Source organism: Streptomyces sp. NPDC001732, assembly GCF_053596315.1.
Window position 1 is genome coordinate 1 of the sequence record NZ_JBSFFY010000036.1, and the last position, 55209, is coordinate 55209.

Consider the following 55209-nt stretch of genomic DNA (forward strand, 5'->3'; position numbering starts at 1 on the left):
CTGCGGATCGCCAACGGCACCGTGTACGGTCTCGCGGGCGCCGTCTGGGCCGCCGACGAGGCCACGGCCGTGGCCTTCGCCCGCCGGATGGACACCGGACAGGTGGACATCAACGGCGGCCGGTTCAACCCGCTCGCCCCGTTCGGCGGCTGCAAGCAGTCCGGCGTCGGCCGCGAACTCGGCTCCCACGGGCTCGCGGAGTACCTCCAGACCAAGTCCCTCCAGTTCTGACCCCTGCCGGGTCCCCCTTCCGCCCCGCACCGTCCGCCCGGTCCAGTCCCGTCGACCGTCGAGGAGCCCGTTCGTGGTCCGCGCCGCCGTACTGCCCGCCGTCTCAGCTCCGCTGGAGATCACCGACATCGAACTCCCGGAGCCCGGCCCCGGCCGGGTGCGGGTCGCGCTCGCCGCCGCGGGCGTCTGCCACTCCGACCTCTCGCTGTCCGACGGCACCATGCGGGTGCCCGTCCCCGCGGTCCTCGGGCACGAGGGCGCGGGCACCGTCGTCGCGGTCGGCGAGGGCGTCACCCATGTCGCGCCCGGCGACGGCGTCGTGCTCAACTGGGCCCCGTCCTGCGGAAGCTGCCACCACTGCGGGATCGGCGAGGTCTGGCTCTGCGCCAACGCCCTGGCCGGCGTCGCCGGCATCCACGCCCGTACGTCCGACGGCACCGAACTCCACCCCGGGCTGAACGTGGCCGCGTTCGCGCAGGAGACCGTGGTCGCCGCGAACTGCGTACTGCCCGCCCCGGACGGCATCCCGCTCACCGACGCCGCCCTGCTCGGCTGCGCGGTCCTCACCGGGTACGGTGCGGTCCACCACAGCGCCCGGGTCCGGGCCGGCGAGTCCGTCGTCGTGTTCGGCGTGGGGGGCGTCGGCCTCGCGGTGCTCCAGTCCGCCCGGATCGCGGGCGCCTCGAAGATCGTCGCCGTGGACGTGTCGCCGGAGAAGGAGGAGCTGGCCCGGCGGGCGGGCGCCACCGACTACGTCGTCGCCTCCGACACCACCCCGCGCGCGATCCGCGGGCTCACCGGCGGCCAGGGGGCCGACGTCGCGATCGAGTGCGTCGGCCGGCCGGTCACCATCCGCGGCGCCTGGGAATCCACCCGCCGGGGCGGCCGCACCACGGTCGTCGGCATCGGCGGCAAGGACCAGCTGGTGTCCTTCAACGCCCTGGAGATCTTCCACTGGGGCCGCTCGCTGACCGGCTGCGTGTACGGCAACAGCGACCCGGCCCGGGACCTGCCCGTCCTCGCCGACCACATCCGGGCGGGCAGGTTCGACCTCTCCACGATGGTCACCGAACGGATCGGGCTGGACGGCATCCCGGCCGCCTTCGCCAACATGATCGCGGGCAGGGGCGGCCGCGCGCTCGTGGTGTTCGAGTAGCCCGTCGGCCCGTCGGTTCAGCGGTCCGTCAGCTCGTCGGCCCGGCCTCCGCACGCTCCGTGGTGAGCAGCCGGGCATCCATCTCGCCCCGCTCGAAGAGCCGGGAGGCCGGGCCGACGATCAGCGGATCGGGCTCGCCCACCACGTCCGTGTCCTTGTCCGGGTAGTCGAAGCGGTGCAGCACGTGCCGGATCGCCTCCAGCCGGGCCCGCTTCTTGTCGTTGCTCTTCACCACGGTCCAGGGCGCGTCCGCGGTGTCCGTGTGGAAGAGCATCAGCTCCTTGGCCTCGGTGTACGCGTCCCACTTGTCGAGCGAGGCGAGGTCGACCGGGCTGAGCTTCCACTGCCGCACCGGATCGATCTGACGGATCATGAACCGGTTGCGCTGCTCGTTGCGCGAGACCGAGAACCAGAACTTCACCAGATGGATGCCGTCCCGGGCGAGCATCCGCTCGAAGCCCGGCGCCTGGTGCATGAATTCGAGGTACTCGCGGGTGGTGCAGAACCCCATCACCCGCTCCACACCCGCCCGGTTGTACCAGGACCGGTCGAACAGCACGATCTCCCCGGCGGACGGCAGATGGGCCGCGTACCGCTGGAAGTACCACTGGGTGCGCTCGCGTTCGGTCGGCTTCTCCAGCGCCACCACCCGCGCACCACGGGGATTGAGGTGTTCGGTGAAGCGCTTGATCGTGCCGCCCTTGCCCGCCGCGTCACGTCCCTCGAAGAGGATGACGAGGCGTTCGTCCCGGTCCTTCACCCAGTGCTGGAGCTTGAGCAGCTCGATCTGCAGGGCGCGCTTGGACTTCTCGTACGCCTTCCGGCCGAGCTTGACGGAGTACGGGTAGTCCTCGCGCCAGGCGTCCCGGGGCAGGCCCTCGGGCGTCACCAGGACCGGGTCGTCGTCGCCGCTGTCGGTCACGGCGAAGCCCGCGAGCCCGGCGCCGCCGTGGCGGGCCGCCTCGGCGAGGGCGTCCGGTGCGTCCTGCCGGGTCCCGGCCGCCGCCTTCGTCGTCCTACCGCGGCTGTTCGGTCGCTTGGCGCTCCGTGTCATCTGGGTGTCCTTCCACCGGCTGTGCCGGATCCTTCCGCGTCAGGCCAGTCTGCGTACGCGCCCGGGAGACCGCCACCCCTGCCAGGCAGAGCAGGCCCCCGCCGACGGTGAGCGGCGCGGGCACCTCGTCCAGCACCAGCCAGGACATCAGTACCACCAGCGCGGGCACGGCGTAGGTGGTGGCGCCCATCCGCCCGGCGGTGGTCCTGGCGAGTGCGTAGGCCCAGGTCGTGAAGGCCAGCGCGGTCGGGAAGAGCCCCAGGTAGACCATGTTCAGGGTGGCGGACAGGGGCGCACGGGCGGCCTCGGAGACCAGCGTGCCGGCGAACGGCAGACAGGCCACCGTGCCGACCAGACAGCCGAACGTCGTGATCTGGAGCGCGGAGCCGTGCCGCAGCGCGGGCTTCTGGAGGACCACCCCCGCCGCGTACGCCACCGCGGCCAGCACGCAGAGCGCCACGCCGAACACCGACGCGCCACCGCGCCCCGACATCGAGAACCCGACCACGACGGCGCCCGCGAACGACACGGCCATGCCCGCGACCAGCCTGCCGGGCAGCCCCTCGCCCAGCACCTTGGCGCCGAGCAGCGCGATCAGGAGAGGGCCGATGTTCACCACCATCGCGGCCGTGCCCGCGTCCACCTGCCGCTCGCCCCAGTTGAGGGCCACCATGTAGAGGCCGAACCAGAGCAGCCCGGACCAGATGATGCCCGGCCGGGCGGCCCGCGGCGGCAGCCCCTCGCGCCGCAGCACCAGCAGGGTGCCCAGCGCCAGGGAGCCCGAGAGCAGTCGGCCGAGGGCGAGCGCGCCGGGCGAGTAGGCGTCCCCCGCGCTGCGGATGGACACGAAGGCGGAGGCCCACAGCAGTACGGTGGTGCAGGCCGCGGCGGGGGCCCGCCAGTCACGGGGCGCCGCGGGGGCGGGTGTCGTCGTCATGGCTCCGACCGTAGGGCCGCGACCGTTCGGTACCTACCGAATCGATCGCGGGTCGATGCCGAGATGCTCGCGCAGCGCCCGTTCCCCCTCCGCGGTGGCCTTCACCGCGCGCCCGGACCCGATCCGTACGCACCACCGGGCCTCCAGCACGTACCGGCACAGCGCGGCGCCCGCCACGCCCGCCAGGTGCGGCCTGCGCTCCGTCCAGTCCAGACAGCTCCGTGCCAGCGGACGCCGTGATCCCGTCTCCAGCCCGATGCCCCGTGCGTCGAACCAGCGCAGGCCGTCGTCGGTCAGGGCGAACCCGGTGTCCTGCCGGAGCAGTCCCCGTGCGGTCATCGCGTCGGCGATCGCGAGGCCGAGCCGCCCCGCGAGATGGTCGTAGCAGGTGCGTCCGCGGGCCAGCGCACGGTCGGCGCCCGCCGCGCCCAGGGAGCGCGGGCGGGCGGGGACGGGGCCGGGAACGGCGTGGGCCGCCAGGTCCTCCACGAGGTGCGCGACGCGTTCGTCGGCGAGCCGCAGATAGCGGTGACGGCCTTGCCGCTCCTCGGCCAGCAGCCCGCCGGCGACCATCCTGCCGAGGTGCTCGCTGGCGGTCGACGGCGCCACGGAGGCGTACCGGGCCAGCTCGCCAGCGGTCCAGGCGCGGCCGTCGAGCAGGGCGAGGCAGAAGGCGGCGCGGGTCTCGTCGGCGAGGAGCGCGGCCAGGGCGGCCAGCCGGGGCGCGGCCGGGTCGGGGTGTGCCATGCGTGCCATGCCCACCAGGATGCGTCAGGGACGTTTCGGCGCCTGCCGAACCGTCCCGGCGGGTGCCGGCAGCCCGTACTGGAGCGAGAGGCCGTCGACCAGGGCCCGCAGTCCGGTCTCGAACGCCCCCTCGTCGACCTGCCGGCCGCGCTCGGCCAGCAGATGGGCCTGGCCGAGGTGCGGATAGTCGGCGGGATCGTACGCCGCCTCGTCGTCCACGAAGCCGCGGGCGAACGAACCGAGCGCCGAGCCGGTGACGAAGTAACGCATCAGGGCCCCGATGTACGTCGCCTGGGCGGGCGGCCAGCCGGCCCTGACCATCGCGCCGAAGACCGCGTCGGCGACCCGGAGGCCGGCCGGGCGGCGGCCCGGCCCCCGGGCGAGCACCGGGACGATGTGCGGATGCGCGGAGAGCGCCGCACGGTAGGAGACGGCCCAGTCGTGCAGGGCGGCACGCCAGTCACGGGGGTCCGACTCGTCGAACATCGACAGGTCGACCTGGGCGGACACGGCGTCCGCGACCGCGTCCAGGATCTCGTCCTTGTTGCGGAAGTGGTTGTAGAGCGAGGGCCCGCTGACCCCGAGTTCGGCGGCGAGCCGCCGGGTGGAGACGGCGTCGAGCCCCTCGGCGTCCACGAGCGCGCTCGCCGTCTCGACGATCCGGTCTCTGCTGAGGAGGGGCTTGCGCGGTCGGGCCATGCGGCACATAGTAGGGCCTGCGCATAAAAAACTAGCAGTGCTAATTAAAGGTGGGGGGTCAAGGATGAACCTGGAGCTCGGCGAGGAGCAGGAAGCCGTCAGGCGGCTCGCCGCGGACTTCGTCGCCCGGGAGATCTCCCCCCATGCCGTGGAGTGGGACCGGGCCGAGAATGTCGACAGGTCGATCGTGCGGAAACTGGGCTTCGTCGGCTTCCTCGGCCTGACCGTCCCCGAGGAGTACGGCGGCTCGGGCGGCGACCACCTCGCGTACTGTCTGGTCACCGAGGAGCTTGGCCGCGGCGACTCCTCGGTCCGCGGCATCGTCTCCGTCTCCCTGGGCCTGGTCGCCAAGACCGTCGCGGCCTGGGGCGACGAGGAGCAGAAGCGGCACTGGCTGCCGAGGCTCACCGCGGGCGAGGCGATCGGCTGCTTCGCCCTCACCGGGCCCGGCACCGGCTCGGACGCCGGGAACCTGACGACGAGGGCCGTCCGGGACGGCGACTCGTACGTCGTCAACGGCAGCAAGATGTTCATCACCAACGGCACCTGGGCCGATGTCGTGCTGCTCTTCGCCCGCACCGGCGACGCCCCCGGCCACGGGGGCATATCGGCCTTCCTGGTCCCCGCCGACACCCCCGGCCTCACCCGCCGCATCATCCACGGCAAGCTCGGGCTGCGCGGCCAGGCCACCGCCGAACTGGTCCTGGAGGACGTCCGCGTCCCGGCCTCGACGCTCCTGGGCCCGGCGGGCAAGGGCTTCTCGATCGCCATGTCCGCCCTGGCCAAGGGGCGGATGTCGGTCGCGGCCGGCTGCGTCGGCATCGCCCAGGCGGCCCTCGACGCCGCCGTGGGGTACGCGAGCCGGCGCGAGCAGTTCGGCCGGCCCGTCGCGGGCCACCAGCTCGTCCAGGAACTCATCAGCGACATCGCCGTGGACGTCGGCGCCGCCCGGCTGCTGACCTGGCGGGTGGCCGACCTCGTCGACCGCGGCGAGGACTTCGCCACCGCCGCGTCCAAGGCGAAGCTCTTCGCCTCCGAGGCCGCCGTCCGCGCCGCCGACAACGCCCTCCAGGTCTTCGGCGGCTACGGCTACATCGACGAGTACCCGGTCGGCAAGCTGCTGCGCGACGCCCGGGTGATGACCCTGTACGAGGGCACCAGCCAGATCCAGAAGCTGATCATCGGTCGTGCGCTGACGGGGGTCTCCGCCTTCTGATCCGTGGCCGCCCACCCGTGAGGGCGTCGAGCGGTCGAACGGGAGTCTGAGTAGCGAACTGAGTACGGGAACGGATGTGGTGCACGCCACTCCGCCCGATGCTGGCGGGCATGAGCGAGACAACAACCGTCAAACAGCAGGGCACCGCGGCCTTCTACGGCCAGGCGGTAGCCTCCTTCGGCGTGGCGATGGGCGCGGTGGCCCTCGGCATCTACTCCCTGGACGCCGACGCCTGGGCCCGCGGGTTCCTCGCGATCGGAGTCCTCTACCTCGTCACCTCCTGCTTCACCCTGGCCAAGGTCATCAGGGACCGCCAGGAGGCGGGCCGGCTCGTCAGCCGGGTCGACCAGGCCAGGCTGGAGAAGATCCTCGCCGAGCACGACCCCTTCCAGAAGCTCTGATCCGTCCCGGGCCCTTCCCGGCGCGATCCGCACGAGTGGCCCTAAGCGCTTGCTCAGGTTCGCGGTATGGTGTTCGTCCTGCTGACGAGAGGGGCGAGGGGCGATGGGCACGGCGGAGGAGTTCGACGGCGACGAGCCGTGGGCCGAGGTGACGCCCGAGGCGGCCAGGCGGCTGCTCGTCGCCGCCGTCGACGCCTTTGCCGAGCGCGGCTACCACGCCACCACCACCCGTGACATCGCGGGCCGGGCCGGGATGAGTCCCGCCGCGCTCTACATCCACTACAAGACGAAGGAAGAGCTGCTCCACCGGATCAGCCGGATCGGCCACGACCGGGCCCTGTCCGTCCTGGAGGCCGCCGCCGACGGTGGCGGCACGGCGGCCGAGCGGCTGGCCGAGGCCGTACGGTCCTTCGTCCGCTGGCACGCCGAGCGCCACACCACCGCACGCGTGGTCCAGTACGAGCTCGACGCCCTCGGCGAGGAGCACCGCGCCGAGATCGTCGACCTGCGCCGCAGGAGCGACGCCGTGGTCCGCCGGATCATCGGCGAGGGGGTGCGGGCGGGGGAGTTCGACGTCCCCGACGTGCCGGGCACCACGCTCGCGGTGCTCTCCCTCTGCATCGACGTGGCGCGCTGGTTCAACGCGCAGGGCAGCCGGACGCCGGACGAGGTCGGCGAACTCTACGCCGGCCTCGTGCTGCGCATGGTCGGCGCCGCGCGGTAGCCCGGCGGTGCCGGGGTCGCCGCGCCGCCGCGAGCGGGGGCGCGGCGACGGCCGTCAGAAGTAGTAGCGCGACACCGACTCGGCCACGCACACGGGCTTGTCGCCGCCCTCGCGCTCGACCGTGACGACGGCGGTGACCTGCACGCCGCCCCCGGCCTCCTCGACGTTCTTCAGGACGGCGCTCGCGCGCAGCCGCGAGCCCACGGGCACGGTGGAGGGGAAGCGGACCTTGTTCGTCCCGTAGTTGAGGCCCATCTTCATGCCCTCGACCCGCATGACCTGCGGGACGAGCGCCGGCAGCAGTGAGAGCGTGAGATAGCCGTGGGCGATGGTCGTGCCGAATGGCCCGGACGCGGCCCGCTCCGGGTCCACGTGGATCCACTGATGGTCGCCGGTGGCCTCGGCGAAGAGGTCGATCCTCTTCTGGTCGACCTCCAGCCAGTCGCTGTGCCCCAGCTGCTCGCCCACACCGTCGCGCAACTCCTGTGCGGACGTGAAGATCCTCGGCTCCGTCATGTTCCCGGTCCCTGCCCTTCCAGCTCCATGCCATTCCTGGGCGCACTGTCCAAGCGCTTGCTCAGCATGGTTCGCGGGTGCGTTCCTGTCAACGACGGACCGCGGGGGAGCGGGCAAGTAGGGTTGGAGGAGTGCCCCAGATCCCACAGACACTCCACGAACTCACGGTCGGACAGCTCTCCGCGCGCAGCGGCGCCGCCGTCTCGGCCCTGCACTTCTACGAGGCCAAGGGCCTGATCAGCAGCCGCCGCACCAGTGGCAACCAACGCCGTTACACCAGGGACGCGCTGCGCAGGGTCGCGTTCGTCCGGGCGGCGCAGCGGGTGGGCATCCCGCTCGCCACCATCCGGGACGCCCTTGCCGAGCTTCCCGAGGAACGCACCCCGAACCGTGAGGACTGGGCGCGGCTGTCCGCGGCCTGGCGTTCCGAACTGGACGAGCGGATCGAGCAGTTGGCCAGGCTGCGGGACCACCTCACCGACTGCATCGGCTGCGGCTGCCTGTCGTTGGAGAACTGTGTGCTCTCCAACCCGAACGACATCTCCGGCCAGCGGATCAGCGGTTCGCGTCTGATGCCGGAACGCCCGTCGGCCGGTCGCCCGTCGTAGGTCCGGGGGCCGGGGCTCGGGGCGGGGCGGGTGCCACCGGGGAGGCGGCGCCGGGGTGGCGCACCTCATGCCACCGATGCGAGGTCCCGCCGCCGTGTGCGCCGGGCCTCGGCCAGCGCCCCCGCGGTGAGCGCCGGCTGCGGCACCACGATCCCGCACCCCGCGCAGACCGGCCCCGGAACGGGCTCGTCCCCGGCATCCTCCCGCCAACGGAGCTCGGTGCCCGTGCATACCGGACAGGACGTGCCCGGCCCGGACTCCAGGGCCGCGATCAGCCGGTGCAGCACCTCGGCGAGCGGCGCCGACGGGTGCACCGCCGGGTCCTCGCAGCGGGCGACCCCGTAGCCGCCCCAGGTGTGCCGGTGCCAGTCGTCGAACGCGCCGGGTCTGCGCAGTCCGTCGTGCTTCTCCCGTCTGCGGCGCTCGGCGAACCCCGCCTCGTAGCCCAGCCAGACCGCCCGTGCCGCCTCCAGCTCCTCCAGCGCGCGGATCAGCCGCGCCGGGTCGGGGGACCGGTCCTCGGGCTCGATGCCGTGCCGGGCGCACAGATGGTCCCAGGTCGCCCGGTGCCCGTACGGGGCGAACCTCTCCAGGCACTTGCGCAGCGAATACCGCCGCAGTGCCAGGTCGCTCCGCGGGTCGCGGACCTGTCTCGCAAGACTCCTGAATCCGGCCACTGCACTGCCACCTCCGTCGCTCGTACTTCGCCGTCGTCGTACTTCGGTGTCAATGAGTTGACGTACGGCCCCCCGATTTGGATCCCGGGACGGCGAAGAGGTGTCCGGCGGGAGGGGCACGGCGGCGCGCGGCCGGGGGAGGAGAATGCATGTGATGATTCAGAAAATGTGACGGTTGCTCATCTTACCGACGGGGCCTACCGCCAGTAACCTCCGGCCCACAGGCCACTCGGAGGAGCGCTCATGCCCCCACGCACCGTCAAGCTCAGAGCCGCCACCGTCACGGCGGTCCTCTCACTCGGCGCCGCTCTGCTCGCGGTCTCGCCGCAGTCCGGCGCGGTCGCCGCGGAACCCGCCCCCGTCGTCGACCACTGCCAGGGACAGTGCGACGACATCCTGCCGCCCGGCGAGAACGGCAACGCCACCCTCGTCGAGATCCTCGGCAACAAGACGTTCGGCACGCACCCCGCCCACAGCGACGACCAACTCGACCGCTACAACGGCCTGGTGGCCGGACACACCGGCCTCACCGACCAGAAGCTCACCGAATTCTTCAACGACGCCTCGTTCGGCGTGCCGGAGGGCCAGGTCGAGTCCGTCGTCTCGCCGCGCGCCGACGTCACGATCACCCGCGACAAGGCGTCCGGCGTCCCGCACATCAAGGGCACCACCCGCTACGGCACCGAATTCGGGGCCGGGTACGCGGCCGGGCAGGACCGGTTGTGGCTGATGGACCTCTTCCGGCACATCGGGCGCGGCGAGCTGACCTCGTTCGCCGGCGGCGCGCTCGCCAACCAGGGCCTGGAGCAGCAGTTCTGGCCGCAGGCCCCGTACACCGAGGCCGACCTGGAAGCCCAGGTCGAGTACATCAGGACCCACGAGGGCGCCCGCGGCGAACAGGCCATGGCCGACGCCCAGGCGTACGTCGACGGCATCAACGCGTACCGCGAGAAGTCCAAGAACGGCCGCTACTTCCCGGGCGAGTACGTCCTCACCGGCAAGATCGACGCCATCACCAACGTGGGGGAGATCCAGCCGTTCGAGCTGACCGACCTGATCTCCATCGCCTCCGTGGTCGGCGGCCAGTTCGGCGGCGGGGGCGGCGGCGAGGTGCAGGCGGCGCTCTCCCTGCTCGCCGCACAGCAGAAGTACGGCGTCGCCGAGGGCACCGAGGTCTGGGAGTCCTTCCGTCAGCGCGAGGACCCCGAGGCCGTGCTGACGGTCCACGACGGCACGTCGTTCCCGTACGCCCGCAAGCCCGACCAGGCCCGTGGCACCGCGCTCCCCGACGCCGGGTCCGTCACGGCCGAACCCCTCATCCACGACCGCACCGGCTCCGCGGGCACCGACCGGAAGGCGCCCGTCGAGGCACCGGCCGGGCTCAAGAAGGCCCAGGGCATCCACGACGACGGCGTCATCCCCGAGGGCTCGCTGCCCGGATCGGGCCCCGGCGCCCAGAAGCGCGGCATGTCCAACGCCCTGCTGGTCTCCGGGAAGCACACGGCGAGCGGCAACCCGATCGCCGTGTTCGGGCCGCAGACCGGCTACTTCGCCCCGCAGCTGATGATGCTCCAGGAACTCCAGGGGCCCGGCATCAGCGCCCGCGGCGTCTCCTTCGCCGGGGTCGGCATGTACGTCCAGATGGGCCGCGGCCAGGACTACGCCTGGAGCGCCACCTCGGCCGGCCAGGACATCACCGACACCTACGCCGTCGAACTGTGCGAGCCCGACGGCACCACGCCCACCAAGGAGTCCACGCACTACCTGAACCGGGGCACCTGCACCGCCATGGAGACGCTGTCGCACACCAACTCCTGGAAGCCGACCGTCGCCGACTCCACGGCGGCCGGTTCCTACCGGATGCAGGTGCGGCGCACGGACTACGGCATCGTCACCCACCGCGCCACCATCGACGGCAAGCCCGTCGCGTACACCTCGCTGCGCACCACCTACCGCCACGAGGCCGACTCGATCATCGGCTTCCAGATGTTCAACGACCCGGACTACGTCAAGGACGCCGCCTCCTTCCAGCGGGCGGCGAGCAACATCGACTACGCGTTCAACTGGTTCTACGCGGACTCCCGCACCGCCGCCTACTACAACAGCGGCATGAACCCGGTGCGCGCGGCGGGGGTCGACCCGGCACTGCCGGTGAAGGCCGAGCGGCCCTACGAGTGGCAGGGCTACGACCCGGCCGCCAACACCGCCGATTACACCGCGTTCGCCGAGCACCCGCACTCCACCGGCCAGGACTACTACGTCTCCTGGAACAACCGGCAGGCCGAGGGGTACGCCTCCGCGGGCTTCGGGTTCGGCGCGGTGCACCGCGGCGATCTGCTGGACGACCGGGTGGCGAAGCTCGTCGAGGAGGGCGGGGTGACCCGGGCGTCCCTGACCCGGGCCATGGCCGAGGCCGCGGTCACCGACCTGCGCGGCGAGCAGCTGCTGCCCGAACTGCTGAAGGTGATCCGCTCCCAGCCGGTCACCGACCCGGAACTGAACGCCGCCGTGCAGCAGTTGGAGTCCTGGCGGGCGGCCGGCTCGCAGCGCCGGGAGAGCAGCCCGGGGTCGCACGCGTACACCCACGCCGACGCGGTACGGATCATGGACGCGTGGTGGCCGAAGCTGGTCGAGGCGGAGTTCGGGCCGGGGCTCGGCAGCGACCTGTACGGAGCGCTGACCGCCAACCTCGCCACCGACGAGTCCCCGGCGGCCAGCCACGGCCCGAGCGGCGCGCACAGCGGCTCGGCGTTCCAGTACGGCTGGTGGGGCTTCGTGGACAAGGACCTGCGCCAGGTCCTGGGACAGAAGGTCGAGGGACCGCTGGCCAGGACGTACTGCGGCGGCGGCGACCGGTCCGCCTGCCGTGACGTGCTGCTCACGGCCCTGAAGCAGGCCGTGGCGGAACCGGCCACGAAGGTCTACCCCGGGGACGACACCTGCAAGGCGGGCGAGCAGTGGTGCTCGGACTCGATCGTCCACCGGCCCCTGGGCGGAATCACCCAGAAGGCCGTCCACTGGCAGAACCGGCCGACGTACCAGCAGGTGGTGGAGTTCCCCGCCCACCGGTAGGGGGCCGGAGCCCCGCGCCGGGCGGGCCCGATTCGGGGGCCCGCCCGGCCCGTCTCACCGGTACTGGAGGTACCGCTTGCGCACGGCCCGGAACGCGGCGAGGTCCTTCGACCACGCGCCCACGACCTCGTCCGTGTCCGCGCCCGCGTCGATCATCGTGCGGACCCGGGTGTTGCCGGTGAGCTTGTCGATCCAGTTGTCGGACCGCCAGGCGAACCCGCTCCAGGTCCGCTTCGCCGTCACCAGCAGCGCGATCCCGGTGCGCACCGGGTCGAAGACCTCGCGGTCGTGGACGTGCAGCTGCACACCGCCGACCGTCTTGCCCTGGAACTTGGAGAACGTCGGCGCGAAGTACGCCTCGCGGAACGCGACCCCGGGCAGGTCGAGCGCGTTCGCCGCCGCCGCCCAGCGGTGGTCGATGCCCTCCGCGCCGAGCAGCTCGAACGGCCGGGTGGTGCCGCGCCCCTCGGAGAGGTTGGTGCCCTCGAACAGGCAGGTCCCCGAGTAGACCAGGGCGGTGTCGGGCGTCGGCATGTTGGGGCTCGGCGGCACCCACGGCAGCCCGGTCCCGTCGAAGAAGTCCGAGCGCCGCCAGCCGGACATCTTCACGATGCGCAGGTCGACCGGGCGCTCGGCGAAGAACTCCGCGTTGAAGAGCAGCGCCAGCTCGGTGACCGTCATGCCGTGCGCCTGCGCGATCTCCCGGCGGCCCACGAACGTGCCGAACGCAGGGTCGAGCACCGGCCCGAGCGCCGCCCGCCCGCTCACCGGGTTCGGCCGGTCCAGGACGACGAACCGCTTGCCCGCGAGCGCCGCCGCCTCCATGCAGTCGTACAGCGTCCAGATGTAGGTGTAGAAGCGGGCGCCCGCGTCCTGGATGTCGAAGACCACGGTGTCCACGCCGGACGCGGTGAAGACGTCGGCGAGCGGCTGACCGCTCTTCAAGTACGTGTCGTAGACCGGGAGTCCGGTCGCCGGGTCGTCGTAACGGCCCTCCGAGCCACCGGCCTGGGCGGTGCCGCGGAAGCCGTGCTCGGGGCCGAAGACGGCGATCAGGTCCACCCGGTCGTCCGGGTGCATCACATCGACGACGTGACGCACGTCGGAGGTGATCCCGGTCGGGTTGGTGACGATCCCGATCTTCTGGCCCTTCAGCAGGGAGTACCCGTCCGCCGCCAGCCGGTCGAAACCGGTGAGGACCCGGTTGCGTCCCCGGCCCGGCGCGGGGGCGGCATGCGCGGCCCCGGTCCCGGCGGCCGTGGCCGCAAGCGCCCCCACCGCACCACCGGCGGCCAGCAAACCACGTCTGGACAGGCTCATTCGGCTACCTCCATGATCGCGACCTCTGTCATGGTCACGCACGCTAGCGCGCGTTCAGGCCATACGGAATGAGCCGGACGTGACAGGTGTGACGGGTGTGCCTGCAGAACGGTGCCAATCCCCTCCGCTCCGACGTGTCGGCCCCCTCCGCCCCGTCGTGCCGACCCCTTCCGCTTCGACATACCGACCGGTTAGTCTGCCGATGAAGTCTGCGGAGAGAGGCGGGTCCGATGGGTGGCACGGTGCGGGGCGCGGGCGTGGTGGTCACGGGGGCCGGAGGCGGTATCGGCGCCGCGCTGGCCCGCCGGTTCGCCGAGGAGGGCGCGCGGGTCGTGGTCAACGACCTCGACGGGGCCGGGATCGGGCCGCTGGCCGAGGAGATCGGTGCCGTCGCCGTCGCCGGTGACGCCTCGCGGATCGTGGACGAGGCCAGGGACGCCCTCGACGGCACCGTCGACATCTACTGCGCCAACGCCGGCCTCGCCTCGCCCGGCGACGTCCTCGCCGACGAGGAGGTCTGGGCCGCGGCCTGGGACGTCAACGTGATGGCCCACGTCCGTGCCGCCAGGGCCCTGCTGCCCCACTGGCTGGAGCGCGGCAGCGGGCGGTTCGTCTCGACCGCCTCCGCCGCCGGACTGCTGACGATGATCGGCGCCGCCCCGTACAGCGTCACCAAGCACGGCGCCGTCGCCTTCGCCGAGTGGCTCTCCCTCACCTACCGCCACCGCGGCATCAAGGTCCACGCGATCTGCCCGCAGGGCGTACGCACGGACATGCTCGCCGCCGCCGGATCGGCGGGCGAACTCGTCCTCGCCCCCGGCGCCATCGAGCCCGGGGCGGTCGCCGACGCGCTCTTCGACGCCATGGCCGAGGACCGCTTCCTCGTCCTGCCGCACCCCGAGGTCGCCGGGTACTACCGGGCCCGCGCCGAGGACACCGAGCACTGGCTGGGCAGCATGAACCACCTTCAGCGCAAGTGGGAGGAGACCCGCGCATGAGCGAGTCCGGCTACGCGGCGAAGCCCTGGAGGGCGCTGCTCAGCGAGGCCCAGCGGGCCCCCGTCCACCCCGCCGAGACCCTGCTCCACGCCTTCCGCGCCGCCGCGGCCCGCGGCCCCGACCGCACCGCGCTCGCCTACTTCGACGGGCGCCTGAGCTACCGCGACACCGACGCGCTCTCCGACTCGGTGGCCGGCCACCTCGCCGCCGCGGGCCTGGAGCGCGGCGACCGGGTCGCGATCATGCTGCAGAACACCCCGCAGTTCGTGCTCGCGCTGCTCGGCGCCTGGAAAGCGGGGGCCACGGTCGTCCCGCTCAACCCCATGTACAAGTCCGGCGAGGTCGGCCACGTACTGAAGGACGCCGAGGCCACCGCGGTGATCTGCGCGGACCGGACCTGGGAGGCGTATCTGCGGGAGACCGCGGCCGAAGCCCCGAGCGTACGGATCGCCCTCACCACCAGTGAGCTGGACCTCCAGACCCGCGACGACGAACGCGTGCTCGGCTTCGAGCGGCTGCCGGTGCCCGAGGACGCCGCCGACCTGGTCGCCGTCGCCCGGCAGGGCCTCGAAGCCCCCGGGGGACGCGAACCAGCCTCCGCCGACACCGCGCTGATCAGCTACACCTCCGGGACCAGCGGCACCCCCAAGGGCGCCATGAACTCCCACGGCAACATCATGATCAACGTCGAGCGGCAGCGCACCGGGCACCCCGTTGCCGAGGGTTCCTCGTACTTCGTGCTCGCCCCGCTCTTCCACATCACGGGCATGGTGTGCCAGCTGGCCGTCTGTCTCGCCAACGCGGGCACCCTCGTGCTCGCGTACCGCTTCCACCCCGGCGTCGTGCTCGAAGCCTTCGCCGAACACCGCCCCGCCTACACCGTGGGCCCCTCGACCGCCTTCATGGCACTGGCCGCCCACCCCGACGCCACCCCCGAGCACTTCGCCTCCTTCGCGGTGATCTCCTCCGGCGGCGCACCACTGCCGCCCGCGCTCGTCGAGAAGTTCCGGGCGGGCTTCGGCCCGTACATCCGCAACGGCTACGGCCTCACCGAGTGCACCGCCCCCTGCGCCTCCGTGCCACCGGAACGGGAGGCACCCGTCGACCCGGCCTCCGGGACGCTCTCCGTCGGCGTCCCCGGCCCCGACACGGTGGTCAGGATCCTCGACGAGAACGGCGAGGAGGTGCCCTTCGGCGAGCTGGGCGAGATCGCCGTCCGCGGCCCCCAGGTCGTCTCCGGCTACTGGCGGATGCCCGAGGCCACCGCCGCCGCCTTCCCGGACGGCGAACTGCGCACCGGCGACATCGGCTTCATGGACGGTGCGGGCTGGCTCTACGTCGTCGACCGCAAGAAGGACATGATCAACGCCTCCGGCTTCAAGGTCTGGCCGCGCGAGGTGGAGGACGTCCTGTACACCCACCCGGCGGTCCGGGAGGCGGCCGTCGTCGGCGTCCCCGACCCCTACCGGGGCGAAACCGTCCGCGCCTGCGTCAGCCTCCGGCCCGGCGCGTCGGCCGGACCCGAGGAGCTGAGCGCGTACTGCCGGGAACGGCTCGCCGCGTACAAGTACCCGCGCGAGGTGGAGATCCTGACCGAGCTGCCGAAGACGGCGAGTGGGAAGATCCTCAGGCGGGAACTGCGTTCCCCCCGGTAGACCGGTTCGCCCCGGGACGCGGAAACCCGCACGGATCAGACACGGTACGGAAGGAAGGTGGCGGCAATGGCCAAGGCGACGGACGGGGACGCGACCCCCGTCCCCCAGCGACTGCTGGCCGCCGCCACCCGGCTCTTCGCCGAGCAGGGCTACGACCGCACCTCGGTCCAGGAGATCGTCGAGGCCGCGGGCGTCACCAAGGGCGCGCTCTACCACTACTTCGGTTCCAAGGAGGACCTCCTCCAGGAGGTCTACTCCCGGGTGCTCCGGCTCCAGCAGGAACGCCTCGACGCCTTCGCCGAGGCCGACGCCCCCGTCGAGCAGCGGCTGCGCGACGCCGCCGCAGACGTGGTCGTCACCACCATCGAGAACCTCGACGACGCCTCGATCTTCTTCCGCTCCATGCACCACCTGAGCCCGGAGAAGAACAAGCAGGTGCGGGCGGAACGGCGCCGCTACCACGAGCGCTTCCGGGCCCTGGTGGAGGAGGGCCAGCGCAGCGGGGTGTTCTCCACGGCCACCCCGGCGGACCTGGTCGTCGACTACCACTTCGGCTCGGTCCACCACCTGTCCACCTGGTACCGGCCCGACGGCCCGCTGGGCCGCCAGGAGGTCGCCGACCACCTGGCCGACCTGCTGCTGCGCGCGCTGCGCCCCTGACACCGGAGCCGGGGCCGGAGTCCGCCGCGCGGTGGGCCCGTACGGCCCCGGCTCCACGGCTTCTGGCCCCCCGGCGCCCCGGTCCGGTCACCGGCGGCGGACCTCGGCCATGAAGCAGCCGAACTCCACCGCGCGCACGTGCACCAGCGCCACCGCCGGGTCGGCGAAGACACCGCGCAGCACGTCGTCCACCTCGGCGGCCCGCTCCACGGGGATCTCCACCAGCGTTCCCCCGAGGATGTGCCCCCGGGCGTCGTAGGCGCGCAGCACCCGGCGGGCGCCGTGCATCGAGGCCGGATAGCCGGGGCCGGTGGTCTGCCCCTCGCACTCCTCGGCGTGGATGAAGACGGGACCGCGTTCGTCGTACGGGCCGGGCTCGGCCCCCGTCTCGGCCGCCCAGCGGCGCAACGGCGCGTACGAGACGAGGACGATCCGCTCACCGGCCTCGCTGTGCCGCAGACAGCAGCGGAGCGGAGCGCCGCCCTCCGGGTCGGTGACGGGGTGGCGGGCGACACCGGCGTCGTCCTGTTCGCGCAGTTGCTTCAGTACGGCGGGTGCGACGGCCCGCGTTTCGTGGAATGTCGTCATGGCTCCAGCATCGACGGCGCCCCGTCCCCGTACCGGCGGGAAACGGACATCGCGTTGGGGGCCGGAGCGCGTCCCCCGCCGTGGTCCGGGCCGGTCAGCCGGTCGAGGAGGGCCTCCGCGGCCGGATTGCGGGGGCGGGGCGCCCGCCCCGCGAGGACCACCGTCCGGCCGGGTTCCGGCTGGCGGATGCTCACGCACGGCAGCCCCGCGTCCTCCCCGATCCGCCGCGGCACGATCGCCACCCCGATGCCGGCCCGTACGAGATCGACGAGCAGCCGGATCTGGGTGACGTCGCAGGTGATCCGGCGTTCGAGGCCGCAGTGCGCGGCCAGTCTCCGTACCGCCGTCTCCAGACCCGTGCCCGCGCGGAAGTCCACGAACGGCTCGTCGGCGAGGTCCTTGATCAGGGTGCGCCCGGCGGTCGCCAGCCGGTGGCCCGGCGCGGTGATCAGCACCAGGTCCTCGTGCCAGGTCGCGAACCCGGCGATGCCGTCGGGGAGTTCGGCCGCGTCCGGGGCGAGATAGGCGAGGTCCAGCTCACCGGCCCGGAGCCCCGCGACCAGCTCCGGCGTCGTCGCCTCGCGCAACGAGATCTGCACCCCCGGCCACAGCCGGTGGTACGAGGCCAGCTCGGCCGCCAGGTCCACGCAGGTCAGGGTCTGGATCGTGCCGAGCCTCAACCGGCCGGTCGTCAGCCCCGACACGGCCGCCACCGCCTCCCGCGCGGCCCGGGTCCCGGCCAGTACCGACCGGGCCTCGGGCAGCAGCGCCCGGCCCGCCCCGGTGAGGACCACCCGTCGGCCGGTCCGGTCGAACAGCTCGGCGCCCAGCTCCCGTTCGAGGTTGCGCACGGAGGCGCTCAGCGCGGACTGCACGATCAGCTCGGCCCGTGCGGCGGCGGTGAAACTGCCGTGCGCAACCACCGCCATGAAGTGGCGGAGTTGGCGTATCTCCATCCATCGATGCTATCGATGGCAGCCAGCTGATCCATCTGTTGGACCGATCACAATTGCGGAGCGAGGCTGGATGTATGACCCATATCCAGCCGTCCGCGCACGTCCCGGCACTCTGGACCGCGGCCTACGGCCCGCGCCACCGCCCCTTCGTCCGTCTCGTCGCCCGGTGCCTGCTGCGGGTGCGGGCCTTCGCCCGCGACCTGGCCCTGGCGGACCACGTGGGGTCCGGCGGCTACTGAGGGCCTGTCGCGGGGGCGGGGCACGTCCGGCGACCGGGCGCGCGGCCTTCGGCGACCGGGTGCGCAGCCTCCGGCGACCGGGCGCGTGGCCTTCGGCGACCGGGTGCGCAGCCTCCGGCGACCGGGCGCGTGGCCTCCGGTAACCGGGCCCGGGGCCGAATCTCGTTGGTGGGGGCCGAACCGCCCCGGCTAGCATCCGACGATGCGGAAACCGGCCGACGCACACCTCCACGACGCCGTGGACCGGGCCGGCGCCGGCCCGCTGTCCCGACTCCCGGACGTACGGTCCGGGCTCCCGGACGTACGGGACCTCCCACCGGACACCCTGGGGCAGCTGGTCCGGCACGAGGACCCCGCCCTGCGCCATCTGGGGCTGGTCCTGCTCGACGAGCGGGTCACCACCTGCGCCCCCGCCGACGACGGGCAGCGGGCCGAACTCGCCGCTCTGCTGCCGACGGAGCTCCTGGGCCCGCCGGAGGCGGATCTCCTCCTGGCGGGGCTGTACGAGCGGCTCGGCCACCAGCTCCGCGGGCGCCCCCGGCCGTCCTGGCGCACGGCCGGACCCCTGCCGGCCCGGGTGCGGATCGCGTGGCTGCGCGCCGACCTCCTGCACGAGCCCGCCGTGCTCCGCGACGAGCCACCCGGCGAACTCCTCCACCGGGCCGTGCGGGAGACGGACATCACCGCCGCGCACCACCCGGCCCGGCTCGTGGACGAGCTGGCGGCCTGCGCCGATCCGGTGCTGCGGGCCGAGGCGGTACGACTGGTCCGGCAGGGGCTGCGCGCCGGACTGCTGGCCCCGGCAACGGCCCGGGAGGACCTGACCGGCCTGCTCGACGCCGACAGCGCCGGGGTCGTCACCGACGCGCTGGCCGCGCTCGCCGAACCGTGGGCGGCGACGGAACCGCTGCCGCGAGGACGGCTCGCCCCGTTCCTCGTCGCCGGGCGGGAGAGCGGACCTGCGGGGGACTTCGCACGGGAGCGGCCCGAGGTCGCCGAGGCCGCCCTCGCTGCCGCCGCCCGCCACGGCCACCGGGACCTGCTGCGACAGGTCGTCGACGACCCCGGCTTCCCGCCGGCCCCTCGCCGGCGCGCCATGGAACTGCTCGGCGACCTGGCGGACCGCGAGGACATCGGCGCACTGACGGCCGTCGCCGCGCGCGACCCCCTGCTCCTCGGCGGACCCGCGGTGACCTGTCTGCGCGGCCTCCACCGGCGCGGGCACTTCCCGCAGGACCGGGACGTCCCGGCCGTCGTCGGCCTCGCCCTGTCCGACCACTCGATTCCGCCCCACGAGGTGGCGACCGTCCTCTTCACCGCCCGGAAGGAAACGCTCCGGGTCCTGACGGACGCGGCGGCCGACGACCCGGAATGGCCCCGGCGGCTCGCCCTGCTGGTGGTCCTGGCCGCCCAGGGGGCCGGTGACCTGCCGGTCGGGGACGCGATCACCCGGCTGCTCCCGTCCGCCTCCGCCCCCGCGCCGTTCCTCGACGCGATCCGCGAACTGCGCCACGAGGACGCCGAGGAGGCCGTGCTCGCCCTGCTCCCCTCGATACCGGCCGCGGCCCTGGAGACCCTGGAGGCGATCGGCGGACCCCGCACCGTACTGGCCCTGCGGGACGGACTGGGAATCGCGGCGGACGTCCCGGCCCCGGGCGGGATCGCCCCCCACCTGCGCGCCGTGCGCGAGCGCGCCCTCGAACTCCTCTGGCAGCTCACCGACGACCCGGCCCAGCGCCACGACCTCCTCGCCCGGCTGGACCCCCTCGGCCTGCCGCCCCGCATCGCGGCCGGACTCGGCGGCCCCGACGAGCGGGAACTGGCCCTGCTGAGCTCCCACCTGGACCCGGACGAACCGGTGACGGCACTGTGCAGGGTGGCGGCCCACGGCACCGCCGCCACCCTCCCGGCCGTCGCCGACCTGCTGCTGCGCGTCGTGGCCGACCTGGCCGCGTCGTGGACTCCGGACGCCCCCGCCCGCACCGGGGAACACGGCCGGCCGGCCGGTGAGCCCGTGGTGCCGCAGGAGGTCCTGGACGCCGTGGCCGCCCTGGGCCGCAGGCTCCACGAGCGGGGCGCGATCAGACCGGTCTGCCTGCTCGGCGCCGCGGACGCGCGGGAGGCGGGCCACGCCCTCGTCGCCACCACGGTGCTGGACCTGCTGGACCGGCCCGGACTGTCCGACGCCGAGCGGGCGGTCCTCCTCGAAGCGCTGCTCCGGGCCCCCTGGGCGGGCACCCGCGCCCGGGTGCACCGGCTGCTGCGCCACCGGGACCGGCACGTGCGCAAGCACGTCATCGCCCTCCTCGCCCGCGACGCCACGGGCGAGGACGCACAGGTGCTGTCGGCCTCGCTGACCGCGCTGACCACCGCCCGGGACGTCCAGACCGTGCGCCAGGCCCTGCACGCCCTGGGGCGGGCCCGCGCCCACTGGGCGAGCACCGCGATCGCCGCATGCCTCGACCACCCGAACATGAACATCAAGAAGACCGCGGCCGAGGCACTGGTCCGCGCGGGCACCCCCGCGGCGCTCCCGAAGCTGCTGTCCCGGCTCGGGCGCGACGACAACCCCGGACTGCGCACCGCACTCCTCGCGGCCCTGCGCGCGGTCCTCGGCGACGCCTGCGCGGCCACGCTTCTCGCCGCCGCCGAGCACGGCCCCGACGCCCGCGCCCGCCGACTGCTGCTGGAGGGCCTCGACGGCGCCCTCACCGTGCGCGCGATCCTCGCACTGGAGGAGCAGGCGTCCCCGGTGGCCGCCGAACTGCTCTCCCTGGTGGCGGCGGGCCGGGTCGCACCGGCCTTCGGCGAGGCGGGCGACCTCGCACCGGCCATGGCCCGGCACGGGATCACCGCACCGGACACCGGGCGGCCCCCGGCGGCCGACGCGGCGGACCGGGACGTGGCGGCGCTGGTGGCCGGGGGCTGGAACCCCTCGCTCGCCCTGCGGATCGCCGAGCGGGCGGGGCCGCTTCGCCCCGGCCGGCCGGACGAGCTGCGGCCGATGCTGGACCACTGGCTCCGCCTGGCCGCCTCCCGGCCCGCACACCGGCAGAAGGTGACCCGGTTCGCGCTGCGGATCTGCCCCGCGCCCCGGACCCCCGGGGAAGTCACCGTCCTCGCCCGGTCCGCCGGGGTGCTGCTCGACGCGCTCGCCGACGCCCGGGACGAGGACCGCCACGACCTGATCGCCGTACTGGAGGAGGCCGCGCCGATGGTGCCGGCCGCCGGGAGACCGTGCGCCATCGCCTCGGTACGGGCCCTGCGCCCCGCGCCCGCCACGCCGCACCGGTCCACGCTGACGCTGCTGCGCCGCCTCGGCGCGGTGCCGGTCCGGGCCGACCTCGACCGGGCGCTCGCGGGCGCCCGGCTCGGCGCCGACCCCTGGCGGGCCGAAACCGCCGTGCTGCGCGAGGCGTTCGCCGTCCCGGAGCCCGCGGCGGACCCCCTTCCCGCCGCGACCCGGGCCTGGCGGACGGCACTGGACGAGGCGGTGCGCACCCCGGGCGGGCCGGAGGAGTTCCGCCGCCGGGACGACGGCACGGTCCCCTCGCGGGACCGGCTGAACGCACTGATCGAGGCCCACCGGGGCGCCGACGGCCCGGCGGCACGGGACGTGCTGCTCGACTGGATGACGTCCCTCCAGCCGCTCGACGCCCCGCCGTGGACCGTCACCGGGACCGCCCGCGCGGCGGCGCCCCCGAGGCGCGTCCGCGCCGACGACCTCGACCAGCCCCGCTCGGCCGCCCAGCGCGAACGGTTGCTGGCCATGCTGGAGTCGGATGCGGCGGACCGCCGGCGGACCGCCGCACGGGCCCTCGCACAATGGCCCGAGCCCGCGGCCCGGCTGGCGGTGCTCCGCGCCCATCTCCGCGGGCGCGTCGAGCCGACTCCCGGCACCGGCCCGGCCCGCGCGCTGGCCGGGATCGACGAGGCGGAACTCCGGAGCGACGGCGTCCGGCCCGATCTGGTGGCCCGTGCGGCGGCGCGGCTCGACCCGTGGGAGCTGGAACCGCTGGTGCCGCTGCTGCTGGAGTGGTGGGAACACGGCCCGGCCGAGGTCGGGGCTGAGCTCGCCGGGGCGTTGCACGCCTACCCCGCCGACGCGTTGGCCGACGCCCTGGGCGAGCGGCTCGACGCCGGGGCCTGGGGCTTCCTCGACCTGCTCGCCGGCCGGCCGCTGCTGCGCACCCCCGCGCTGACGGAGACCTGCCGACGCCTGCGCGCGGAAGGCCGCGACGAACTGGCGGACCGGCTCCGGCTCGTGGAGGGTCCGCTGCGCGGCCCGGACGCCGCGCGGCGGGACGCGGCCGCGCTCGCGGCGCTCCGTGAACGCGGCACCGCAGCCCCGGCCGACCCCGCCCGCCGCCCGTCCCGCCGGGGACTGCTGGACCTGGCCCGCACCGGAACCCCGGAGCAGATCTGCCGGGCCCTCACCGAACTGGCCGGTGCGCACCCCGGCCCGGACACCGACCGGGACGGCCGACTCCGCGACCTGCTCGACGAGTTGATCGCCCATCCCCGGTCCGAGGTCCGGCTGCGCGCGCACCGGACGTCACGGGTGATGCTGGACCGGCGGACCCACCTGCGGCACACCGCGTCGCTGCTGGACGACCCCCGCCCGGACGTGGTGCGGATGGCGATCCGGACGCTCTGCCGCGCCGGTTGGGAGCCCGCGGCCCCCGCCGTGACGGGACTGCTCGCCCATCCGCACGCCGTCGTGCGCGGGGCGGCGGCCGAGGGGCTCGTCGAGCTGGGCGGGGCGGCGGTCCCCGCCCTCCGCAAGGCCGCCGCCCGCGCCCGCCCCGACCGGCGCTCCCGGTACACCTCGGTGCTCGACCGGATCAGGACCTCGGAGAACGAGCCCCCGAACGACCGTTGAGGACGGGGGAGCAGGGCGAGAGGAACGAGGCCGAGGACGAGGAGGGGACCGGCGGTATCCCGCCCCCCGACCCGTCCCCGGCCCCGTACCGCGTCCGCCGCCCGTCCCCGGGGCGCCGCCTACGGCACGTACCGCTTGATCTCCCGCCGGGCCAGTGACCGCTGGTGCACCTCGTCCGGGCCGTCCGCCAGCTGCAACGTCCGTGCCGCCGCCCACAGTTCGGCCAGGGGGAAGTCCTGGCCGACCCCGCCCGCGCCGTGCAGCTGCACCGCCCGGTCGAGGATGTCGACCACCGCGCGCGGGGTGGCGATCTTGATGGCCTGGATCTCCGTGTGCGCGCCCCGGTTGCCCACCGTGTCCATCAGCCACGCCGTCTTCAGGACCAGCAGCCGCAGCTGCTCCACCGTCACCCGGGCGTCCGCGATCCAGTTCTGCACGACGCCCTGCTGGGCGAGCGGCCTGCCGAAGGCAGTACGGGACACCGCCCGTCGGCACATCAGCTCGATCGCCCGCTCGGCCATGCCGATCAGCCGCATGCAGTGGTGGATACGGCCCGGCCCCAGCCGCGCCTGGGCGATGGCGAAGCCGCCGCCCTCCTCGCCGATCAGATTCGCGGCGGGCACCCGCACGTTCGTGAAGACGACCTCGGCGTGGCCGCCGTGGTAGTGGTCCTCGTAGCCGTACACCTGCATGGCGCGCCGCACTTCGAGCCCCGGGGTGTCGCGCGGGACCAGGATCATCGACTGCTGGCGGCGGATGTCCGCACCGTTCGGGTCGGTCTTGCCCATCACGATGAAGATCTCGCAGTCCGGGTTCATCGCCCCGGAGATGTACCACTTGCGGCCGTCGACGACGTAGTCACCGCCGTCGCGCACGATCCGGGTCTCGATGTTCGTCGCGTCCGACGAGGCCACCTCGGGCTCCGTCATCGCGAACGCGGAGCGGATCTCCCCGGCGAGCAGCGGCTCCAGCCACCGCTTCTTCTGCTCGTCCGTGCCGAACTGGAAGAGCACCTCCATGTTCCCGGTGTCCGGGGCCGCGCAGTTGAGTGCGGTCGGCGCCAACTGCGGGGAACGGCCGGTGATCTCGGCGAGCGGGGCGTACTGGAGATTGGTCAGCCCGGCCCCGTACTCCGCGTCGGGGAGGAAGAGGTTCCACAGCCCCTGCCGCCGCGCCTCGGCCTTCAGGTCCTCGACGATCCGTGGGGTCTCCCACGGGGAGGCCAGCAGCGCGCGCTGTTCGTCCGCGGTCTTCTCGGCCGGGTGCACGTGCTCGTCCATGAAGGCGAGCAGCCGGCCGCGCAGCTCTTCGGTGCGGGCGTCGAATGCGAAGTCCATGGGGGATCAGCCTTCCTGGAGGGTGCCGAGGCCGTGCTCGATGAAGACGGGGACGAGATCGCCGATGCGGTCGAAACCGGCGCCGACGGTCCGGCCCAGGGTGTAGCGGTAGTGGATGCCCTCCAGGATCACGGCGAGCTTGAACCAGGCGAACGCCGTGTACCAGGAGATGGCCGAGGCGTCCCGGCCGGAGCGGGCGGCGTAGCGCTCGATCAGTTCGGCGGGCGAGGGGTGGCCCGCCGCGCCGCTGGTGGTGGAGACGGGGGAGTCCGCCAGGCCGAGGTCGGAGCTGTACATCACCAGCAGCCCGAGATCGGTCAGCGGGTCGCCGAGCGTCGACATCTCCCAGTCGAGGACGGCCTCGATCCGGTCGTCGGCACCGATCAGGACGTTGTCCAGGCGGTAGTCGCCGTGCACGACGGTGGGCGCGGGCGAACCGGGCAGCGCGCGCCCGAGCGCGGCGTGCAGTTCGTCGATGCCGGGCAGTTCGCGATTGCGCGAGGCGTCCAGCTGCTTGCCCCAGCGGCGCAGCTGCCGGTCGAGGAAGCCCTCGGGCCGCCCGAAGTCGCCCAGCCCGACGGCCTGCGGGTCCACCGCGTGCAGATCGACCAGGGTGTCGACGAGGCCGAGCACGGCCGCACGGGTGCGTTCGGCGCCCAGCGGGGCGAGCTGCTCGGCGCTTCGGTACGGGGTGCCCTCGACGTACTCCATGACGTAGAAGGGCGACCCGATCACCGTGTCGTCCTCGCAGAGCAGCACCGGCTCGGGCACCGGCACGGCCGTCGGGTGGAGCGCGGTGATCACCCGGTGCTCCCGCTTCATGTCGTGCGCGGTGGCCAGCACATGACCCAGCGGGGGCCTGCGGACGACCCAGCGGCCGGTGCCGTCCGTGACGACGTACGTCAGGTTCGACCGGCCGCCCTCGACGACCCGGGCTTCGAGCGGTCCGCTCACCAGCCCCGGCCGCTCGCGGTCGAGGTGTCCGCGCAGCCGGTCGAGGTCGAGACCTGGCGGGTGGACTGGGCTCATCGTGCGCACCTCCGGGTGAAAGACGGTCGCTGCTCATGATGCCGACCAGTCGGTATGTCGTCCAGGGGGCTCCCGGAAACCGGCGCCCCGACTCCGGTGCGGATCGGGCCGGAGTCTGGTGTTCGGTCGCATCCCTGAATAGAGTTCACGTATGAATACAGAGCTGCTGATCGACGAAGTCCGGCTGACCCCGATCCTGATCGCCGACCCGCCCCTGCTCAACACCCAGGGCGTCCACCAGCCCTACACCCCCCGCCTCGTCGTGGAGGTCGTCACCCGAGAGGGCGTCACGGGGATCGGGGAGACGTACGGGGACGGCAGGTACCTCGACCTCGCGCAGCCGCTCGCCACCGCACTCGTCGGACGCCCGGTCAGCGATGTGAACGGCCTGTTCGCCCTGGCCGACGAGGTGTGCGGTGATTCACGCGCGACCGACGACCGGGTCGAGGCGGGCGGACTGCGCGGCGTCCAGACCGCCGACAAGCTCCGGCTCTCCGTCGTCTCCGGCTTCGAGGTCGCCTGCCTGGACGCACTGGGCAGGGCCCTCGGCCTCCCCGTGCACGCCCTGCTCGGCGGGAAGGTCCGCGACCGCGTCGAGTACAGCGCCTATCTCTTCCACCGCTGGGCCGCACACCCCGAGGGCGGGGAGCAGGACGACTGGGGCGCCGCCCTCGACCCGGCCGGCGTCGTCGCCCAGGCCCGGCGCTTCGCCCGCGAGCACGGCTTCTCCTCCTTCAAGCTCAAGGGCGGCGTCTTCGAACCCGACCGGGAGATCGCCGCGATCCGCGCCCTGGCCGAGGAGTTCCCCGGCCGTCCGCTGCGCCTGGACCCCAACGGCGCCTGGTCCGTCGAGACCTCGCTGTACGTCGCCGGGCAGCTGAAGGGCGTGCTGGAGTACCTGGAGGACCCGGCGACCGGCACCGACGCGATGGCCGAGGTCGCCGCGGCCACCGACGTACCGCTCGCCACCAACATGTGCGTGACCACCCTCGCCGAGCTCCCGGACGCCTTCGCCCGCGACGCCGTGCAGGTGGTCCTCTCCGACCACCACTACTGGGGCGGGCTGCACCGCACCCGCGAACTCGCCGGGATCTGCCGCACCTTCGGCGTCGGGCTCTCCATGCACTCCAACACCCACCTCGGCATCAGCCTGGCCGCGATGACCCACGTCGCCGCCACCGTCCCCAACCTCGACTACGCCTGCGACAGCCACTACCCCTGGCAGACCGAGGACGTCATCACCACCCGCCACGTCTTCGAGGACGGCCGGCTGACCGTGTCCGACGCCCCCGGCCTCGGCGTGGAACTCGACCACGACCGCCTGGCCGTGCTGCACCGCCGCTGGCTGGAGGACGACGGCACCATGCGCGAGCGCGACGACGCGGCCGCGATGCGCAAGGCCGAGCCCGGCTGGCGGACCCCCGCGATCCCGCGCTGGTGACGGCCCGGCCGGGGCCGTCCCGGCGGCCCGAGTTGCGGGCGCCCCGGCCCGCACCGACGGTCGGTACATGAAGGCGATCAGCTACAGCAGGTACGGCGGGGCCGAGGTCCTGGAGTACGGGGAGCGGCCCGACCCCAAGGTCGGCCCGGACACGGTCCTGGTGAAGGTGCGGGCCGCGGCGGTCAACCCGGTCGACTGGAAGGCCCGCGAGGGGCACCTCGACCCCGTCCTGGACGCCGTGTTCCCGGTGATCCCCGGCTGGGACGTGTCCGGCGTCGTGGTCCAGCCCGGCATCGGCGTCGAGGAGTTCGCGGTCGGCGACGAGGTCATCGGCTACGCCCGGGAGGACTTCCTCTGCCGCGGCACGCTCGCCGAGTACGTCGCCGCCCCCGTGCGGGCCCTCGCCCGCAAGCCCCGGAACCTGAGCTTCGAGGCCGCGGCGGGCCTGCCGCTGGCCGGTCTCACCGCCTACCAGGTGCTGCACCGCGCCCTGAAGGTCCAGAGCGGCGACACGGTACTCGTCCACGCCGCGGCGGGCGGCGTCGGCTCGTTCGCCGTCCAGCTCGCCCGGCACGCCGGAGCCCGCGTCATCGGCACCGCGAGCGAACACAACCACGACCACGTCCGGCAGCTCGGCGGGGAACCGGTGGCCCACGGGGACGGCCTCGCCGACCGCCTCCGGGAACTGGCTCCCGACGGCGTCGACGCCGCGTTCGACACGATCGGTGGCGAAACGCTCCGGATCTCCGCCGAAGCGCTGAAGCCCGGCGGGCGGCTGGCGTCCGTCGTGGACGCCGAGGTCTTCTCGTACGGCGGCCGTTACGTCTATGTGCGTCCGGACGCCGGGGACCTCGCCCACCTGGCCGAACTGGCCGAACAGGGCGTCGTCACGGTCCACGTGGACCGGGTGTTCCCGCTGGAGGAGGCGGCGCAGGCGCACCGGCTGAACGAGCAGGGGCGCACCCGGGGAAAGATCGTCGTCACCGTGCCCTGGGAGGTCCCGGACGTCCCCGAGGCCCCGGCCGGCTGAACCGGCACGCCCGGCCCAAGGCCCCGGCCCCGGCCCAGGCCCTGGCCCACGGCACCCCCCACGGCCCCGAGCCGGAACGGCGCGGCCTTCAGAACAGCATGGCGGCGGCGAACACCGCGAGCCCGACCGTGCACGCCGCCGCGGCCAGCGCGCCGCGCGCCGACAGGGGCCGGGGCCGGGCCGTCCCCAGCCCGAGCACCCGCAGATGCGCCACCCGCAGGAACCCCAGCCAGGCCAGCGCGCTCAGCGACACCGCGAGGATCCCGGCCGGGCCCACCCCGCCGTGCAACGCCTGTTTGACCGCCAGCAGCGCCACCACCGTGCACGACAGCGTCGTGCGCCGCCACGCCAGCCTCGTCCGCTCGGGCTGCAGTCCGGGGTCGCGTTCCGCGGTGGTCACCGGCCCTCCCAGCCGAAGAGGACCACCACCGCCATCGCCACGGCGACGACCGCGACGGCGATGCCGAGCAGCGTCGGGAACCGGGAGACCGGAAGGTCCTCCCCGCGCCGCATCGCCCGCTCGCACCGCACCCAGTGATTGACCGCGCGCAGCGCGCACAGCACCCCGGCCGCCAGCAGCGCGAACGCCAGCCCGGCACGGACGCCCCACGCCAGTTCCGGCAGGAACTGGTCGACCGCGAAGCCGCCGCCGATCAGCGCCAGAGCCGTCCGGATCCAGGCGAGGAAGGTGCGCTCGTTGGCGAGCGAGAACCGGTAGTCGGGGGTGTCGCCCTCCTCGCGGATCCGCTGCGGCGCGAACCACAGCCGCAGGCCCCGTACGAACTCGTTCACGCGCGAACCCCGTCCACCGCTCCGCCGTCCGTCGCTTCGTCGTCCACCGTTTCGCCGACAGGTACGGGCCGCACTCAGGACACCGCCCCGCCGGCCCGGAACGCACGCAGCCGGTGGTACGCCTCCAGCCCGTCCGGCACCCACTCCCAGTCGCCGATCCGCTCCGCGAGCTCCGCCTCGGTGAGGAAGGCGTGCCAGGCGACCTCCTCCGCCTGCGGGTCCACCGGCAGTTCGCAGCGCACCCGGTAGACGGCGGACCACCAGGAGTGTCCGGCGCCCTCGTAGAGGAACGTGAAGAGCGGCTCGGGCCGGGGCAGGCCGGACACCCCCAGCTCCTCCTCGGCCTCCCGCAGCGCCGCCTCGTCGTAGGACTCGCCCGCGCCGACCACCCCGCCGACGAACATGTCGTAGTGGGACGGGAAGACCAGCTTGGTCGGGGTCCTGCGGTGGACGAAGAGCCGGCCGTCGGCGTCCCGCACCTCGATGAAGACGCAGCGGTGGCGAAGGCCCCGCGCGGTCGCCTCCCCGCGCGGGGCCCGTCCCACGACCACGTCGTTCTCGTCGACGATGTCCAGGATCTCGTCAGAAGGGTTCATGCCCCTCATCCAACATCAGCCGTCGGGGACGGGCACCGCTCCCGGCGGCCGAGCGCCCCGCCGCGCCCTCCGAGGGGCCCCGGGCGGGGGTCCCGGGCGGGGCGGTCACTGCCCCATGACGTACTTGACGGTCGGGCCCGTGGTCCAGCCGCCGTCCACGGCCAGCTCGGCGCCGGTGACGTACGAGGCGGCGTCCGAGAGCAGGAAGACGACCGCCTCCGCGATCTCCGGTGCCTCGCCGACCCGGCCCATCGGGGTGTTCGGGTAGTTGCCGTCGCCCTGCCGGATGCCGACGGACGCGGTCATCGGCGTGTAGACCATGCCGGGGTGCACGGAGTTCACCCGGATCCCCGCCGTGCCGAGCTCCACCGCGCCGATCTTCGTCAGACCGCGCACGCCCCACTTCGACGCGCCGTAGCTGGAGGTCAGGGCGAGGCCCATCAGCCCGGCGGCCGAGGAGATGTTGACGATCGAGCCGCCGCCGTTCTCCTTCATCACCGGGATCACCGTCTTCATGCCGATGAAGACGGCCGTCAGATTGATGTCGAGGACCTTGCGGAAGTGCTCGACGGTCTCGGTCTCCAGCGGCTGGCCGGTCGACACGCCGGCGTTGTTGACCAGCCCGTCGAGGCGTCCGAACTCGGCGACGGCGAACTCGGCGACGCGCTGCCAGTCCTCCTCGGAGGTCACGTCGTGGTGCAGGAAGCGGGCCTTCGCCCCCAGCTCCGCGGCGGTGGCGGCGCCCTCCTCGTCGAGCACGTCGGTGATCACCACATCGGCGCCGCCCGCCACCGCGAGGCGGGCGGCCTCGGCGCCCAGGCCCCGGGCGCCGCCGGTGATGACGACGGTCTTGTCGGTGAGGCTGCTCTTGTCGGTCATGTCGCTTCCTCCATGTGGTGCAGGTGGCAAGTGGTGCGAGTGGTACGTGGTTGCGGTCCTGCGGGCGGTCACCCGCCGCCCGGCACGGGGGCGTGCAGGAACGCGGTGGTGGTCTCGACGAGATCGGCGAGGAAGAACGCGTCGCCGGTCAGTGGTTCGATGCCGTCGAGACGCTGGCGGGCGCGGTCGGCCAGCGCCGCGCCGATCAGGGTGAGCGCCAGGTCCAGGCGTTCCAGGCGCACGGGGGCGGGCAGCCCGCCCAGACGGTCCCCGAGGCGGCCGATCAGCCGCCCGTATCCGGTGCCGTCCAGAACGGGGTGCGGCCGGCCGGTCCGCAGTCCGGTCTCATGGCTGAGCCGGGCCGAGATCCGCAGACAGCGCAGGCCGCGGTCGTCGGCGAGCAGGCTCGCCTCGGCCGTCACCAGCGCGGTGAGCAGCTCCCGTGCCCCGCAGTCCTCGTCCAGGGCGTCGAGCAGCGGTGCCAGCACCCGCTCGGTACGGGCCTGGCGGCCCGCCATCACGGCGTCGAGCAGTCCGGCCCGGGAGCCGAAGTGGTACTGGACCGCGGAGGGGTTGGCCTGGCCCGCCAGCCGGACGACGTCCCGCAGCTGGGCGCCGTCGGGACCCTGCGCGGCGAAGACCTCCTCCGCCGCGCGGATCAACTTCTCCCTGGTGGCCTGTCCGGACGTTCGCGTCATGACAGCAGTCTAATGCTGGCCATTATTAAAAACCGGGGCGGGGCCCGCCCGGCAGTCGGACGGCCCCGCTCAGTGCGGCTGGAGGCTCTTCTCGCGGCGCCCGCCCACGGACCCCTCCGGCATCGCCGGGTGCAGCCCGAGCAGCACGATCCCGACGACGATCGCGACGAGCCCGACCGCCTGCCAGACCAGCGCCCCGGCGTCGGTGCGCAGCCGGTCGCCGAGGAAGCCGACCCCGCAGGCGATCCCGGCCAGCGGCTGGGAGGCGGTCAGCGGGGGCAGCGAGACCCGCAGCGGGCCCGTCTCGAACGCGCTCTGCACCAGGAGCAGTCCGGTGACCCCCAGCGCCACCACGGCGTACGGCTGCCACCCCGTCACCAGCGCCTCCCACCCGCCGTGGGACAGCAGCTGCCCGCTGACCCGGGTGAGGGCGTCCTGGAGTCCGTACAGCAGACCGGCCGCCACCGCGAGCAGGGCCGGGGCGACCCCGGACCGGGAGCGCCTGGCGACGGTGGTGAGCAGCAGGGCGGCGCCCACGACCACCCCGATCACCAGCCAGTGCCGCAGCGCGCTGGAGACCGCCTCGCCGCCCTCCGGCCGGCCCGCCAGCAGAAAGGCCGCGACCCCGCCGGCCAGCAGCCAGAGCCCGGCCCACCCCTGCCGGCCGAGCCGCTGACCGGTGCGGTGCCGGGACAGGGTCATCGCGAAGAGCAGATTGGTCGCGAGGAGCGGTTCGACGACGGACACCTCGCCCTTGCCCAGGGCCAGGGCGCCCAGCACCATGCCGCAGACCATCAGCCCGATCCCGGCCAGCCAGCTCGGCACCCGCATCAGGTCCAGCAGCAGCCGGGGGGACAGGTAGTCGCTTCTCGGGGCGTGCGAGGCGGCGGCCTGCTGGAGGACGAAGCCGAATCCCAGACAGCAGGCGGCACTCACGGCGAGCACGAGGACCGGCACCGACACGCTTCTACCTCGAGTCAGGCCAGAAGTGGGTGGATTTGTACCGACGATAGCGGCTGCACCCCGAAGGCGCGGCCGGAGTGCCGCCGACCGGGCGGTTGACGCCGTGGCGACCGGGTGCCGAAGATCTGACGCACCAGTAACCTCCGGCTCCGGGACCGGACCACGGCCGCGACCGGATCGCCCCGACAGGATGGGACCCATGGCGTACGACGCTGATGTGATCGTGATCGGGGCAGGACTCGCCGGCCTGGTGGCCACCGCCGAGCTGGTCGAAGCGGGCCGCTCGGTGATCCTGCTCGACCAGGAGCCCGAGCAGTCGATCGGCGGTCAGGCGCACTGGTCCTTCGGCGGGCTCTTCCTCGTCGACTCGCCCGAACAGCGCCGGATGAGGATCAAGGACAGCCACGAGCTGGCCCTCCAGGACTGGTTCGGCACGGCGGGCTTCGACCGCGAGGAGGACCACTGGCCGCGGAAGTGGGCCGAGGCGTACGTGGACTTCGCGGCCGGTGAGAAGCGCTCCTGGCTGCACGCCCAGGGGCTGCGGATCTTCCCCGTCGTCGGCTGGGCCGAGCGCGGCGGCTACGACGCGAACGGCCACGGCAACTCCGTACCCCGCTTCCACATCACCTGGGGCACCGGCCCCGGCATCGTCGCCCCCTTCGAGCGCCGGGTGCGCGAGGGCGCCGCCAAGGGCCTCGTACGGTTCCGGTTCCGCCACCGGGTCACGGGGCTCGGTCGCACCGCGGGCACCGTCGACACGGTGACCGGCGAGGTGCTGGAGCAGAGCGCGGCGGCCCGCGGCACCGCGAGCAGCCGCCGGGCGACCGGCACGTTCGAGCTGAGGGCCCAGGCGGTGATCGTCACCTCGGGCGGCATCGGCGGCAACCACGACCTGGTGCGCAAGCAGTGGCCCGCCCGGCTCGGCACCCCGCCCGCGAAGCTGCTCTCCGGCGTCCCCGCCCACGTCGACGGCCTCATGCTCGGCATCGCCGAGGAGGCGGGCGCCCACCACATCAACCGCGACCGCATGTGGCACTACACCGAGGGCATCGAGAACTGGAACCCGATCTGGGCCCGGCACGGCATCCGGATCCTGCCCGGCCCGTCCTCGCTCTGGCTCGACGCCCGGGGCCGCCGGCTGCCGGTGCCGCTCTTCCCGGGCTTCGACACCCTCGGCACCCTCGAACACATCATGAAGTCGGGCCACGACCACACCTGGTTCGTCCTCGACCGGAAGATCATCGGCAAGGAATTCGCGCTCTCCGGCTCCGAGCAGAACCCCGACCTGACCGGGAAGTCGGTCCGCGACGTGATCGGCCGGGCCCGCGCGGACGTCCCGGCGCCGGTGAAGGCGTTCATGGACAACGGCGTGGACTTCGTCGTCGAGAAGGACCTCGCCGCCCTGGTCCGGGGCATGAACGCGCTCACCGACGAACCGCTGATCGACGAGGCCGAACTGCGCCGCGAGATCACCGCGCGCGACCGCGAGATCGCCAACCCCTTCACCAAGGACCTCCAGATCACCGCGATCCACGGGGCCCGCGCCTACCTCGGCGACAAGCTGATCCGCACGGCGCCGCCGCACCGCATCCTGGACCCCAAGGCCGGCCCGCTGATCGCCGTACGGCTGAACATCCTGACCCGCAAGTCGCTCGGCGGGCTGGAGACGGACCTGTCCTCCCGGGTTTTGACCGCGGACGGCGAACCCCTGCCCGGCGTGTACGCGGCGGGGGAGGCGGCCGGTTTCGGCGGCGGCGGGGTGCACGGCTACCGCTCGCTGGAAGGGACCTTCCTCGGCGGCTGCATCTTCTCCGGCCGAGCGGCGGGCCGGGCGGCGGCGCGGGCCGTCGTCTAGGGGGCCGTCGCCCGGGGCGCACGGGCTGCCGACGGGCCCGCCCCCCCCGGCCGGATCGGGCCGGGGGGAGGCGCCCCCGGACCGCCGCCTACCGCTCCTTCGCCCCCACGACGGGGCCCAGCAGTTCGACGACGCGGAACCGTTCGGCGACGACCATGGTGTCGTCGTCGACGGTGAAGTCCGGGTCGCCGAGCGCCTCCCGCATCTCGTCGCTGTGCCAGAACTTCTCGTGCCCCGCACGCCACTCGGCCACCGACGTGTAGCCCTCGCCCTCGTCGATCGCGTGCTGGAGATCGACGTCGCCCAGACGCAGCACCCGTACCTCCGTCACCTCCAGCACCGCGGTCTCCCGGCCGTCCGAGTCGATCAGCGCGGACCGCTCGCCCACCGGCGGCAGCTCCTCCCGCTCCGCCTCGTACTCCGCGAGCAGCCCGGTCGTCGAGACCTTCGTCCCGGTGAGGACCGCCCCGACCAGCTGATCGCGCAGCGGTCCCGGGAAGGCGAGCAGGAAGGGCTTGAGGGGTTCACGGTTCGACATGGCGCCAAGTCTGGCATGGGCCGCCGGGCCCGGTGCCGGGGCGGTGCCCGGCCGGAGCCGTCAACCAGGTGCGCGAAGGCCGCAGTTGACGGAGGGCCGCGGCCGATACGACGACGGCGCCCGCCGGGCCGGGGCGCGCCGTGGCGTGCGCACCGGGCCGACGGACGCCGTCGGGGACGGCCCCCGGGCGAACCCCGGGGGGAGGAGGACCGTGCGGGAGGCCGCCGCCAAGGGCTGTCCCGCCAGGTGGCGGGACAGCCCTCAGACAACCAGCGACAGCAGCAGGACGAAGGCGAGCGCGACCACGGAGATGATGGTCTCCATGAACGACCAGGTCTTCACCGTCTGGCCGACGTCCATGCCGAAGTACTCCTTCACCAGCCAGAAACCGGCGTCGTTGACGTGGCTGAAGAAGAGGGAACCCGCGCCGACGGCGAGGACCAGCAGAGCGGCCTGGGCCGTGGACATGTCGGCGGCCAGCGGGGCGACCAGACCGGCCGCCGAAATGGTGGCCACGGTCGCCGAACCGGTCGCGAGCCGGATCGCGACGGCGATCAGCCAGCCCAGCAGCAGCGCCGGGATCGACCAGTTCTGGGAGAAGTCCAGGATCATCCGGCCCACGCCGGCGTCGATGAGGGTCTGCTTGAAGCCGCCGCCCGCGCCCACGATCAGCAGCACGCCCGCGATCGGGGCCAGGGACTTCTCGACGGTGACGGAGAGCCGGTCCTTGGAGAAACCGGCCGCCCGGCCCAGCGTGAACATGCCGACCACCACGGCCGCGAGCAGCGCGATCAGCGGCGAGCCGATCACATCGGTGACCTTCTGGACGCTCTGCTCCGGGTCGTCCACGACGATGTCGACCAGGGCCTTGACCAGCATCAGCACGACGGGCAGCAGAATCGTCGCCAGGGTGGCGCCGAAGCCGGGACGACGGTCCAGCTCCTTTGAGGGGCGCTGCGGGATCATCTTCTCCGGCGCCTGGATGTCCACCCAGCGGGCCGCGTAGCGGGAGAAGAGCGGCCCCGCGACGATCACGGTCGGTATCGCGACCAGCACGCCCAGCATCAGCGTGACGCCGAGGTTGGCGTCGAGGGCGTCGATCGCCACCAGCGGGCCGGGGTGCGGCGGGATCAGCCCGTGCATCACGGAGAGACCGGCCAGCGCCGGGATGCCGATCCGCATCAGGGAGTAGTTGCCGCGCTTCGCGACGAGCAGCACCACCGGGATCAGCAGCACGATCCCGACCTCGAAGAACAGCGGCAGCCCGATGATCGAGGCGATCAGCACCATCGCCCACGGCATGGCCCGCCCGCTCGCCCTGGCGAGGATGGTGTCGACGATCTGGTCCGCGCCGCCGGAGTCGGCCAGCAGCTTGCCCAGGACGGCGCCGAGCGCGATGAGGACACCGACCCCGGCGACGGTCGAGCCGAGACCGGCGGTGAAGCTCTCGATCGTCCTGGCCGGAGCGGCCCCGGCGAACGAACCGAGCGCCAGCGAACCGATGGTCAACGCGAGGAACGCGTGCACCTTGAACTTGGTGATGAGCAGAACGATGACGGCGATGCCCGCCAGGACTGCGATGCCCAACTGCGCGTTGCCCGCCGAGGTGATCGGTTCGACGGCGTCCGCCGCCAGCGTCTCGACGCTGAGACTGGTCACGGTGGTGGTCCTTAGTCCTCGAGCCGGCGCAACGCGGCGACGGCTCGCTGGGTGATTTCTTCAGGGGTGCCGGACACGTCGACCGGGACACCGGCCTCGTCCTCCTGCAGCGGCTGCAGGGCGGCGAACTGCGAATCGAGCAGCGCGGTGGGCATGAAATGGCCCTTGCGCTCCGCCATGCGCCTCTCGATGAGGGCCCGGTCGCCGGTCAGATGGAGGAAGACCGCGTCCGGGGCCCCGGCCCGCAGCCGGTCCCGGTAGGCCCGCTTGAGCGCCGAGCTGCTCACCACTCCGCCGAGCCCCGCCCGGCCGTGTGCCCACCGGCCGATCGCGTCGAGCCAGGGCCACCGGTCCTCGTCGCCCAGCGGGACGCCGGCCGACATCTTGGCGATGTTCGCCGCGGGATGGAAATCGTCGCCCTCGGCGTACGGAACGCCCAGTTCGGCGGCGAGCAGGGGGCCGATCGTGGTCTTGCCGGTCCCTGCCACGCCCATCACCACGACGACGTGGGGGGTGCTCATGGGTGGTGCCTCGCAGTCTTCGTCGATGTCTTCCTCGACATCGGTCCGTCGCGCTACTGAAACCCAAAGGTACGACTTATTCAAGATGCTGTGATGTAAACGTCGTACTTTTTTGCTCACGGGGGCGCCCCGTAGGCTGGTCCCCATGACCACACAGGGCCCCGGGCTGCATACCCATGTGCTGGACACCCTGGGTCTGGAGATCGCCGCGGGGGTGCACCGGCCGGGACAGGTGCTGCGCACCGACGAGCTGGCCCAGCGCTTCGACGTCTCGCGCACCGTCGTGCGCGAGGTGGTCCGCGTCCTGGAGTCCATGCACCTGGTCGAGTCCCGGCGCCGGGTCGGCGTGACCGTGCGGCCCACCGAGACGTGGAACGTGTACGACCCGCAGGTCATCCGGTGGCGGCTGGCCGGCAGCGACCGCCCGCGCCAGCTGCGCTCCCTGACCGTGCTGCGTTCGGCCGTCGAACCGGTCGCGGCCGGTCTCGCCGCCCGCAACGCCACCCCGGAACAGTGCGCGGCCCTCACCGAATGCGCGCTCGGCATGGTCGCCACCTCGCGCGGCGGGCAGCTGGAGGGCTACCTGGAACACGACACCGCGTTCCACCGGATCGTGCTCGACGCCTCCGGCAACGAGATGTTCGCGCGGCTCGGCGACGTCGTCGCCGAGGTCCTGACGGGCCGCACCCACCACCGGGTGATGTTCGAGGACCCCGACCCGGCGGCCGTCACCCTCCACGTCCGGGTCGCCGAAGCGGTGCGCGGGGGCGACGCCGCCGAGGCGGAACGGCTGACGAAGGAGATCGCGGTGGGCGCCCTGCACGAGCTGGACATCCTCGCCCCCTGAGGGCCGTCCCGCGCCCCGGACGTGCGACGGCCCCCGCGGAACGATCCCGCGGGGGCCACCGATGTCCAGCCGGACAGCCGGACAGCCGGACAGCCGGACGTCGGTCGGTCAGCCGCCGTGCCCCTGGTGGCCGCCGTGCCCGGCGCCGTGGTCGAACTTCACCGCCTCGGGCGGCATCACGACGAACGGCCGCATCATGCCCATGTCCTCGTGCTCCAGCAGATGGCAGTGGTACATGAACCGCCCGTACGCCCCGTCGAACCTCCCGAGCACCTTCACCAACTGCCCCGCCGGCACCCGGAAGACGTCCTTCCAGCCCTGCTCGTTCGGCGCCACCGCGATCGTGGTGCCGTGGTCGAACGCCACCGGGGAGCGGGTCCCGCCGAGTGCCGGGTCGAAGCCGTCGACCTCGTACGCCTCCCGGCCCATCACCTGGAAGTCCGCCAGATGGATGTGCATCGGGTGCGTCGGACCGCCCAGGTTGAGGAACGACCACTGCTCGAACGAGCCCTCGCCGACCGTGAAACCGAGACCGTCGTTGAAGGTCCGCGCGATCCTGCGGTACGTGCGCACCGTGCCGTCCTCGCCCCGGATCTGGACGACACCGTCCGAGGGCACCGGCACCGTCGCCGGGTCCTCGACCTCCGCCATCTCCCAGATCTCCGGGTGACCGCCGCCGCCGACCGTGCCGGGCGCCGTCAGCACCACGAGCCGGTGCCCGTGCTCCACCCGGCCGTGCTCGTACCGCCGGAAGGAACCCGACAGCACCTCGGGCAGCTCGAAACCGTCCCGCCGCCCCGTCTCCCGCACCCGGAACTCCATCACCTGCGGGAACGGCACGTTCGCCGCCGGGTCCGGCACCCCCGGCGCGAGCCTGCCGCTGTTGACCAGCCGGACCCGGCGCCCGGCCAGCGCCGAGAAGTCCACCAGCAGGTCCAACCGTTCGGCCGGGGCGATCGTCAGCCGCGGCAGCGCCTCGTCGAAGTCGACCGGCACCGGACGGGGCAACAGCCCGCCGTCGCTGCCGATCTGCCGGATCACCCCCGGCACCGGGTTGTTCTCCTCGTCCACCAGCACCAGATCGTAGATCCGCGCGTTGGACGCGTTGACGAGCCGGAAGCGGTACCAGGCGTCGTCCACCTCCAGATGCGGCCAGATGCGGCCGTTGACCGTCGTGTACGGGCCGAAGAACGGCAGCGACACCGGCTTCCCGGTCTCCGGATCGGCCTCGGTGATCACCGTCGTCTTGTGCAGCAGCCGCCCGTTGAGCCGGCCGTCCGCGTCGGTGTCCAGATTGCGGTCGGCGAGGATCAGCGGCAACTCCCGCCCACCGGACGGCAGACCGAGCGCGTCCTCCTCGTCGTCCCTGATCAGATAGGTGCCGACGAGCCCGGCGTAGACGTTCCACCGGGTGATGTTCATGGCATGGTCGTGATACCACCACTGGGCGGCCTGATGGTCGTTCGGATACTCCGACAGCTGCGCGTCGCCGAAGCCGACCGCGTTGTCCGCCCAGCCGTCGTTGCCGCCACCGGTCTGCGCCCCGTGCAGATGCGTCACTGTCCAGGCGGGCAGCGCGGCGACGTCCGGATCCGGCTCGACGCCGTCGCGTCCGGGACGGTTGTGCGGTGCCGGTTCGCCCTGCTTCACCGGGCCGACCTCCACCGCCGTGACCGGGTACTCGCTGCCCCTGGGGATGCGGTTGGTCCAGGCGATCCTGATCCGCTCCCCGCGCCGCACCTCGATGGTCGGCCCCGGCACCGTGCCGTCGTACCCCCACATCAGCGTCGGCGGCAGCTGCGCGTGCAGCCGCACCCAGGTGGGCGACAGCGCGATCTCGGTCTCGCGGAGCACGTCACCGCTCTGCGGGCGGAGCACCCGCGGGACGGGCAACGCGTCGACGTACGGCACGAGTCCGCCGGCCGGCGCCACGGGCGCGACCGCCCCGGCAACCGGTCCCGGATCCTCGGCCCGCCGGCCTGCCCGCTCCGTGGTCTCAGTGATCTCGATCAAGGTTTCCCCCCATGATCCGTCATTTCACTGCTGGTGGACCACGAGACCCCTGCCCCCGCAGGTATCGGTCCGGCAGCCCCTGCGCATCGAAGGACGGCCCGGAAGACGCCGGAGTTCAGCGATATGCGGCATCTGACCGAAAATGGCATCTCCCGCCGGGGGTGCGGCAGTTGTTTCCCGCCAACGCGGCGCGCCGCCGTGACACCCTCACGGGGCGTACGGTTGTCCGCGTTCGATCTTCACGAAATGACGGAAACAGGGAGACCGCGGTATGTCGCAGCAGGTGCAAGGAGTCATCGCACCGGGAAAGAACGAGCCGGTACGGGTCGAGACGATCGTGATCCCGGCCCCGGGCCCCGGTGAGGCCGTGGTGAAGATCCAGGCGTGCGGCGTCTGCCACACCGATCTGCACTACAAGCAGGGCGGGATCAACGACGACTTCCCGTTCCTGCTCGGCCACGAGGCGTCCGGCGTGGTGGAGTCCGTCGGCGAGGGCGTCACGGACGTCGCCCCCGGCGACTTCGTCGTCCTCAACTGGCGGGCCGTGTGCGGCCAGTGCCGGGCATGTCTGCGCGGCCGCCCCTGGTACTGCTTCGACACCCACAACGCGAAGCAGAAGATGACGCTGCTCGACGGCACGGAGCTGTCGCCCGCGCTCGGCATCGGCGCGTTCGCCGAGAAGACCCTGGTCGCCGCCGGCCAGTGCACCAAGGTCGACCCGGAGGTCTCCCCGGCCGTCGCCGGGCTGCTCGGCTGCGGCGTGATGGCGGGCATCGGCGCCGCCATCAACACCGGCCAGGTCGGCCGCGGCGACTCGGTCGCCGTGATCGGCTGCGGCGGCGTCGGCGACGCGGCGATCGCGGGCGCCCGGCTGGCCGGCGCGGCGAAGATCATCGCCGTCGACATCGACGACCGCAAGCTGGAGACGGCGAAGACGATGGGCGCCACGCACACCGTCAACTCCCGCTCCACCGACCCGGTCGAGGCGATCCGCGCCCTGACCGGCGGCAACGGGGCGGACGTGGTCATCGAGGCGGTCGGCCGCCCGGAGACGTACAAGCAGGCCTTCTACGCCCGCGACCTCGCGGGCACCGTCGTCCTGGTCGGCGTCCCCACCCCGGAGATGCAGCTGGAACTCCCGCTGCTCGACGTCTTCGGCCGCGGCGGCTCGCTCAAGTCCTCCTGGTACGGCGACTGCCTGCCCTCGCGCGACTTCCCGATGCTCGTGGACCTGCACCAGCAGGGCCGGATCGACCTCGCCGCGTTCGTCACCGAGACCATCGGGCTCGGCGACGTCGAGCAGGCGTTCGCCCGGATGCACGACGGCGACGTGCTGCGCTCGGTGGTGATCCTCTGATGGCCGCCCGCATCGACCACCTCGTCACCTCCGGCACCTTCGCCCTCGACGGCGGGGAGTGGGACGTCGACAACAACGTCTGGATCATCGGGGACGACGCCGAGGCGATCGTCGTCGACGCCGCCCACGACGCCGCCGCCATCGAGGCCGCGCTGAACGGCCGTACGCTGCGCGCCATCGTCTGCACGCACGCGCACAACGACCACATCGACGCGGCCCCCGCCCTCGCCGCCGCCACCGGCGCGCCGGTCCTGCTGCACCCCGACGACCTGCCGCTGTGGGAGCAGACCCACCCGGACCGCGCCCCGGACGGCGAACTGGCCGACGGCCAGGTGCTGGAGGTCGCCGGAACCACCCTCCGGGTGCTGCACACCCCGGGACACGCCCCCGGCGCCGTCTGCCTGTACGCCCCCGAGCTGGGCACCGTCTTCACGGGCGACACGCTGTTCCAGGGCGGCCCCGGCGCCACCGGACGGTCCTTCTCCCACTTCCCGACCATCGTCGCGTCGATCCGGGACCGGCTCCTCACCCTGCCGCCGGAGACCGCCGTCCGCACCGGACACGGCGACTCCACGACCGTCGGCACGGAGGCCCCGCACCTCGACGAGTGGATCGCCCGCGGTCACTGAGAACAGGCCGGGCGGCCTTCCGACCGGAGGCCGCCCGCCCCGCTCCGGGACCGCGGGCGCTCACCGGTCCGGCCACGCGGCCAGCCGCAGCCCGCTCTCGAAGCGGCGCGCCTCGCCCGTGACCGGATCGGTGAACTCCAGGACCCGGGCGAGGAGCTGCAACGGCCGCGACCAGTCGTCCGGGGCGCGCTCCGGCTCGACCACCGGATAGACCGGATCGTGCGTGATCGGCAGCCCCAGACCGTTCATGTGGACCCGCAGCTGGTGGGTCCGCCCGGTGGCGGGCAGCAGCCGGTAGCGGCCGATCCCCTTCCGGTGCTCCAGCAGCTCGATCCGGCTCTCGCTGTTCGGCTCGCCCGGCTCCTCGCGGGCGGCGACGACCCCGCGCTCCTTCACGATCCGGCTGCGCACCGTCCGGGGAAGGGCCGTGCGGGGATCGTACGGCGCCACCGCCTCGTACTCCTTGCGCACCAGACGGTCCCGGAACATCGTCTGGTACGCGCCCCGCTCCCCGGACCGTACGACGAACAGGACCAGGCCCGCGGTCAGCCGGTCCAGCCGGTGCGCGGGCTGGAGCTCGGGCAGATCCAGCTCCCGGCGCAGCCGGGCCACCGCGGTTTCGGTGACGTGCCGGCCACGCGGGGTGGTCGCCAGGAAGTGCGGCTTGTCCGCGACGACGAGATGTGCGTCCCGGTGCACGACACCGACCGGGAACGGCACCGGCTCCTCCGGTGCGAAATCCCGGTGGAACCACAGGTACCCGCCCGCCTCGTACGGCTCGTCGGCGGACACCGGGCCCCGCACGGAGACGAACCGCCCCTCGGCGAGCATGGCGTCCACCCGGGCCGCCCCGATCGCGTCCCCGAACCGCGCCACCAGATGATCGCGGACCGTCGGCCACGCCCCGTCCGGGTCCTCCGGGAGCCGCAGCCGCACCGGATCGATCCCTTCCCGCTGCGCCAGCGGCGCCGCCGGGGCCTTCGCACGCCCCCTCATCGGGGTCCGCCCACCCGTACCGCGCTGCTCATGATGCCGGCTCCTCGTCTCGTCTCCCGGGTGTCGGTACCGTCTCGCCGTCCACCCGGCCGTCGCCCCTCGCACGGGCGCAACGCAAAATGCCGGTCAGGATCTCTCCTGACCGGCACTCGCCGCTGTGTCCGAGGGGGGACTTGAACCCCCACGCCCGATAAAGGGCACTAGCACCTCAAGCTAGCGCGTCTGCCATTCCGCCACCCGGACAAGGTGTCTGTCTCGCGGGCCACTGCCCGTTCCGACGTGGAAAACAATAGCAAACATTCGAGGGTGCTCGATCACGCCCCGGACTGCGCGAAGGACGCATGACGAGGGGCGGGTGCCCTTGGGCGCGCGGGCCATGAGCGGGAGGATGAGGAGGAGCACCGCAGCCACAGTGGAAGGAAACAGCGTGAGCGAGACCAGTACGGCCCGGACGGTCTCAGGCGAGGACGAGGTCGTGGACCTCTGCCGTGAGCTGATCCGGATCGACACCAGCAACTACGGGGACCACTCGGGGCCGGGGGAGCGGCGCGCCGCCGAGTACGTCGCGGAGCAGCTCGCCGAGGTCGGGCTGGAACCCCGGATCTTCGAGTCCCACAAGGGCCGGGCCTCGACGGTGGCACGGATCGAGGGCGAGGACCCGTCCCGGCCCGCGCTGCTGATCCACGGCCACACCGACGTGGTTCCGGCCAACGCGCACGACTGGACGCACCACCCGTTCTCGGGCGAGGTCGCGGACGGCTGCGTGTGGGGCCGAGGCGCGGTCGACATGAAGGACATGGACGCGATGACCCTCGCGGTCGTCCGCGACCGGATGCGCAGCGGCCGCAAGCCCCCGCGCGACATCGTCCTCGCCTTCCTCGCGGACGAGGAGGCGGGCGGCACGTACGGCGCGCGGTACCTGGTCGACAACCACCGCGACCTCTTCGAGGGGGTCAACGAGGCGATCGGCGAGGTCGGCGGTTTCTCCTTCACGGTCAACGAGAACCTGCGGCTCTACCTCGTCGAGACGGCCGAGAAGGGCATGCACTGGATGCGGCTCACCGTGGACGGCACCGCCGGCCACGGCTCGATGACCAACGACGACAACGCGATCACCGAGCTCTGCGAGGCGGTCGGACGGCTCGGGCGGCACAAGTGGCCGGTCCGGGTGACCAAGACCGTGCGCTCCTTCCTCGACGAACTGTCCGACGCGCTCGGCACCCCGCTCGACCCGGAGGACATGGAGGCCACGCTCGCCAAGCTGGGCGGCATCGCCAAGATGATCGGCGCCACGCTCCGCAACTCCGCCGCCCCCACCATGCTCGGCGCCGGCTACAAGGTGAACGTGATCCCCGGCCAGGCCACCGCCCACGTCGACGGCCGGTTCCTGCCCGGCTACGAGGAGGAGTTCCTGGCCGACCTGGACCGGATCCTCGGCCCGCGCGTGAAGCGCGAGGACGTGCACGGCGACAAGGCGCTGGAGACCAGCTTCGACGGCGGGCTCGTGGACGCCATGCAGGTCGCCCTGAAGGCGGAGGACCCGATCGCGCGCGCCGTGCCGTACATGCTCTCCGGCGGCACCGACGCGAAGTCCTTCGACGACCTCGGCATCCGCTGCTTCGGCTTCGCCCCGCTGAAGCTGCCGCCGGAGCTCGACTTCGCGGGCATGTTCCACGGCGTGGACGAGCGGGTGCCGGTGGACGGCCTGAAGTTCGGCGTGCGGGTGCTCGACCGTTTCATCGACAACTGCTGACCCGCTGCCGGTTTTCGCCGAATTCCCGCGCCAATAATCGACAGCGCGTGCGCATTTGACTGGAACGGGTGAAAGGAACCATACGCTCGTAGCCCGATTACTTCTTCCTCGTTACACGTGATGCGGTCCGCGGCTGGGGCCGCATTGCCAACTAGGAGGAATCATGATCAAGAAGGTCGTCGCTGCTGCGGCTGTCACTGGTGGCCTGGTGCTCGCGGGTGCGGGCATGGCCGTCGCGGACTCCGGTGCCCAGGGCGCCGGTGTCGGCAACCCCGGCGTGATCTCGGGCAACGTCGTCCAGGCGCCGATCCACGTTCCGGTGAACGCGTGCGGCAACACGATCAGCGTGATCGGGCTGCTGAACCCCACCTTCGGCAACACCTGCGTCAACGCCTGACGTTGTGCGTCAACCCTTGAGGGTTTGAATCCGGTCGGCCCCGGAGTGCATGCCATGCACTCCGGGGTCGCTGGTACCCCGCCCCCGCACGGTCGAGTCCGGGGGTTCTCCGGAAGGTTTAGAAGGCAGGAAACACCTATGCGACAGGTCACGCGCAAAGGCCTGATCACCATGGCGGCCGCCGGTGGCGCACTCGCGCTGAGCGGCGGTTACGCGCACGCCGACGCGGGAGCGTCCGGCGGCGCAACGGATTCCCCGGGGGTGCTTTCAGGGAATTCGGTACAGATTCCGGTTCACGTGCCGGTCAACGTGTGCGGCAACTCCGTGGACGTCGTGGCGCTGCTCAACCCGGCGTTCGGAAACACCTGCGGGAACGGCTCGCAGGACGGCTCCCAGGGCAAGCACGCCTCCGGCAGCCAGGTCTCCGGCGACCTGACCGACGCGAGCCGGCCGGGCACGGGCAAGCACCGGGCCCCGCTCGGCGGCGGGGCGACGGCCCAGGGCGTCGCGAAGGGCTCGCCGGGTGTGCTGTCCGGCAACAACGTCGCGGTGCCCGTCGACATCCCCGTGAACGTCTGCGGGAACAGCATCACCATCGGGGGGCTGCTCAACCCCACCTTCGGCAACGACTGCGAGAACGGCACGGACGTCGTCACGCCGCCCGTCGAGCCTCCGGTCACCGAGCCCAAGCCTCCGACACCGGAGAAGCCGAAGCCTCCGACACCGGAGAAGCCGACCGTGCCGACCGTGCCGACCGTGCCGAACAAGCCCGAACCGCAGCACGTCGAACAGCTTGCGCACACCGGCGCGGGCGGGCTCGACCTGCTGGTCCCGGCGAGCGCGGGGCTGCTGCTCGCGGGTGCGGGCACCATGCTCTACCGCCGCGCCCGACTGTCCGCATAACGGACCGGAGCGGCGACGCGAGCACGCCGAAACGGACGGGCCCCGCCACCGCGGGGCCCGTTCCGTCTCACCAGGTGGCGCGGAGCTGGCGGATGATCCGTCGGCGCAACCGCACTCTGCGGCTGCCGTCGCGACGCAGCGTCAGCCGGTCCAACTCCCAGTGACCGTACTCGGCGTGGTCGGTCAGCAGGCGGGCCGTCTCCTTGCGGGAGAGCCCGCGCGGTACGTACACATCGACAAATTCGTATTCCGGCATCGCATCTATTGTGCGGGCAGAGCCCGGGTACGGATAGCGTCTGCACCATGTCTGATGCTGCGCAGCCCACCGCTGCCGAGGTACGCGCCGCCGCGGAGGCGGTCAAAGCCGCGCTCGACCACCATCTCGCGGCGGTCGAACGCCGTACCGGGGACGACGACACGGCCGTCTACGACGCGTTCAACGCACTGGCCGCTGCCGCCGAGTCCTACGACGAGTTGCTCTACGACCGCTACGACGAAGTCACCCCCTTCGAGATCCCGGGGGCGGAGGACGCCCTGCCGCCGTACACCGGACCCGAGGAACCGAACGCGCTCAGCGTGCTGATCCGGCGCGACTACGCGGTGGTGGAGCCGCCGAGGCTGCTCGCCCAGGCCCAGCGGATCGCCGACCTCGATCGGGACGACCGGAGCGAGAACGCCGCGGTCGTCGGCTCCAGCGTCCACGCGGCGCTCGGAGTGCTCTTCGGCGAGTACGAACCGGACGAGATCGCCTCCAGGCACGCGGAGTTCGGGCTGGAGGAGGGCGACTCCACGCTGTGGGTCACGGCCGCCGACGAACTCCCCGAGGCGGGGGAGTGGCTCGGCGCGCCGTTCGACGAAGCGGATCCGCAGCTGGTGGTCTGCCGCTTCGACGTCAGCGCCGTCTTCGACGAGGACGAACCGGAAGAGGAACCCCGCATGGTCGTGGACGGTTCCTGACCCGCCGGGCGGGCCCGCGACCGGGCCCGCCCGACGGCCGTGTCACCGGGCGGACGCCTCCAACAGGGCGCGCAGCCGTGTCGTGCGGTCCTGGGCCGGGGGGCGGGCGACCGCTCGCGGGAGCGCCTGGTCCACCCCGTGGACGACGGACAGATGACGTTCGCCGCGGCCGAAGGCGGTGTACACCCAGGTCCGGTCGAGCCCCTGCGCCGCGTCCCCCGGCAGCACGACCACCACCGCGGGCCACCGCATTCCGGCCGCCTGGTGGGCGCTGAGGGCCCAGCCGTGGCGCACGGAGGACTCCACCCGCTCCTGCGGTACGACCACCTCCGTGCCCCCGCAGTCCAGATGCAGGCCCTCGGCGTCCGCCGAGACGACCACCGCGGGCACGGTCCTGCCGGGCGCCGGGACGTGGACGACGCGGTCGCCCGGGTCGAAGCCGCCGAACCGCCCCGGACCGGGGTTGAGCCGCTGCTTCAGCGCCGCGTTCAGCGCACGGGTCCCCGCCGAGCCGCCGTGGCCGACGGTGATGACCTGGGTGTCGGACGACGGTACGCCGATGGCGCGCGGCACCGAGTCGGCCACCAGCTGCACGGTGCGGTGCACCGCCTCGCCCGCGTCGCGCACGGGGACGATCACCACTTCCTTGCCGGGCGCCTCGACCTGGTTCAGCTCGCCGATGCCGATGCCGGAGACCAGCTCGCCGATCGGCCCCGGGTCGGGGGTGCGGGAGGCGACCTGCGGGCAGGCACGGGCCGCGAGCACATCCGCGAACACCCGGCCCGCACCGGCCGATCCCAGCACTCCGGGGTCACCGCTGAGCACCAGACGGGTGCCGTCGGCGAGGGACTCGACCAGCATCGCGGCGGTCTCGACGTCCAGCTGCGGGGCGTCGAGCACGACGAGCAGGTCGACGGCGATCGCGCCCTCCTCGTCCCGTCCGGGTCCCTCCGCGCCGGAGAGCAGCCCGGCGAGCGTGACGGCCGTCGCCCGGTCGCCGGTCGCGTCGGCCAGCCGGCGTCTGCCGTCGGCGCTGTGCGTGGCACCCAGGGCGCGCAGCCCCAGGCCGCGGGCCGCGGTGATCAGGGCGGCGGGTTCGGCCCTGGCGGCCTCGCCGCCGGTGTGCGCCACGAGGCCGTGGGCCGCGACCGCGCGGATCAGCTCGGATGCCGAGGGGGAGCCCGCGGCCGAGGCCGCCTCCGTCCAGTCCGCGTCCTTCTCGCAGGCGTTGACCAGCCGGGCGAGGCCGTCGGCGAGGCTTTCCTCGGCGAGTGCGTAGCGGTCGAGGCCGAGCAGCACCCGCGCCGGTTCCTGCCCGGCCCCGTCGGCGTCGGCGCCGGGTTCCTCGGGGGCTCCGGACTCCGGCTCCTCCTCCCCGTCCCGGAAGGCCAGGACGACGCCCTCGGAGACGGCGTGCTCCACGGCCGCGGCGGGGTCGGTCACCGAGCGCTCGGCGAGCGCGGCCCCCACGGTCGCGGCGTCCTGCGCCGTGTGGCCCCGGAGCGCGGCCCGCTCCAGCAGATGGCCGATCAGGGCGGCGGTCCGCCGCTCGTCGTCCGGGCCGCATCCGGCACCGAGCAGGACCCGGGCGAATCCGTCCGCCTGCTCGGGCCGGACCCCCGCCACGGCCAGCAGGCGCCACGGGTCCTCGCGCAGCGCTTCGGCGGCCTGCGCGCCGAGTGCTTCGGCCACCGGGCCCGCCAGCGCCGCCGGGGCACCGCCCTCGGCCAGTACGGCGGCGGTCGCGGCCAGGACCTCGGGCGAGGCGCTCCGGGGCGCCGGTGCCGGTTCGGGGGCGCGCGGACGTGCCGGGGCGGGCGAAGGCGCGGCCCGGCGGGGTGCTGCGGCGGGGGCGGGGGCGGGCCGGTCGAGGAACGGGGTGGCGGGCTTCTCGCCGCTCTCCACGGCCCGCACGGCGGCCAGCAGGTCGGCCGCCGTGCCGCTCAGCTTCGCCCCGGCGGTGATCGGGCCCTTCTTCTCGGCCTTGCGCTTCTCGATCCGCTCCCGCAACTCGCGCTGGGCGGCGAGCTCGGCCTCGGCCTCGGAAAGCGCGGGCGCGGCGTCGGACCCTTCTCCGCCGGTCGTCTCGCCCTCGCCGTTGCCGCCGGTCGTCCCGGCTCCGGCCCCGGTCGTCCCGGCTTCGCCTTCGGTCCCGGGGGCGTCCGCTGCGGCCTCGTCCCCGTCCTCGGCGGGGGAGGGGTCCACGACGGCGCCGTCGTCGTCGGCGGCCGGGGAGCCGGGGGTCTCCCCCCGGGGAAGCGCAGTCACAGCGTGCTCCAGTCCTGGTCGGGATAGCGGTGCACGGGCGCCGACACGTCGTCGAGCGCCTGGCAGATCTCGTCAGGAAGACTAAGCGCCTCCACTGACAATGCCTCCGTGAGCTGCTGCGCGTTGCGCGCGCCGACGATCGGGGCCACCACTCCGGGCCGGTCGCGCACCCAGGCGAGCGCCACCTGGAGCGGGGTCGTGGCCAGACCGTCCGCGGCCGTGGTCACCGCGTCCACGATGCGGCCCGCCGCCGTGTCGAGGTACGGCTCGACGAACGGGGCCAGCAGCTCCGAGGCGCCGCGGGAGTCCGCCGGGGTGCCCGTCCGGTACTTTCCGGTCAGCACCCCGCGGCCCAGCGGCGAGGAGGGCAGCAGCCCGACACCGAGGTCGAGGGCGGCAGGCAGCACCTCGCGCTCCACGCCCCGTTGCAGCAGCGAGTACTCCATCTGCGTGCTTGCCAGCCGGGTGCGCGCCCCGGGCGCGGCGAGCTGCCAGGTCGCCGCCTTCGCCAGCTGCCAGCCGCAGAAGTTCGACACCCCCGCGTACCGGGCGCGCCCCGTGGAGACCGCCAGGTCCACCGCCTGGAGGGTCTCCTCCAGCGGGGTCCCCGGGTCGAAGGCGTGGAGCTGCCAGAGATCCACGTGATCCGTGCCGAGCCGCTCCAGGGAGGCGTCCAGCGCGGCCAGCAGATGCCCGCGCGACCCGTCGAACCTGCGGTACGGGTCGGCCACGCTGCCCGCCTTCGTCGCGATGACCAGGTCCTCCCGCGGCACCAGGCCCGCGACGAGCCGCCCGAGCAGGTACTCGGCCTCCCCGCCGCCGTAGACATCGGCCGTGTCGACCAGTGTGCCGCCCGCTTCCCAGAAGGCCTTGAGCTGTTCGGCGGCGTCGTGCTCGTCGGTGTCCCGGCCCCACGTGAGGGTGCCGAGCCCGATCCGGGACACTCGAAGGCCGGTCCGGCCGAGATGCCTCTGCTCCATGGGCGCTGAGATTACTGGCCAGAGCCCCACCCGGCGGAAGCCCGTGGACGGCCACGTCCCGAAGTCACCCCTGACGGAACCCGGGACCGCGCGCTAGAGTCCGGGGTCCAGGACGTTACTGATCGGTAAGGGAGCGGTTATGCGGCTCGGCATCAATCTCGGTTACTGGGGCGCGGGAATGGACGGCGACAACCTGGCCGTCGCCCAGGAGGCCGACCGGCTCGGGTACGACGTCTGCTGGGCGGCCGAGGCGTACGGCTCCGACGCCCCGACCGTGCTCGCCTGGGTCGCGGCCCGGACCGAGTCCATCGACGTCGGCTCCGCGATCATGCAGATCCCGGCCCGTCAGCCCGCCATGACGGCGATGACCGCCGCCACCCTCGACTCGCTCTCCGGCGGCCGGTTCCGGCTCGGCCTCGGCGTGTCGGGGCCGCAGGTCTCCGAGGGCTGGTACGGCGTCAAGTTCGACAAGCCGCTGGCCCGCACCCGCGAGTACGTCGAGATCGTCCGCAGGGCGATGTCCCGCGAGCGGCTCTCGTACCGGGGAGAGCACTGGACCCTGCCGCTGCCGGACGGTCCGGGCAAGCCCATCAAGCTGACCGTCCACCCGCAGCGCGAGCACATCCCGCTCTACATCGCGGCGATCGGCCCGAAGAACCTGGAGCAGACCGGTGAGATCGCCGACGGGGCGCTGCTGATCTTCCCCTCCGCGGAGCACCTGGAGGACACCGCGCTGAAGTATCTGCGGGCGGGCCGTGAGAAGGCCGGCCTGACCATGGACGGCTTCGACGTGTGCCCCACCCTGCCGCTCGCCGTCGGCGACGACGTCAACGCCCTCGCGGACATGTTCCGCCCGTACACGGCCCTGTACGTGGGTGGCATGGGAAGCCGCAAGCAGAACTTCTACAACCAGCTCGCGCAGCGCATGGGCTACGAGAAGGAAGCCGCCGAGATCCAGGACAAGTACCTGTCCGGCGACAAGAACGGCGCGGCCGCCGCCGTGCCGCACCGGCTGATCGACCAGACCACCCTGCTCGGCCCGATCGAGCGGATCGCCGAGCGGATGCAGGCGTACGCCGCCGCGGGCGTCACGACCCTGACCCTGGCCCCGGCCGGCTTCACGCTCGACGAGCGGATCACGGCCCTGCGGGCGGGCACCGACGCGCTGGAGCGCGCCGGACTCGCGTGACCCCCCGCCGCTCCCGGGTCCGGGGGAGCGGCATCACGGCCGTGGCGGGGGCTCGGGGCCTCCCCGCCACGGCCGTTGTGCATATCAACGCGCCAGGGGGCGGACGGTTACGCGGACCGGCGTGCGGCACGTCGCCGTGCGCCGGTCGGGTGTCGCGCCGCCACCCCGTCCGGCGTAGCCGGGGCCCGCTCCTGTTGCCCGGGTGGGCGCGTCGCATTTGACTGTCGCTCGGCGGATGCCGGTACGGAGGTGGCAGTGATGCTCTCGGCGAAGAGGTTGTTCCAGGAGATCCTCGACGACGACGAGGCCTTCCGGCTGTTCTGTTCCATCGCGGCCGGCGGGGAGTCCCAGGGCGGCTGGGAGAACGGCCGCATCGCGGCCCTGGCGCCCGAGAGCCAGCGGGCCCTGGCCCCCAGAATCGCACGGCACGGCGCCGACGAGGACAAACACGGCAGGATCTTCGGCGCGCTGCTGAGGAAGCGAGGTCTGCGGCCGGTGGAGGTGCCGCGCGAGACCGACTACACGATGCTGCTGGAGCGGCAGGGCATCGGCCTCGGCCACGAACGGCTGCGGCTGGACGAACCGCTCCTCGAAAGCGACATCATCACCTATCTCGCCCACAGCCGGGTCACCGAGCAGCGCGCCTCCGAACAGATGCGGCTGCTGCGCAAGCACTTCGCGGACCACCCCGACCTCGGCCGCGCCGTGAAGATGATCTCCGACGACGAGGACAACCACCTCGCGTACTGCCACGAGGAACTGCTCCGCCTCGCCCGCGCCGGGCACGGCCGTACGATCCAGCGCACCCTGCGCGAGTGCGCGCTCGCCGAGATCCGGGTGTACCGCGACGTCAGCCTCGCCGTGATGGCGCACATGGGCCGCATCCTGGGCTGGTCCCGGGCCAGGGCGGCGGTACTGGCCGCGGGCATCCACGGCGTCCACGCCTACGAACGGCTCGTGGGCTGGCGGCGCATGGTGAGCCTGGAACAGCCCGAGCGGCGCGACCCCCTGGGCGGTCCCGCCGCACCGGCGCCGGAGTTCGCCTGAGCCGGGCGGGCGGGGCGCCGGGCCGCCCCCGGGAACGGGCCGCGCCGCCCCGGACCGTCAGAGCCAGCCGCGCCGCTTGAACTGCCGGTACAGGGCGAAGACCACGGAGGCCATCAGCGCGATCACCGCCGGGTACGCCCACCCCCAGCGGAGCTCCGGCATGTGCTTGAAGTTCATGCCGTAGATCCCCGCCACCATGGTCGGCACGGCGGCCATCGCCGCCCAGGCCGAGATCTTGCGCATGTCGTCGTTCTGCCGCACCCCCACCTGGGCCAGATGGGCCGAGAGGATGTCGGAGAGCAGCCGGTCCAACCCCTCCACGTACTCGTTCGCGCGCGTCAGGTGGTCGTTCACGTCCCGGAAGAACGGCTGCGAGTGCTCGTGGACGAACGGCACGTCCGCGCTCGCCAGCCGGGCCATGGGGGCCCCGAGCGGCCCGGCGGCCCGGCGGAACTCCAGGATCTGCCGCTTGAAGGTGTAGATGCGCGACGCGGTGTTCTTGTCGCCGCCCCCGCCGGCCGGGGCGAACACCTGCGTCTCCAGCTCCTCCAGGTCGGCCTGGAGCTCGCCCGCCACCTCGATGTAGTGGTCGACGACCGCGTCGCTGATCGCGTACAGCACCGCGGTCGGCCCGTGCTTGAGCACCTTCGGCTCGGCCTCCAGCCGGCGCCGCACCGCGGCGAGCGGCGAGCCCTCCCCGTGCCGGACCGTCACGACGAACGAGTCGCCTATGAAGGCCATCAGCTCGCCGGTGGTGACCGTGTCGTCCCGATGGTCGTACACCACCGGTTTGATGACCGCGAAGAGCGAGTCGTCGTACACCTCCAGCTTGGGACGCTGATGCGCGCTCAGGGCGTCCTCCACCGCCAGCGGATGCAGCCCGAACTCGCTGCTGACGAGGTCGAACTCCTTCTCCGTGGGTTCGTGCAGCCCGATCCAGAGGAACGCGTCCCCGGTGGCCCGTGCCTCGGCGAGGGCAGCGGAGAGATCGGCGGGGCCGTCCGTACGGCGCCCGTCCCGGTAGATGGCACAGTCCACGATCACGGCGCGCATTCTTCCCTGCCGCGGTCCCCTGCGCACCCCGTGGGCGGTGGCGGCCTACGCTGGCCCGTATGCCCACCCTGATCCTCGTACGCCACGGACGTTCCACCGCCAACACGGCCGGTGTGCTCGCGGGCCGCACCCCCGGTGTCGGGCTCGACGAGCGCGGGGCCGCGCAGGCCGCGGCGCTGCCCGGACGGCTGGCCGCACTGCCCCTGGCCGCCGCCGTCAGCAGCCCCCTGCAGCGGTGCCGGGAGACCCTGCGGCCGCTGCTCGACGCCCGCCCGGAGCTCGAACTGCACACGGAGGAACGGATCAGCGAGTGCGACTACGGCGACTGGTCGGGGCGCAAACTCGCCGAACTCACCGACGAACCGCTGATGGACGTCGTGCAGCAGCACCCTTCGGCCGCGGCGTTCCCCGGCGGCGAGTCCATGCGCGCCATGCAGGCGCGCGCGGTCGACGCCGTCCGGGACTGGAACGCCCGGATCGAGGCCGGGCACGGCGAGGACGCCGCCTATGTGATGTGCTCGCACGGCGACATCATCAAGGCCCTGGTCGCCGACGCGCTCGGTCTGCACCTCGACCTCTTCCAGCGGATCCAGGCCGACCCCTGCTCGGTCACCGCGATCCGCTACACCAGGCTGCGGCCCTTCCTGCTGCGGCTCGGCGACACCGGCGACCTCGCTCCGCTGGCGCCCCGCGAACGCGGCGACGCGACGGACCCCGAGCGGCGCCCGGACGCGGACGCGGCGGTCGGCGGCGGCGCTGGGGCGCCGTGATCGCTCCGCGCAGTAGGGTGGACGCGCCGTAGGCGCCGTTCCCGGGGTGTCTCCCCGGGCCCCGGTCGCCCCAACCACCCTCGATCTTCAAGGGAGACAGGACGTGTCCCGTCAGGTGTTCCTCTACGACCCCCCGGACCGTTTCGTGGCCGGCACGGTCGGGTTGCCTGGACGCCGTACGTTCTTCCTGCAGGCATCCTCAGGCGGACGTGTCACCAGCGTGGCCCTGGAGAAGACCCAGGTCGCCGCGCTCGCCGAGCGGATCGACGAACTGCTCGACGAGGTGGTGCGGCGGACCGGCGGCAACTCCCCGGTGCCCGCCGTGGCCCCCATGGACGTCACCGACACGGCCCCCCTGGACGTTCCCGTCGAGGAGGAGTTCCGGGTCGGCACGATGGCCCTCGCCTGGGACGGCGAGGAACAGCGCATGATCGTCGAGGCCCAGGCGCTGGTCGAGCTGGACGTGGAGTCCGACGAGGACCTCGCGGAGGCCGAGGAACGGCTGCTGCAGGACGAGGAGAACGGCCCGCCGATGCTCCGGGTCCGCCTCAGCGGCGCCCAGGCCCGAGCCTTCGCCAAGCGCGCCCTGGACGTGGTGAACGCCGGGCGCCCGCCGTGCCCGCTGTGCAGCCTGCCGCTCGACCCGGAAGGACACGTATGCCCCCGCCAGAACGGATACCGTCGCGGAGCCTGACCGGCACCGATGACGGCACGGACCGGCTCGCCCTGCTCGCCGAGGGCGAACTCACCGTCCTCGGGCAGGTCCGCGGCGCCTCCAACGCGGTGCTGTACTGCAGGGTCGCGCGCGACGGCGAGGAGGCGACCTGCGTCTACAAGCCCGTGGCCGGTGAACAGCCCCTGTGGGACTTCCCGGACGGCACACTGGCCCGGCGCGAGGTGGCCGCGTACGAGATCTCCGAGGCGACCGGCTGGGGCCTCGTGCCGCCCACCGTGCTGCGGGACGGGCCGTACGGCGAGGGCATGTGCCAGCTGTGGATCGACGCCGCGCCGCAGGGCGACGAGGACGGCGGGACGGGCGAGCCCCCGCTGCTCGCGCTCGTCGAGGACGAGGAGCCCGGCCAGGGCTGGAAGGCCGTCGTCCGCGCCGAGGTCGGCGAGGGGAGGACGGCCCTGCTGGTCCACGCGGACGACCCGCGGCTGCGGCGGCTGGCCGTTCTCGACGCCGTCATCAACAACGGGGACCGCAAGGGCGGCCACCTGCTGCCGGCGCCCGGCGGCCGGCTCTACGGCATCGACCACGGCGTGACCTTCAACGCCGACGACAGACTGCGCACCCTGCTCTGGGGCTGGGCGGGGGAGCCGCTGACGGCGGAGGCCATCGAGGTCGTCGACCGGCTGGGGACGGAACTCGCGCC

Annotated in this window: 53 protein-coding genes and 1 tRNA gene (1 of these 54 only partly in view); 27 read left to right on the forward strand and 27 right to left on the reverse strand. The window is 73.2% G+C overall.

What is annotated here, in order from left to right:
• Positions 1 to 231, forward strand: a 231-nt coding sequence (locus tag ACWCXX_RS27360; RefSeq protein ID WP_451131671.1) for an aldehyde dehydrogenase family protein, incomplete at its 5' end; no start/stop codon positions are given.
• A gap of 73 nt (positions 232 to 304) precedes the next feature.
• Complete coding sequence (locus ACWCXX_RS27365) at positions 305 to 1387, forward strand: Zn-dependent alcohol dehydrogenase (protein WP_451131673.1); 1083 nt, start codon at positions 305 to 307, stop codon at positions 1385 to 1387.
• A 28-nt stretch (positions 1388 to 1415) separates the two neighbouring features.
• On the opposite strand, the gene ppk2 is transcribed toward ACWCXX_RS27365, so the two are convergent.
• From ppk2 to ACWCXX_RS27385, 4 genes are read right to left on the reverse strand one after another with little or no spacing between them, the layout of a single operon-like run.
• On the reverse strand, positions 1416 to 2441 hold the full coding sequence (gene ppk2, locus ACWCXX_RS27370) for a polyphosphate kinase 2 (RefSeq protein ID WP_451131675.1): 1026 nt from the start codon (positions 2439 to 2441) through the stop codon (positions 1416 to 1418).
• Complete coding sequence (locus tag ACWCXX_RS27375) at positions 2404 to 3378, reverse strand: DMT family transporter (RefSeq protein ID WP_451131677.1); 975 nt, start codon at positions 3376 to 3378, stop codon at positions 2404 to 2406. Before ACWCXX_RS27375 ends, ppk2 begins: the two co-directional genes overlap by 38 nt.
• A gap of 33 nt (positions 3379 to 3411) precedes the next feature.
• Positions 3412 to 4134, reverse strand: coding sequence for an ArsR/SmtB family transcription factor (locus ACWCXX_RS27380; RefSeq protein WP_451131679.1), 723 nt, complete (start codon positions 4132 to 4134; stop codon positions 3412 to 3414).
• Between the two features lie 15 nt (positions 4135 to 4149).
• Positions 4150 to 4824: a TetR/AcrR family transcriptional regulator gene (locus tag ACWCXX_RS27385; protein WP_451131681.1), complete on the reverse strand. Its 675-nt coding sequence runs from the start codon at positions 4822 to 4824 to the stop codon at positions 4150 to 4152.
• 64 nt (positions 4825 to 4888) lie between these two features.
• Here ACWCXX_RS27385 and ACWCXX_RS27390 point away from each other — a divergent pair, with 64 nt between their 5' ends.
• From ACWCXX_RS27390 to ACWCXX_RS27400, 3 genes are all read left to right on the forward strand, one after another.
• On the forward strand, positions 4889 to 6040 hold the full coding sequence (locus ACWCXX_RS27390) for an acyl-CoA dehydrogenase family protein (protein ID WP_451131683.1): 1152 nt from the start codon (positions 4889 to 4891) through the stop codon (positions 6038 to 6040).
• A 110-nt stretch (positions 6041 to 6150) separates the two neighbouring features.
• The gene (locus ACWCXX_RS27395; RefSeq protein ID WP_451131685.1) at positions 6151 to 6441 is read left to right on the forward strand and encodes a YiaA/YiaB family inner membrane protein; all 291 of its coding nucleotides are present in this window, start codon (positions 6151 to 6153) and stop codon (positions 6439 to 6441) included.
• A 103-nt stretch (positions 6442 to 6544) separates the two neighbouring features.
• A complete protein-coding gene (locus ACWCXX_RS27400; protein WP_451131687.1) occupies positions 6545 to 7165 on the forward strand; it encodes a TetR family transcriptional regulator in 621 nt (206 codons plus the stop codon).
• 54 nt (positions 7166 to 7219) lie between these two features.
• Here the strand turns inward: ACWCXX_RS27400 and ACWCXX_RS27405 are convergent, their stop codons facing one another.
• Complete coding sequence (locus tag ACWCXX_RS27405) at positions 7220 to 7681, reverse strand: MaoC family dehydratase (protein WP_451131689.1); 462 nt, start codon at positions 7679 to 7681, stop codon at positions 7220 to 7222.
• A gap of 131 nt (positions 7682 to 7812) precedes the next feature.
• On the opposite strand from ACWCXX_RS27405, the gene soxR reads away from it, so the two are divergent.
• A complete protein-coding gene (gene soxR, locus ACWCXX_RS27410) occupies positions 7813 to 8289 on the forward strand; it encodes a redox-sensitive transcriptional activator SoxR (protein WP_451131691.1) in 477 nt (158 codons plus the stop codon).
• 65 nt (positions 8290 to 8354) lie between these two features.
• On the opposite strand, the gene ACWCXX_RS27415 is transcribed toward soxR, so the two are convergent.
• Positions 8355 to 8966 carry a hypothetical protein gene (locus ACWCXX_RS27415; protein WP_451131693.1) on the reverse strand — a complete coding sequence of 204 codons (612 nt, stop codon included), beginning with the start codon at positions 8964 to 8966 and terminating at the stop codon, positions 8355 to 8357.
• Positions 8967 to 9209: 243 nt separating this feature from the next.
• Here ACWCXX_RS27415 and ACWCXX_RS27420 point away from each other — a divergent pair, with 243 nt between their 5' ends.
• Positions 9210 to 12038, forward strand: coding sequence for a penicillin acylase family protein (locus ACWCXX_RS27420; protein WP_451131695.1), 2829 nt, complete (start codon positions 9210 to 9212; stop codon positions 12036 to 12038).
• Between the two features lie 54 nt (positions 12039 to 12092).
• Here the strand turns inward: ACWCXX_RS27420 and ACWCXX_RS27425 are convergent, their stop codons facing one another.
• On the reverse strand, positions 12093 to 13358 hold the full coding sequence (locus ACWCXX_RS27425; protein ID WP_451131697.1) for an exo-beta-N-acetylmuramidase NamZ family protein: 1266 nt from the start codon (positions 13356 to 13358) through the stop codon (positions 12093 to 12095).
• A gap of 230 nt (positions 13359 to 13588) precedes the next feature.
• On the opposite strand from ACWCXX_RS27425, the gene ACWCXX_RS27430 reads away from it, so the two are divergent.
• The 3 genes from ACWCXX_RS27430 to ACWCXX_RS27440 all read left to right on the forward strand — a co-directional run bounded on the left by ACWCXX_RS27430 (position 13589) and on the right by ACWCXX_RS27440 (position 16671).
• A complete protein-coding gene (locus tag ACWCXX_RS27430) occupies positions 13589 to 14356 on the forward strand; it encodes an SDR family oxidoreductase (RefSeq protein ID WP_451131698.1) in 768 nt (255 codons plus the stop codon).
• Positions 14353 to 16011, forward strand: coding sequence for an AMP-binding protein (locus tag ACWCXX_RS27435; RefSeq protein WP_451131700.1), 1659 nt, complete (start codon positions 14353 to 14355; stop codon positions 16009 to 16011). Before ACWCXX_RS27430 ends, ACWCXX_RS27435 begins: the two co-directional genes overlap by 4 nt.
• Before the next feature lie 66 nt (positions 16012 to 16077).
• Positions 16078 to 16671 (forward strand): TetR/AcrR family transcriptional regulator, encoded by a 594-nt coding sequence (locus ACWCXX_RS27440; protein WP_451131702.1) that lies wholly within the window; start codon positions 16078 to 16080, stop codon positions 16669 to 16671.
• A gap of 87 nt (positions 16672 to 16758) precedes the next feature.
• Here ACWCXX_RS27440 and ACWCXX_RS27445 read toward each other — a convergent pair whose 3' ends face one another.
• Both ACWCXX_RS27445 and ACWCXX_RS27450 read right to left on the reverse strand, forming a co-directional pair.
• The gene (locus ACWCXX_RS27445) at positions 16759 to 17259 is read right to left on the reverse strand and encodes a DUF1203 domain-containing protein (protein ID WP_451131704.1); all 501 of its coding nucleotides are present in this window, start codon (positions 17257 to 17259) and stop codon (positions 16759 to 16761) included.
• Positions 17256 to 18215 carry a LysR family transcriptional regulator gene (locus tag ACWCXX_RS27450; RefSeq protein WP_451131706.1) on the reverse strand — a complete coding sequence of 320 codons (960 nt, stop codon included), beginning with the start codon at positions 18213 to 18215 and terminating at the stop codon, positions 17256 to 17258. Before ACWCXX_RS27450 ends, ACWCXX_RS27445 begins: the two co-directional genes overlap by 4 nt.
• Positions 18216 to 18289: 74 nt before the next feature.
• Between ACWCXX_RS27450 and ACWCXX_RS27455 the strand changes: the two genes are divergently transcribed.
• Positions 18290 to 18454: a hypothetical protein gene (locus ACWCXX_RS27455; RefSeq protein WP_451131708.1), complete on the forward strand. Its 165-nt coding sequence runs from the start codon at positions 18290 to 18292 to the stop codon at positions 18452 to 18454.
• 202 nt (positions 18455 to 18656) lie between these two features.
• Entirely contained in the window at positions 18657 to 23336 is a 4680-nt protein-coding gene (locus tag ACWCXX_RS27460) for a HEAT repeat domain-containing protein (protein WP_451131710.1), read from the forward strand.
• A 119-nt stretch (positions 23337 to 23455) separates the two neighbouring features.
• On the opposite strand, the gene ACWCXX_RS27465 is transcribed toward ACWCXX_RS27460, so the two are convergent.
• Together ACWCXX_RS27465 and ACWCXX_RS27470 are read right to left on the reverse strand one after the other, a co-directional pair.
• Positions 23456 to 24673, reverse strand: coding sequence for an acyl-CoA dehydrogenase family protein (locus ACWCXX_RS27465; protein ID WP_451131712.1), 1218 nt, complete (start codon positions 24671 to 24673; stop codon positions 23456 to 23458).
• Positions 24674 to 24679: 6 nt separating this feature from the next.
• The gene (locus ACWCXX_RS27470; RefSeq protein ID WP_451131714.1) at positions 24680 to 25702 is read right to left on the reverse strand and encodes a phosphotransferase family protein; all 1023 of its coding nucleotides are present in this window, start codon (positions 25700 to 25702) and stop codon (positions 24680 to 24682) included.
• A gap of 151 nt (positions 25703 to 25853) precedes the next feature.
• Here ACWCXX_RS27470 and ACWCXX_RS27475 point away from each other — a divergent pair, with 151 nt between their 5' ends.
• Both ACWCXX_RS27475 and ACWCXX_RS27480 read left to right on the forward strand, forming a co-directional pair.
• On the forward strand, positions 25854 to 27143 hold the full coding sequence (locus tag ACWCXX_RS27475; protein WP_451131716.1) for a glucarate dehydratase family protein: 1290 nt from the start codon (positions 25854 to 25856) through the stop codon (positions 27141 to 27143).
• 67 nt (positions 27144 to 27210) lie between these two features.
• A complete protein-coding gene (locus ACWCXX_RS27480) occupies positions 27211 to 28173 on the forward strand; it encodes an NADP-dependent oxidoreductase (protein ID WP_451131718.1) in 963 nt (320 codons plus the stop codon).
• Between the two features lie 88 nt (positions 28174 to 28261).
• Here the strand turns inward: ACWCXX_RS27480 and ACWCXX_RS27485 are convergent, their stop codons facing one another.
• The 6 genes from ACWCXX_RS27485 to ACWCXX_RS27510 all read right to left on the reverse strand — a co-directional run bounded on the left by ACWCXX_RS27485 (position 28262) and on the right by ACWCXX_RS27510 (position 32101).
• On the reverse strand, positions 28262 to 28573 hold the full coding sequence (locus ACWCXX_RS27485; protein WP_451131720.1) for a DUF202 domain-containing protein: 312 nt from the start codon (positions 28571 to 28573) through the stop codon (positions 28262 to 28264).
• Positions 28570 to 28965, reverse strand: a complete 396-nt coding sequence (locus ACWCXX_RS27490) for a YidH family protein (protein WP_451131722.1) — start codon at positions 28963 to 28965, stop codon at positions 28570 to 28572. The genes ACWCXX_RS27485 and ACWCXX_RS27490 overlap by 4 nt, the downstream gene beginning before the upstream one ends.
• 74 nt (positions 28966 to 29039) lie before the next feature.
• The gene (locus ACWCXX_RS27495) at positions 29040 to 29561 is read right to left on the reverse strand and encodes an NUDIX hydrolase (RefSeq protein ID WP_451131724.1); all 522 of its coding nucleotides are present in this window, start codon (positions 29559 to 29561) and stop codon (positions 29040 to 29042) included.
• Positions 29562 to 29666: 105 nt separating this feature from the next.
• The gene (locus ACWCXX_RS27500; protein WP_451131726.1) at positions 29667 to 30440 is read right to left on the reverse strand and encodes a glucose 1-dehydrogenase; all 774 of its coding nucleotides are present in this window, start codon (positions 30438 to 30440) and stop codon (positions 29667 to 29669) included.
• Positions 30441 to 30508: 68 nt separating this feature from the next.
• On the reverse strand, positions 30509 to 31138 hold the full coding sequence (locus ACWCXX_RS27505) for a TetR/AcrR family transcriptional regulator (RefSeq protein WP_451131728.1): 630 nt from the start codon (positions 31136 to 31138) through the stop codon (positions 30509 to 30511).
• A gap of 69 nt (positions 31139 to 31207) precedes the next feature.
• The gene (locus tag ACWCXX_RS27510) at positions 31208 to 32101 is read right to left on the reverse strand and encodes a DMT family transporter (RefSeq protein WP_451131730.1); all 894 of its coding nucleotides are present in this window, start codon (positions 32099 to 32101) and stop codon (positions 31208 to 31210) included.
• A gap of 199 nt (positions 32102 to 32300) precedes the next feature.
• Between ACWCXX_RS27510 and ACWCXX_RS27515 the strand changes: the two genes are divergently transcribed.
• On the forward strand, positions 32301 to 33956 hold the full coding sequence (locus ACWCXX_RS27515; RefSeq protein ID WP_451131732.1) for an FAD-binding dehydrogenase: 1656 nt from the start codon (positions 32301 to 32303) through the stop codon (positions 33954 to 33956).
• Positions 33957 to 34044: 88 nt separating this feature from the next.
• On the opposite strand, the gene ACWCXX_RS27520 is transcribed toward ACWCXX_RS27515, so the two are convergent.
• From ACWCXX_RS27520 to ACWCXX_RS27530, 3 genes are all read right to left on the reverse strand, one after another.
• A complete protein-coding gene (locus tag ACWCXX_RS27520) occupies positions 34045 to 34494 on the reverse strand; it encodes an ASCH domain-containing protein (protein WP_451131734.1) in 450 nt (149 codons plus the stop codon).
• A gap of 261 nt (positions 34495 to 34755) precedes the next feature.
• Complete coding sequence (locus ACWCXX_RS27525) at positions 34756 to 36153, reverse strand: GntT/GntP/DsdX family permease (protein WP_451131736.1); 1398 nt, start codon at positions 36151 to 36153, stop codon at positions 34756 to 34758.
• Between the two features lie 11 nt (positions 36154 to 36164).
• On the reverse strand, positions 36165 to 36674 hold the full coding sequence (locus ACWCXX_RS27530; RefSeq protein WP_451131738.1) for a gluconokinase: 510 nt from the start codon (positions 36672 to 36674) through the stop codon (positions 36165 to 36167).
• 145 nt (positions 36675 to 36819) lie between these two features.
• Between ACWCXX_RS27530 and ACWCXX_RS27535 the strand changes: the two genes are divergently transcribed.
• On the forward strand, positions 36820 to 37521 hold the full coding sequence (locus ACWCXX_RS27535; protein ID WP_451131740.1) for a FadR/GntR family transcriptional regulator: 702 nt from the start codon (positions 36820 to 36822) through the stop codon (positions 37519 to 37521).
• 108 nt (positions 37522 to 37629) lie between these two features.
• Here the strand turns inward: ACWCXX_RS27535 and phsA are convergent, their stop codons facing one another.
• Positions 37630 to 39525 carry an O-aminophenol oxidase PhsA gene (gene phsA / locus ACWCXX_RS27540; RefSeq protein WP_451131822.1) on the reverse strand — a complete coding sequence of 632 codons (1896 nt, stop codon included), beginning with the start codon at positions 39523 to 39525 and terminating at the stop codon, positions 37630 to 37632.
• A gap of 280 nt (positions 39526 to 39805) precedes the next feature.
• Here phsA and ACWCXX_RS27545 point away from each other — a divergent pair, with 280 nt between their 5' ends.
• Together ACWCXX_RS27545 and ACWCXX_RS27550 are read left to right on the forward strand one after the other, a co-directional pair.
• Positions 39806 to 40891, forward strand: a complete 1086-nt coding sequence (locus tag ACWCXX_RS27545; RefSeq protein WP_451131742.1) for an S-(hydroxymethyl)mycothiol dehydrogenase — start codon at positions 39806 to 39808, stop codon at positions 40889 to 40891.
• Positions 40891 to 41520, forward strand: a complete 630-nt coding sequence (locus tag ACWCXX_RS27550) for an MBL fold metallo-hydrolase (protein WP_451131744.1) — start codon at positions 40891 to 40893, stop codon at positions 41518 to 41520. The genes ACWCXX_RS27545 and ACWCXX_RS27550 overlap by 1 nt, the downstream gene beginning before the upstream one ends.
• A 60-nt stretch (positions 41521 to 41580) precedes the next feature.
• Here the strand turns inward: ACWCXX_RS27550 and ACWCXX_RS27555 are convergent, their stop codons facing one another.
• On the reverse strand, positions 41581 to 42516 hold the full coding sequence (locus tag ACWCXX_RS27555; protein ID WP_451131746.1) for a pseudouridine synthase: 936 nt from the start codon (positions 42514 to 42516) through the stop codon (positions 41581 to 41583).
• A 158-nt stretch (positions 42517 to 42674) separates the two neighbouring features.
• Positions 42675 to 42759: transfer RNA gene (locus tag ACWCXX_RS27560), tRNA-Leu, on the reverse strand.
• Between the two features lie 184 nt (positions 42760 to 42943).
• Between ACWCXX_RS27560 and ACWCXX_RS27565 the strand changes: the two genes are divergently transcribed.
• From ACWCXX_RS27565 to ACWCXX_RS27575, 3 genes are all read left to right on the forward strand, one after another.
• Positions 42944 to 44269, forward strand: coding sequence for a M20/M25/M40 family metallo-hydrolase (locus tag ACWCXX_RS27565; RefSeq protein ID WP_451131748.1), 1326 nt, complete (start codon positions 42944 to 42946; stop codon positions 44267 to 44269).
• Positions 44270 to 44432: 163 nt separating this feature from the next.
• Positions 44433 to 44666, forward strand: a complete 234-nt coding sequence (locus tag ACWCXX_RS27570) for a chaplin (RefSeq protein ID WP_451131750.1) — start codon at positions 44433 to 44435, stop codon at positions 44664 to 44666.
• Positions 44667 to 44804: 138 nt separating this feature from the next.
• A complete protein-coding gene (locus ACWCXX_RS27575) occupies positions 44805 to 45569 on the forward strand; it encodes a chaplin (RefSeq protein WP_451131752.1) in 765 nt (254 codons plus the stop codon).
• Between the two features lie 67 nt (positions 45570 to 45636).
• Here the strand turns inward: ACWCXX_RS27575 and ACWCXX_RS27580 are convergent, their stop codons facing one another.
• Entirely contained in the window at positions 45637 to 45825 is a 189-nt protein-coding gene (locus tag ACWCXX_RS27580) for a DUF5703 family protein (protein WP_451131754.1), read from the reverse strand.
• Between the two features lie 47 nt (positions 45826 to 45872).
• Here ACWCXX_RS27580 and ACWCXX_RS27585 point away from each other — a divergent pair, with 47 nt between their 5' ends.
• On the forward strand, positions 45873 to 46526 hold the full coding sequence (locus ACWCXX_RS27585; protein WP_451131756.1) for a hypothetical protein: 654 nt from the start codon (positions 45873 to 45875) through the stop codon (positions 46524 to 46526).
• 42 nt (positions 46527 to 46568) lie between these two features.
• Here the strand turns inward: ACWCXX_RS27585 and ACWCXX_RS27590 are convergent, their stop codons facing one another.
• Both ACWCXX_RS27590 and ACWCXX_RS27595 read right to left on the reverse strand, forming a co-directional pair.
• Positions 46569 to 48794, reverse strand: a complete 2226-nt coding sequence (locus tag ACWCXX_RS27590) for a helix-hairpin-helix domain-containing protein (RefSeq protein ID WP_451131758.1) — start codon at positions 48792 to 48794, stop codon at positions 46569 to 46571.
• On the reverse strand, positions 48791 to 49774 hold the full coding sequence (locus tag ACWCXX_RS27595; protein ID WP_451131760.1) for an aldo/keto reductase: 984 nt from the start codon (positions 49772 to 49774) through the stop codon (positions 48791 to 48793). The genes ACWCXX_RS27590 and ACWCXX_RS27595 overlap by 4 nt, the downstream gene beginning before the upstream one ends.
• A 139-nt stretch (positions 49775 to 49913) precedes the next feature.
• Between ACWCXX_RS27595 and ACWCXX_RS27600 the strand changes: the two genes are divergently transcribed.
• A complete protein-coding gene (locus ACWCXX_RS27600) occupies positions 49914 to 50963 on the forward strand; it encodes an LLM class F420-dependent oxidoreductase (protein WP_451131762.1) in 1050 nt (349 codons plus the stop codon).
• A 258-nt stretch (positions 50964 to 51221) separates the two neighbouring features.
• A complete protein-coding gene (locus tag ACWCXX_RS27605; RefSeq protein WP_451131764.1) occupies positions 51222 to 52010 on the forward strand; it encodes a ferritin-like domain-containing protein in 789 nt (262 codons plus the stop codon).
• A gap of 57 nt (positions 52011 to 52067) precedes the next feature.
• On the opposite strand, the gene corA is transcribed toward ACWCXX_RS27605, so the two are convergent.
• Entirely contained in the window at positions 52068 to 53063 is a 996-nt protein-coding gene (gene corA / locus ACWCXX_RS27610; protein WP_451131766.1) for a magnesium/cobalt transporter CorA, read from the reverse strand.
• Positions 53064 to 53122: 59 nt separating this feature from the next.
• On the opposite strand from corA, the gene ACWCXX_RS27615 reads away from it, so the two are divergent.
• The 3 genes from ACWCXX_RS27615 to ACWCXX_RS27625 all read left to right on the forward strand — a co-directional run.
• Positions 53123 to 53833 (forward strand): histidine phosphatase family protein, encoded by a 711-nt coding sequence (locus ACWCXX_RS27615; RefSeq protein WP_451131768.1) that lies wholly within the window; start codon positions 53123 to 53125, stop codon positions 53831 to 53833.
• Positions 53834 to 53936: 103 nt separating this feature from the next.
• A complete protein-coding gene (locus ACWCXX_RS27620) occupies positions 53937 to 54527 on the forward strand; it encodes a DUF3090 domain-containing protein (protein ID WP_124718684.1) in 591 nt (196 codons plus the stop codon).
• Positions 54491 to 55209, forward strand: the 5' portion of a protein-coding gene (locus ACWCXX_RS27625) for an SCO1664 family protein (RefSeq protein ID WP_451131770.1). 148 nt of this gene lie beyond the right edge of the window; the window shows 719 of its 867 coding nt (coding positions 1-719); it begins with the start codon at positions 54491 to 54493; its stop codon lies beyond the right edge, outside the window. Before ACWCXX_RS27620 ends, ACWCXX_RS27625 begins: the two co-directional genes overlap by 37 nt.

Excerpts from the sequence above, each read along its gene's own strand:
- ACWCXX_RS27505 (WP_451131728.1), bottom strand. The coding sequence starts at position 31,138 with ATGACGCGAACGTCCGGACAGGCCACCAGGGAGAAGTTGATCCGCGCG.
- ACWCXX_RS27550 (WP_451131744.1), top strand. The coding sequence starts at position 40,891 with ATGGCCGCCCGCATCGACCACCTCGTCACCTCCGGCACCTTCGCCCTC.
- ACWCXX_RS27585 (WP_451131756.1), top strand. The coding sequence starts at position 45,873 with ATGTCTGATGCTGCGCAGCCCACCGCTGCCGAGGTACGCGCCGCCGCG.
- ACWCXX_RS27580 (WP_451131754.1), bottom strand. The coding sequence starts at position 45,825 with ATGCCGGAATACGAATTTGTCGATGTGTACGTACCGCGCGGGCTCTCC.
- ACWCXX_RS27480 (WP_451131718.1), top strand. The coding sequence starts at position 27,211 with ATGAAGGCGATCAGCTACAGCAGGTACGGCGGGGCCGAGGTCCTGGAG.
- ACWCXX_RS27420 (WP_451131695.1), top strand. The coding sequence starts at position 9,210 with ATGCCCCCACGCACCGTCAAGCTCAGAGCCGCCACCGTCACGGCGGTC.
- ACWCXX_RS27520 (WP_451131734.1), bottom strand. The coding sequence starts at position 34,494 with ATGTCGAACCGTGAACCCCTCAAGCCCTTCCTGCTCGCCTTCCCGGGA.
- ACWCXX_RS27555 (WP_451131746.1), bottom strand. The coding sequence starts at position 42,516 with ATGAGGGGGCGTGCGAAGGCCCCGGCGGCGCCGCTGGCGCAGCGGGAA.
- ACWCXX_RS27605 (WP_451131764.1), top strand. The coding sequence starts at position 51,222 with ATGCTCTCGGCGAAGAGGTTGTTCCAGGAGATCCTCGACGACGACGAG.
- ACWCXX_RS27495 (WP_451131724.1), bottom strand. The coding sequence starts at position 29,561 with ATGAACCCTTCTGACGAGATCCTGGACATCGTCGACGAGAACGACGTG.
- corA (WP_451131766.1), bottom strand. The coding sequence starts at position 53,063 with ATGCGCGCCGTGATCGTGGACTGTGCCATCTACCGGGACGGGCGCCGT.
- ACWCXX_RS27570 (WP_451131750.1), top strand. The coding sequence starts at position 44,433 with ATGATCAAGAAGGTCGTCGCTGCTGCGGCTGTCACTGGTGGCCTGGTG.
- ACWCXX_RS27380 (WP_451131679.1), bottom strand. The coding sequence starts at position 4,134 with ATGGCACGCATGGCACACCCCGACCCGGCCGCGCCCCGGCTGGCCGCC.
- ACWCXX_RS27400 (WP_451131687.1), top strand. The coding sequence starts at position 6,545 with ATGGGCACGGCGGAGGAGTTCGACGGCGACGAGCCGTGGGCCGAGGTG.
- ACWCXX_RS27395 (WP_451131685.1), top strand. The coding sequence starts at position 6,151 with ATGAGCGAGACAACAACCGTCAAACAGCAGGGCACCGCGGCCTTCTAC.
- ACWCXX_RS27405 (WP_451131689.1), bottom strand. The coding sequence starts at position 7,681 with ATGACGGAGCCGAGGATCTTCACGTCCGCACAGGAGTTGCGCGACGGT.
- ppk2 (WP_451131675.1), bottom strand. The coding sequence starts at position 2,441 with ATGACACGGAGCGCCAAGCGACCGAACAGCCGCGGTAGGACGACGAAG.
- ACWCXX_RS27460 (WP_451131710.1), top strand. The coding sequence starts at position 18,657 with ATGCGGAAACCGGCCGACGCACACCTCCACGACGCCGTGGACCGGGCC.
- ACWCXX_RS27515 (WP_451131732.1), top strand. The coding sequence starts at position 32,301 with ATGGCGTACGACGCTGATGTGATCGTGATCGGGGCAGGACTCGCCGGC.
- ACWCXX_RS27465 (WP_451131712.1), bottom strand. The coding sequence starts at position 24,673 with ATGGACTTCGCATTCGACGCCCGCACCGAAGAGCTGCGCGGCCGGCTG.
- ACWCXX_RS27450 (WP_451131706.1), bottom strand. The coding sequence starts at position 18,215 with ATGGAGATACGCCAACTCCGCCACTTCATGGCGGTGGTTGCGCACGGC.
- ACWCXX_RS27500 (WP_451131726.1), bottom strand. The coding sequence starts at position 30,440 with ATGACCGACAAGAGCAGCCTCACCGACAAGACCGTCGTCATCACCGGC.
- ACWCXX_RS27535 (WP_451131740.1), top strand. The coding sequence starts at position 36,820 with ATGACCACACAGGGCCCCGGGCTGCATACCCATGTGCTGGACACCCTG.
- ACWCXX_RS27475 (WP_451131716.1), top strand. The coding sequence starts at position 25,854 with ATGAATACAGAGCTGCTGATCGACGAAGTCCGGCTGACCCCGATCCTG.
- ACWCXX_RS27385 (WP_451131681.1), bottom strand. The coding sequence starts at position 4,824 with ATGGCCCGACCGCGCAAGCCCCTCCTCAGCAGAGACCGGATCGTCGAG.
- ACWCXX_RS27600 (WP_451131762.1), top strand. The coding sequence starts at position 49,914 with ATGCGGCTCGGCATCAATCTCGGTTACTGGGGCGCGGGAATGGACGGC.
- ACWCXX_RS27435 (WP_451131700.1), top strand. The coding sequence starts at position 14,353 with ATGAGCGAGTCCGGCTACGCGGCGAAGCCCTGGAGGGCGCTGCTCAGC.
- ACWCXX_RS27375 (WP_451131677.1), bottom strand. The coding sequence starts at position 3,378 with ATGACGACGACACCCGCCCCCGCGGCGCCCCGTGACTGGCGGGCCCCC.
- ACWCXX_RS27430 (WP_451131698.1), top strand. The coding sequence starts at position 13,589 with ATGGGTGGCACGGTGCGGGGCGCGGGCGTGGTGGTCACGGGGGCCGGA.
- ACWCXX_RS27615 (WP_451131768.1), top strand. The coding sequence starts at position 53,123 with ATGCCCACCCTGATCCTCGTACGCCACGGACGTTCCACCGCCAACACG.
- ACWCXX_RS27595 (WP_451131760.1), bottom strand. The coding sequence starts at position 49,774 with ATGGAGCAGAGGCATCTCGGCCGGACCGGCCTTCGAGTGTCCCGGATC.
- ACWCXX_RS27545 (WP_451131742.1), top strand. The coding sequence starts at position 39,806 with ATGTCGCAGCAGGTGCAAGGAGTCATCGCACCGGGAAAGAACGAGCCG.
- ACWCXX_RS27455 (WP_451131708.1), top strand. The coding sequence starts at position 18,290 with ATGACCCATATCCAGCCGTCCGCGCACGTCCCGGCACTCTGGACCGCG.
- ACWCXX_RS27530 (WP_451131738.1), bottom strand. The coding sequence starts at position 36,674 with ATGAGCACCCCCCACGTCGTCGTGGTGATGGGCGTGGCAGGGACCGGC.
- ACWCXX_RS27425 (WP_451131697.1), bottom strand. The coding sequence starts at position 13,358 with ATGAGCCTGTCCAGACGTGGTTTGCTGGCCGCCGGTGGTGCGGTGGGG.
- ACWCXX_RS27445 (WP_451131704.1), bottom strand. The coding sequence starts at position 17,259 with ATGACGACATTCCACGAAACGCGGGCCGTCGCACCCGCCGTACTGAAG.
- ACWCXX_RS27440 (WP_451131702.1), top strand. The coding sequence starts at position 16,078 with ATGGCCAAGGCGACGGACGGGGACGCGACCCCCGTCCCCCAGCGACTG.
- ACWCXX_RS27575 (WP_451131752.1), top strand. The coding sequence starts at position 44,805 with ATGCGACAGGTCACGCGCAAAGGCCTGATCACCATGGCGGCCGCCGGT.
- ACWCXX_RS27470 (WP_451131714.1), bottom strand. The coding sequence starts at position 25,702 with ATGAGCCCAGTCCACCCGCCAGGTCTCGACCTCGACCGGCTGCGCGGA.
- ACWCXX_RS27390 (WP_451131683.1), top strand. The coding sequence starts at position 4,889 with ATGAACCTGGAGCTCGGCGAGGAGCAGGAAGCCGTCAGGCGGCTCGCC.